This is a genomic window from Corynebacterium sp. NPDC104732, from assembly GCF_055583565.1.
Genome location: NZ_JBVJNS010000007.1, coordinates 1 through 54,807, shown reverse-complemented (window position 1 = coordinate 54,807; position 54,807 = coordinate 1). Strand labels below are relative to the sequence as shown.

60 protein-coding genes and 1 pseudogene (1 of these 61 only partly in view) are annotated in these 54,807 nt (G+C 58.2%); 29 read left to right on the top strand and 32 right to left on the bottom strand.

From position 1 onward, the window contains the following. The 6 genes in view from ACZ6ZO_RS06770 to ACZ6ZO_RS06745 are tightly spaced (at most 41 nt apart) and all read right to left on the bottom strand, a layout consistent with a single transcriptional unit that may run on beyond the window. Positions 1-270 carry the 5' end (the start) of a ComF family protein gene (locus ACZ6ZO_RS06770; RefSeq protein WP_465291487.1) on the bottom strand. The gene continues 342 nt to the left of window position 1, outside the view, so only the first 270 of its 612 coding nucleotides appear in the window; the start codon lies at positions 268-270; its stop codon lies off the left edge, out of view. Then, complete coding sequence (gene lpqB, locus ACZ6ZO_RS06765) at positions 267-1,988, bottom strand: MtrAB system accessory lipoprotein LpqB (RefSeq protein WP_465291485.1); 1,722 nt, start codon at positions 1,986-1,988, stop codon at positions 267-269. Before lpqB ends, ACZ6ZO_RS06770 begins: the two co-directional genes overlap by 4 nt. Before the next feature lie 2 nt (positions 1,989-1,990). Further along, a complete protein-coding gene (gene mtrB / locus ACZ6ZO_RS06760; RefSeq protein WP_182386754.1) occupies positions 1,991-3,589 on the bottom strand; it encodes an MtrAB system histidine kinase MtrB in 1,599 nt (532 codons plus the stop codon). A 14-nt stretch (positions 3,590-3,603) separates the two neighbouring features. Further along, positions 3,604-4,287: an MtrAB system response regulator MtrA gene (gene mtrA, locus ACZ6ZO_RS06755; RefSeq protein WP_182386755.1), complete on the bottom strand. Its 684-nt coding sequence runs from the start codon at positions 4,285-4,287 to the stop codon at positions 3,604-3,606. 41 nt (positions 4,288-4,328) lie between these two features. Next, positions 4,329-4,958 (bottom strand): dTMP kinase, encoded by a 630-nt coding sequence (locus ACZ6ZO_RS06750; RefSeq protein ID WP_465291482.1) that lies wholly within the window; start codon positions 4,956-4,958, stop codon positions 4,329-4,331. A 2-nt stretch (positions 4,959-4,960) separates the two neighbouring features. Then, on the bottom strand, positions 4,961-5,314 hold the full coding sequence (locus ACZ6ZO_RS06745) for a DUF4259 domain-containing protein (protein ID WP_182386757.1): 354 nt from the start codon (positions 5,312-5,314) through the stop codon (positions 4,961-4,963). A gap of 278 nt (positions 5,315-5,592) precedes the next feature. Here ACZ6ZO_RS06745 and ACZ6ZO_RS06740 point away from each other — a divergent pair, with 278 nt between their 5' ends. After that, complete coding sequence (locus ACZ6ZO_RS06740; protein WP_465291480.1) at positions 5,593-6,414, top strand: hypothetical protein; 822 nt, start codon at positions 5,593-5,595, stop codon at positions 6,412-6,414. A 9-nt stretch (positions 6,415-6,423) separates the two neighbouring features. On the opposite strand, the gene manA is transcribed toward ACZ6ZO_RS06740, so the two are convergent. The 4 genes from manA to ACZ6ZO_RS06720 form a co-directional block, all read right to left on the bottom strand. Continuing rightward, positions 6,424-7,614, bottom strand: coding sequence for a mannose-6-phosphate isomerase, class I (gene manA / locus ACZ6ZO_RS06735; protein WP_182386759.1), 1,191 nt, complete (start codon positions 7,612-7,614; stop codon positions 6,424-6,426). Positions 7,615-7,624: 10 nt separating this feature from the next. Further along, positions 7,625-8,560, bottom strand: a complete 936-nt coding sequence (locus ACZ6ZO_RS06730; protein WP_465291478.1) for a hypothetical protein — start codon at positions 8,558-8,560, stop codon at positions 7,625-7,627. Positions 8,561-8,575: 15 nt separating this feature from the next. Then, the gene (locus ACZ6ZO_RS06725; protein ID WP_465291477.1) at positions 8,576-9,967 is read right to left on the bottom strand and encodes a phosphomannomutase/phosphoglucomutase; all 1,392 of its coding nucleotides are present in this window, start codon (positions 9,965-9,967) and stop codon (positions 8,576-8,578) included. An 80-nt stretch (positions 9,968-10,047) separates the two neighbouring features. After that, positions 10,048-10,434, bottom strand: coding sequence for a DUF3499 domain-containing protein (locus tag ACZ6ZO_RS06720; RefSeq protein WP_182386762.1), 387 nt, complete (start codon positions 10,432-10,434; stop codon positions 10,048-10,050). 93 nt (positions 10,435-10,527) lie between these two features. Between ACZ6ZO_RS06720 and ACZ6ZO_RS06715 the strand changes: the two genes are divergently transcribed. Then, positions 10,528-10,983 carry a metallopeptidase family protein gene (locus tag ACZ6ZO_RS06715; protein ID WP_182386763.1) on the top strand — a complete coding sequence of 152 codons (456 nt, stop codon included), beginning with the start codon at positions 10,528-10,530 and terminating at the stop codon, positions 10,981-10,983. A gap of 9 nt (positions 10,984-10,992) precedes the next feature. Here the strand turns inward: ACZ6ZO_RS06715 and ACZ6ZO_RS06710 are convergent, their stop codons facing one another. The 4 genes from ACZ6ZO_RS06710 to rfbD all read right to left on the bottom strand — a co-directional run bounded on the left by ACZ6ZO_RS06710 (position 10,993) and on the right by rfbD (position 14,519). Further along, positions 10,993-11,307 (bottom strand): WhiB family transcriptional regulator, encoded by a 315-nt coding sequence (locus tag ACZ6ZO_RS06710; RefSeq protein WP_232843331.1) that lies wholly within the window; start codon positions 11,305-11,307, stop codon positions 10,993-10,995. Between the two features lie 350 nt (positions 11,308-11,657). Further along, complete coding sequence (manB, locus tag ACZ6ZO_RS06705) at positions 11,658-12,746, bottom strand: mannose-1-phosphate guanylyltransferase (RefSeq protein WP_465291476.1); 1,089 nt, start codon at positions 12,744-12,746, stop codon at positions 11,658-11,660. A 16-nt stretch (positions 12,747-12,762) separates the two neighbouring features. Continuing rightward, on the bottom strand, positions 12,763-13,632 hold the full coding sequence (locus ACZ6ZO_RS06700; RefSeq protein WP_465291586.1) for a glycosyltransferase family 2 protein: 870 nt from the start codon (positions 13,630-13,632) through the stop codon (positions 12,763-12,765). 23 nt (positions 13,633-13,655) lie between these two features. Continuing rightward, a complete protein-coding gene (gene rfbD, locus ACZ6ZO_RS06695) occupies positions 13,656-14,519 on the bottom strand; it encodes a dTDP-4-dehydrorhamnose reductase (protein ID WP_465291475.1) in 864 nt (287 codons plus the stop codon). A gap of 69 nt (positions 14,520-14,588) precedes the next feature. Between rfbD and ACZ6ZO_RS06690 the strand changes: the two genes are divergently transcribed. The 6 genes and pseudogenes from ACZ6ZO_RS06690 (at position 14,589) to ACZ6ZO_RS06665 (ending at position 20,217) form a co-directional block, all read left to right on the top strand. Then, positions 14,589-16,139, top strand: a complete 1,551-nt coding sequence (locus ACZ6ZO_RS06690) for an LCP family protein (protein WP_465291474.1) — start codon at positions 14,589-14,591, stop codon at positions 16,137-16,139. A 45-nt stretch (positions 16,140-16,184) separates the two neighbouring features. Next, the gene (locus tag ACZ6ZO_RS06685) at positions 16,185-16,841 is read left to right on the top strand and encodes a TIGR03089 family protein (protein ID WP_182386768.1); all 657 of its coding nucleotides are present in this window, start codon (positions 16,185-16,187) and stop codon (positions 16,839-16,841) included. A gap of 133 nt (positions 16,842-16,974) precedes the next feature. Further along, the gene (locus ACZ6ZO_RS06680; protein WP_465291472.1) at positions 16,975-18,228 is read left to right on the top strand and encodes an ABC transporter substrate-binding protein; all 1,254 of its coding nucleotides are present in this window, start codon (positions 16,975-16,977) and stop codon (positions 18,226-18,228) included. A 27-nt stretch (positions 18,229-18,255) separates the two neighbouring features. Beyond that, positions 18,256-19,173 (top strand): annotated as a pseudogene (locus tag ACZ6ZO_RS06675) (carbohydrate ABC transporter permease); the annotation flags it as partial. Between the two features lie 11 nt (positions 19,174-19,184). Continuing rightward, positions 19,185-20,006, top strand: a complete 822-nt coding sequence (locus ACZ6ZO_RS06670; RefSeq protein WP_232843332.1) for a carbohydrate ABC transporter permease — start codon at positions 19,185-19,187, stop codon at positions 20,004-20,006. A gap of 10 nt (positions 20,007-20,016) precedes the next feature. Continuing rightward, positions 20,017-20,217 carry a hypothetical protein gene (locus ACZ6ZO_RS06665; RefSeq protein ID WP_182386771.1) on the top strand — a complete coding sequence of 67 codons (201 nt, stop codon included), beginning with the start codon at positions 20,017-20,019 and terminating at the stop codon, positions 20,215-20,217. Here the strand turns inward: ACZ6ZO_RS06665 and ACZ6ZO_RS06660 are convergent. Both ACZ6ZO_RS06660 and ACZ6ZO_RS06655 read right to left on the bottom strand, forming a co-directional pair. Further along, a complete protein-coding gene (locus ACZ6ZO_RS06660) occupies positions 20,167-20,433 on the bottom strand; it encodes a HypC/HybG/HupF family hydrogenase formation chaperone (RefSeq protein WP_182386772.1) in 267 nt (88 codons plus the stop codon). The two genes, ACZ6ZO_RS06665 and ACZ6ZO_RS06660, sit on opposite strands and share 51 nt — an antisense overlap. A gap of 10 nt (positions 20,434-20,443) precedes the next feature. Further along, the gene (locus tag ACZ6ZO_RS06655) at positions 20,444-21,577 is read right to left on the bottom strand and encodes a nickel-dependent hydrogenase large subunit (protein WP_465291469.1); all 1,134 of its coding nucleotides are present in this window, start codon (positions 21,575-21,577) and stop codon (positions 20,444-20,446) included. Positions 21,578-21,605: 28 nt separating this feature from the next. Between ACZ6ZO_RS06655 and ACZ6ZO_RS06650 the strand changes: the two genes are divergently transcribed. Further along, a complete protein-coding gene (locus ACZ6ZO_RS06650) occupies positions 21,606-21,944 on the top strand; it encodes a hydrogenase maturation nickel metallochaperone HypA/HybF (protein ID WP_465291467.1) in 339 nt (112 codons plus the stop codon). On the opposite strand, the gene ACZ6ZO_RS06645 is transcribed toward ACZ6ZO_RS06650, so the two are convergent. The 6 genes from ACZ6ZO_RS06645 to ACZ6ZO_RS06620 form a co-directional block, all read right to left on the bottom strand. Then, on the bottom strand, positions 21,941-22,453 hold the full coding sequence (locus tag ACZ6ZO_RS06645) for a HyaD/HybD family hydrogenase maturation endopeptidase (RefSeq protein WP_343159339.1): 513 nt from the start codon (positions 22,451-22,453) through the stop codon (positions 21,941-21,943). The two genes, ACZ6ZO_RS06650 and ACZ6ZO_RS06645, sit on opposite strands and share 4 nt — an antisense overlap. 3 nt (positions 22,454-22,456) lie before the next feature. After that, positions 22,457-23,626: a Ni/Fe-hydrogenase, b-type cytochrome subunit gene (gene cybH, locus ACZ6ZO_RS06640; protein WP_465291464.1), complete on the bottom strand. Its 1,170-nt coding sequence runs from the start codon at positions 23,624-23,626 to the stop codon at positions 22,457-22,459. Then, on the bottom strand, positions 23,623-25,374 hold the full coding sequence (locus tag ACZ6ZO_RS06635; RefSeq protein WP_465291462.1) for a nickel-dependent hydrogenase large subunit: 1,752 nt from the start codon (positions 25,372-25,374) through the stop codon (positions 23,623-23,625). The genes cybH and ACZ6ZO_RS06635 overlap by 4 nt, the downstream gene beginning before the upstream one ends. Beyond that, the gene (locus ACZ6ZO_RS06630; RefSeq protein ID WP_465291460.1) at positions 25,374-26,534 is read right to left on the bottom strand and encodes a hydrogenase small subunit; all 1,161 of its coding nucleotides are present in this window, start codon (positions 26,532-26,534) and stop codon (positions 25,374-25,376) included. Before ACZ6ZO_RS06630 ends, ACZ6ZO_RS06635 begins: the two co-directional genes overlap by 1 nt. Positions 26,535-26,890: 356 nt before the next feature. Then, a complete protein-coding gene (gene hypB / locus ACZ6ZO_RS06625) occupies positions 26,891-27,709 on the bottom strand; it encodes a hydrogenase nickel incorporation protein HypB (protein WP_182386778.1) in 819 nt (272 codons plus the stop codon). Between the two features lie 3 nt (positions 27,710-27,712). Beyond that, complete coding sequence (locus ACZ6ZO_RS06620; RefSeq protein WP_182386779.1) at positions 27,713-28,045, bottom strand: hydrogenase maturation nickel metallochaperone HypA; 333 nt, start codon at positions 28,043-28,045, stop codon at positions 27,713-27,715. A 25-nt stretch (positions 28,046-28,070) separates the two neighbouring features. Here ACZ6ZO_RS06620 and hypF point away from each other — a divergent pair, with 25 nt between their 5' ends. Continuing rightward, a complete protein-coding gene (hypF, locus tag ACZ6ZO_RS06615; RefSeq protein ID WP_465291457.1) occupies positions 28,071-30,206 on the top strand; it encodes a carbamoyltransferase HypF in 2,136 nt (711 codons plus the stop codon). 67 nt (positions 30,207-30,273) lie between these two features. On the opposite strand, the gene ACZ6ZO_RS06610 is transcribed toward hypF, so the two are convergent. Continuing rightward, the gene (locus tag ACZ6ZO_RS06610; RefSeq protein WP_465291455.1) at positions 30,274-30,576 is read right to left on the bottom strand and encodes a hypothetical protein; all 303 of its coding nucleotides are present in this window, start codon (positions 30,574-30,576) and stop codon (positions 30,274-30,276) included. A gap of 98 nt (positions 30,577-30,674) precedes the next feature. Further along, positions 30,675-31,778, bottom strand: a complete 1,104-nt coding sequence (gene hypE, locus ACZ6ZO_RS06605; RefSeq protein WP_465291453.1) for a hydrogenase expression/formation protein HypE — start codon at positions 31,776-31,778, stop codon at positions 30,675-30,677. A 72-nt stretch (positions 31,779-31,850) separates the two neighbouring features. On the opposite strand from hypE, the gene ACZ6ZO_RS06600 reads away from it, so the two are divergent. Together ACZ6ZO_RS06600 and hypD are read left to right on the top strand one after the other, a co-directional pair. Beyond that, positions 31,851-32,114, top strand: coding sequence for a HypC/HybG/HupF family hydrogenase formation chaperone (locus ACZ6ZO_RS06600; RefSeq protein ID WP_182386783.1), 264 nt, complete (start codon positions 31,851-31,853; stop codon positions 32,112-32,114). Then, on the top strand, positions 32,111-33,244 hold the full coding sequence (gene hypD / locus ACZ6ZO_RS06595) for a hydrogenase formation protein HypD (RefSeq protein ID WP_465291450.1): 1,134 nt from the start codon (positions 32,111-32,113) through the stop codon (positions 33,242-33,244). The genes ACZ6ZO_RS06600 and hypD overlap by 4 nt, the downstream gene beginning before the upstream one ends. Before the next feature lie 601 nt (positions 33,245-33,845). Here the strand turns inward: hypD and ACZ6ZO_RS06590 are convergent. From ACZ6ZO_RS06590 to ACZ6ZO_RS06580, 3 genes are all read right to left on the bottom strand, one after another. Then, on the bottom strand, positions 33,846-34,100 hold the full coding sequence (locus tag ACZ6ZO_RS06590) for a Txe/YoeB family addiction module toxin (protein WP_465291448.1): 255 nt from the start codon (positions 34,098-34,100) through the stop codon (positions 33,846-33,848). Between the two features lie 5 nt (positions 34,101-34,105). Then, positions 34,106-34,360, bottom strand: coding sequence for a type II toxin-antitoxin system Phd/YefM family antitoxin (locus tag ACZ6ZO_RS06585; protein WP_465291446.1), 255 nt, complete (start codon positions 34,358-34,360; stop codon positions 34,106-34,108). 149 nt (positions 34,361-34,509) lie between these two features. Continuing rightward, positions 34,510-36,102, bottom strand: coding sequence for an SWIM zinc finger family protein (locus tag ACZ6ZO_RS06580; protein ID WP_465291444.1), 1,593 nt, complete (start codon positions 36,100-36,102; stop codon positions 34,510-34,512). Between the two features lie 121 nt (positions 36,103-36,223). On the opposite strand from ACZ6ZO_RS06580, the gene ACZ6ZO_RS06575 reads away from it, so the two are divergent. Genes ACZ6ZO_RS06575 through ACZ6ZO_RS06550 form a run of 6 tightly spaced genes read left to right on the top strand, consistent with a single transcriptional unit; the run spans position 36,224 to position 40,106 of the window. Then, entirely contained in the window at positions 36,224-36,883 is a 660-nt protein-coding gene (locus tag ACZ6ZO_RS06575; RefSeq protein WP_465291442.1) for an ABC transporter ATP-binding protein, read from the top strand. Positions 36,884-36,885: 2 nt separating this feature from the next. Beyond that, positions 36,886-37,713 carry a hypothetical protein gene (locus ACZ6ZO_RS06570; protein WP_465291440.1) on the top strand — a complete coding sequence of 276 codons (828 nt, stop codon included), beginning with the start codon at positions 36,886-36,888 and terminating at the stop codon, positions 37,711-37,713. Between the two features lie 10 nt (positions 37,714-37,723). Continuing rightward, a complete protein-coding gene (locus ACZ6ZO_RS06565) occupies positions 37,724-38,857 on the top strand; it encodes a sensor histidine kinase (RefSeq protein ID WP_182386788.1) in 1,134 nt (377 codons plus the stop codon). Then, on the top strand, positions 38,854-39,486 hold the full coding sequence (locus ACZ6ZO_RS06560; protein ID WP_182386789.1) for a response regulator transcription factor: 633 nt from the start codon (positions 38,854-38,856) through the stop codon (positions 39,484-39,486). Before ACZ6ZO_RS06565 ends, ACZ6ZO_RS06560 begins: the two co-directional genes overlap by 4 nt. Before the next feature lie 32 nt (positions 39,487-39,518). After that, the gene (locus ACZ6ZO_RS06555; protein ID WP_182386790.1) at positions 39,519-39,725 is read left to right on the top strand and encodes a hypothetical protein; all 207 of its coding nucleotides are present in this window, start codon (positions 39,519-39,521) and stop codon (positions 39,723-39,725) included. Continuing rightward, complete coding sequence (locus ACZ6ZO_RS06550) at positions 39,726-40,106, top strand: type II toxin-antitoxin system death-on-curing family toxin (protein WP_232843333.1); 381 nt, start codon at positions 39,726-39,728, stop codon at positions 40,104-40,106. A gap of 26 nt (positions 40,107-40,132) precedes the next feature. On the opposite strand, the gene ACZ6ZO_RS06545 is transcribed toward ACZ6ZO_RS06550, so the two are convergent. From ACZ6ZO_RS06545 to ACZ6ZO_RS06535, 3 genes are read right to left on the bottom strand one after another with little or no spacing between them, the layout of a single operon-like run. Beyond that, a complete protein-coding gene (locus ACZ6ZO_RS06545) occupies positions 40,133-40,588 on the bottom strand; it encodes a YdcF family protein (protein ID WP_331251801.1) in 456 nt (151 codons plus the stop codon). A gap of 10 nt (positions 40,589-40,598) precedes the next feature. Beyond that, the gene (gene purE, locus ACZ6ZO_RS06540) at positions 40,599-41,099 is read right to left on the bottom strand and encodes a 5-(carboxyamino)imidazole ribonucleotide mutase (protein WP_182386792.1); all 501 of its coding nucleotides are present in this window, start codon (positions 41,097-41,099) and stop codon (positions 40,599-40,601) included. Next, complete coding sequence (locus ACZ6ZO_RS06535; protein WP_232843370.1) at positions 41,099-42,256, bottom strand: 5-(carboxyamino)imidazole ribonucleotide synthase; 1,158 nt, start codon at positions 42,254-42,256, stop codon at positions 41,099-41,101. Before ACZ6ZO_RS06535 ends, purE begins: the two co-directional genes overlap by 1 nt. Positions 42,257-42,347: 91 nt before the next feature. Here ACZ6ZO_RS06535 and ACZ6ZO_RS06530 point away from each other — a divergent pair, with 91 nt between their 5' ends. The 3 genes from ACZ6ZO_RS06530 to ACZ6ZO_RS06520 all read left to right on the top strand — a co-directional run bounded on the left by ACZ6ZO_RS06530 (position 42,348) and on the right by ACZ6ZO_RS06520 (position 46,365). Next, entirely contained in the window at positions 42,348-42,797 is a 450-nt protein-coding gene (locus ACZ6ZO_RS06530; protein ID WP_182386794.1) for a hypothetical protein, read from the top strand. A gap of 613 nt (positions 42,798-43,410) precedes the next feature. Then, positions 43,411-45,246, top strand: a complete 1,836-nt coding sequence (locus ACZ6ZO_RS06525; RefSeq protein WP_465291435.1) for a hypothetical protein — start codon at positions 43,411-43,413, stop codon at positions 45,244-45,246. Between the two features lie 132 nt (positions 45,247-45,378). Continuing rightward, positions 45,379-46,365 carry a hypothetical protein gene (locus ACZ6ZO_RS06520; protein WP_465291433.1) on the top strand — a complete coding sequence of 329 codons (987 nt, stop codon included), beginning with the start codon at positions 45,379-45,381 and terminating at the stop codon, positions 46,363-46,365. Between the two features lie 15 nt (positions 46,366-46,380). Here ACZ6ZO_RS06520 and ACZ6ZO_RS06515 read toward each other — a convergent pair whose 3' ends face one another. Together ACZ6ZO_RS06515 and ACZ6ZO_RS06510 are read right to left on the bottom strand one after the other, a co-directional pair. After that, the gene (locus tag ACZ6ZO_RS06515) at positions 46,381-46,812 is read right to left on the bottom strand and encodes a hypothetical protein (protein ID WP_182386797.1); all 432 of its coding nucleotides are present in this window, start codon (positions 46,810-46,812) and stop codon (positions 46,381-46,383) included. Continuing rightward, positions 46,812-47,579 carry a biotin--[acetyl-CoA-carboxylase] ligase gene (locus ACZ6ZO_RS06510; protein ID WP_465291430.1) on the bottom strand — a complete coding sequence of 256 codons (768 nt, stop codon included), beginning with the start codon at positions 47,577-47,579 and terminating at the stop codon, positions 46,812-46,814. The genes ACZ6ZO_RS06515 and ACZ6ZO_RS06510 overlap by 1 nt, the downstream gene beginning before the upstream one ends. Positions 47,580-48,084: 505 nt before the next feature. Here ACZ6ZO_RS06510 and ACZ6ZO_RS06505 point away from each other — a divergent pair. The 8 genes from ACZ6ZO_RS06505 (at position 48,085) to ACZ6ZO_RS06470 (ending at position 54,644) form a co-directional block, all read left to right on the top strand. After that, positions 48,085-49,683, top strand: coding sequence for an acyl-CoA carboxylase subunit beta (locus ACZ6ZO_RS06505; RefSeq protein ID WP_465291428.1), 1,599 nt, complete (start codon positions 48,085-48,087; stop codon positions 49,681-49,683). A 130-nt stretch (positions 49,684-49,813) separates the two neighbouring features. Then, the gene (locus ACZ6ZO_RS06500; protein WP_465291426.1) at positions 49,814-50,230 is read left to right on the top strand and encodes a lactococcin 972 family bacteriocin; all 417 of its coding nucleotides are present in this window, start codon (positions 49,814-49,816) and stop codon (positions 50,228-50,230) included. Positions 50,231-50,469: 239 nt separating this feature from the next. After that, a complete protein-coding gene (locus ACZ6ZO_RS06495) occupies positions 50,470-50,847 on the top strand; it encodes a hypothetical protein (protein ID WP_465291424.1) in 378 nt (125 codons plus the stop codon). 212 nt (positions 50,848-51,059) lie between these two features. Beyond that, positions 51,060-52,685 carry an acyl-CoA carboxylase subunit beta gene (locus ACZ6ZO_RS06490; protein ID WP_182386801.1) on the top strand — a complete coding sequence of 542 codons (1,626 nt, stop codon included), beginning with the start codon at positions 51,060-51,062 and terminating at the stop codon, positions 52,683-52,685. A gap of 12 nt (positions 52,686-52,697) precedes the next feature. Next, complete coding sequence (locus tag ACZ6ZO_RS06485; RefSeq protein WP_182386802.1) at positions 52,698-52,910, top strand: acyl-CoA carboxylase subunit epsilon; 213 nt, start codon at positions 52,698-52,700, stop codon at positions 52,908-52,910. Positions 52,911-53,057: 147 nt separating this feature from the next. Next, positions 53,058-53,639 carry a Maf family protein gene (locus tag ACZ6ZO_RS06480; protein WP_465291421.1) on the top strand — a complete coding sequence of 194 codons (582 nt, stop codon included), beginning with the start codon at positions 53,058-53,060 and terminating at the stop codon, positions 53,637-53,639. Positions 53,640-53,642: 3 nt separating this feature from the next. Continuing rightward, complete coding sequence (locus ACZ6ZO_RS06475; protein WP_465291419.1) at positions 53,643-54,290, top strand: peptidylprolyl isomerase; 648 nt, start codon at positions 53,643-53,645, stop codon at positions 54,288-54,290. Further along, the gene (locus tag ACZ6ZO_RS06470; protein ID WP_182386804.1) at positions 54,291-54,644 is read left to right on the top strand and encodes a DUF3151 domain-containing protein; all 354 of its coding nucleotides are present in this window, start codon (positions 54,291-54,293) and stop codon (positions 54,642-54,644) included. Positions 54,645-54,807: the final 163 nt, after the last annotated feature.

Sequence of the window (54,807 nt, the reverse complement as noted above, 5' to 3'; positions counted from 1 at the left end):
CTCGCCCCGCGCGCCGAGGTAGTCAATTCCGGCTGCCAATGCCGCGCCTAAAAATGGTGGCACGTCACGCCTGCCGCGTTCTTTCATCGCCAAAATCAGTTGCCGGTGCGCCCCCGCATAGGGTCCCATTGTCCAGATCGGAATGTGTGGGTCCACTGTGGTGAACACTCGGTGCGGTGGCTTGGACAGTGTGCGTCGGCACGCTTCGCACAGTGTCTGGCCTGCTGCCCCGCAGCTCGCACAGTGCTTTGGCAGCAGCAGTTCGATCATTTCGCTACGACGGGGGCCGCGCGCTGCCCCTGCAACGCCGGCACCTCACGCCAAAACGCCACGCCGGTGGTGTTCGTTGGCAGCTGCAGCAAAGCCCGCGAGTCAGTGATGTATATGGTGGAGGGGCTCGCGGAAATCGCCACTACCGGTGCGGTGACGTTGCCGGATGGCAGCGGAGTGAGCGCGGAGCCGTCGGTCTGGACTTGCCACACCGGAGTTTCAGCGGTAGATGTTCCCACGAGGAGGGAGCCATCGGGTTTCCATTCGACTGTGAGTGCAGTCCCGGCGATAGCTGGCGCGATTTCCCGCACCTTGGTGAGTTTGCGGTGGCCCGCACTCGGGCGTTCGACCGTTGCCATGTACACCCTGCCGTTGATGATGAACGCGCACCGCACACCGGTTGGAGAGAGCTGCAGCACCGAGATAAGGCCGTCGAGTCCTTCCAGTTCGGAGCTGTCGACCTCTGTTTGGGAGAGCTCGCCACTGGTCGTGGACCGGGCAACGCGAACCACTTTCTTGCCGTCGAGCACCGTCCACAATGACGTGCCCGCGATTTCGAACGTCGGGTGGGAGATAGTCTTCGACTCCAGCGCCTCGCGCGCGGCTTCTTCATCCTTCGCAACCAACAACCGCGCTTTACGGTCCTCGCCTTCCCCGGTGGACTGCACCGCGGCGACGACACCGCTGCCGGCATCGAAATCAGCGGAATCGATATTTCCGGCCTGACTAAAGCTCCCTGCGATGGGAACCGTGTGGTCCTCTTCCACTTTCATGATTTTGCCACCGGCCAGAACATACAGCGGCGACGCAGCAACCGCCGAGGCGCCAGGGTTGTAGTCTGCGACCTGCTCGATCGTGAGGTACTCCGACTCTTCAATAATCGGGGTGTCATCAATCTCGATCCGGTAAGGTCCGGGCACGCCAGCTTTGGCGAGTGTCCACACCACCTGCGCAGCAAAGCGATAGCGCCCCTCTGCGCTCAAATCACCGAAACCGGCAAAGGAATACACTCCGTCGTTAAAGCCAGAGAAGGTAGCTCCCTGGGGGACGTACGTCTTCACGCCGGGCGCGAGGACGTCCTGGGGCCCTTCTACCAGCAATGACAGCAGCGCAGTATTGAGTGAGGAATTGCCGGTGTAGACCCAGCGTCGATCCGCTACCAAGCTCGAATCCGAGGGGTCCATGAAGTAGAGGGAATACGGCTGGTAGTTATTTCGCAGCTCTGTGTGTTCCACCACCACGCCAGGCGGCAGATTGCTAATACGCCACTGCCCGTCCTGTTTTACCAGGTCAATGGTGGCTTCGTAGAGCCCATGTTCTGGCTGGTACACCCCGCCCACGCCGATGGACCCAATAACCGGACCTCGTACCGTGAAAGTCATTCCCTGAGCGCTCGCCCCAGGCTTCGAGTTGATGTCAATTCGGTCGAGCACCAGGGTCCCCGCCTGCGAGTCCCACGTTTTTGCAGCTTCCGCAGTCAGGTACTGTCGCGCAGGCTGATGTCGCTGTTTCGGTTTTACTGCCTGGCGGAAAAAGTCTCGCAACAACAAGTCAGGCGCCTGGTTCGGCTCGGGGGCTTCGTCTTCTACCCCGGAAGCAGCGGGTGCAAAAGAGCGGAGCGCTTGTGGGGTGGAGTTGCTTGGGATCGTCGTGCAGGCGGTGAGTACCACGCTGTTGAGCGCAATAACGCCGAGTACCTTACGCAGGTCCTTCTTCATGATCACTCCCCTTCCCCGTCGTGAATGCTCTTGCCTGCCAGCAGTGCTGCCACTGTACCCGGGTGTTCCAGCGGAAGCGGGGAGCTATGGTATTTTTCCTTCGCTACCAGCGGGATGGTGAGGAGGAAACGCGCTCCCACACCGATCTCGCCGGACGCCTGTAGCGTTCCGCCGTGCAGGCGGGCATCCTCAGCGGCGATTGCTAGGCCGAGGCCGGTGCCACCGGAATGCCGTTTACGGGATGGGTCGGCTCGCCAAAACCGGTTGAACACAAGCTCTTCTTGCCCTGGTTTCAGTCCGACGCCGTGGTCGGTGACCGCGATGGACACAGCTTCGTGGTTGGCCCGCAGCTGCACATCCACGGGTTTGCCTTCGCTGTGGTCGATCGCGTTGGCGAGCAGATTGCGCAGGATCCTTTCGATCCGGCGTGAATCCATGACCACGTTGACGGGCTCATCCGGTACGTCAAAATTAAGTGGCACTTCGAGCTGTTCAGACAGGTGGCGCACCTGCTGCCAGGCCGCTTGCAGCGTACCCCTGATGTCGACGCTTTCCTCGGACAGGTCCGCAACGCCGGCGTCATGCCGGGAGATCTCCAGCAGGTCCGTGAGCAAGGATTCGAAACGGTCGAGTTCGCGGATCATTAGCTCTGAGGCACGTTTGGTATAGGGGTCCAGCGAGTCCGCATTGTCCGCGATCATGTCCGCAGCCATACGCACGGTGGTTAACGGGGTGCGCAGCTCGTGTGAGACGTCAGAGGTGAATTGTCGCTGCAGGTCGCCGTATTCCTCAAGCTGGTCAATTTGCTTGGAGAGGTTTTCCGCCATTTCGTTGAAGCTGATGGCAAGGCGCGCCATTTCGTCTTCGCCTTCTACCACCATGCGCTCCCGCCGGTGACCGGAGGCGAAGCGTTGCGCAATGCGGCTGGCCGAGCGTACCGGGGCGGTGACCTGCTGAGTCAGTAGCCACGAAATGGCCACGATGAGCACCAAGAGCACCACACCACCGGCCGAGAATAGGCCTTTGATCAGTGCCAATGTCGCTTCCTCATTAGCCAGTGGCAGCACCAGGTACACCTGGAGGCCACTGACGTCGGAATCGGTTGGGGTGCCGATGACGAGGGCTTTGTACAGGTCTCCCTCGTAGTTGTTAAGCGTGGCGAACTGATAGGAGATCTGTTCTTGGGAGACGAAGTATTGGAGTCGCTCGGGGACTTGGAACCCTTCCGGCGAGGTGGTGACTGTCCCGTCGGGGTTTTCTACCACCAGCACCGCTTCAAAGCTGGAGTTAGCTCCCGAAGTTTCGCTGGAGCCGATGCTGGTCAGGGAGGCGCGCGCGGAGTTCAGGCGCGCCTGCAGGGAGTTGGAGGAGTCAGTCGAAGCAATCTGCTTTTCGACGGCCACCCGCGCCCGTTCGATTTCACTATCGGCCGTCTCTAGTTTGGAGTCGATGAGTCGCTGCGCCACGATGCTTATCAGGGTAAGACCAAGGAACAGCACGACGGCAGTGGTAGACACCAGGATGGAACCAATGACGCGGACTTGAAGCGAGGTGCGCCAGCTGTCCAGCATCCTGTCCGTGAGGTGGCGAGCAGAAATCATCAAATGTTTAGCGGTTAGTCGTTAGCACCCGTCTTGTAACCGACGCCACGGACAGTGAGGACGATGGTTGGGTTCTCCGGATCCTTTTCAATCTTGGCGCGCAGTCGCTGCACGTGGACATTCACCAGGCGGGTGTCGGACGCATGGCGGTAACCCCACACCTTCTCCAGCAGTTCCTCTCGGGTGAAGACTTGGCGAGGCTTACGAGCCATCTCAAGTAGTAGGTCGAATTCCAGCGGGGTGAGCTGGATTTCCTCGTCGCCACGGCGCACCAGGTGGCCGGGAACGTCGATGGTGAGGTCTCCGATTTCGATGATTTCACTTGGTTCTTCATCGGTGCGACGCAGCCGCGCCCGGATACGCGCAACCAGCTCTTTTGGCTTGAACGGCTTGTTCACGTAGTCATCGGCGCCGGATTCCAGCCCGAGGACCACATCGACGGTGTCAGTCTTGGCAGTCAACATGACGATGGGCACCACCGATTCCTGCCTAATAGCGCGACAGATGTCGATGCCGTTCATCCCAGGCAGCATAAGGTCAAGCAGGATAAGATCTGGCTGTTCCCGCTCAAACGTGGCCACTGCTTCCCCACCGTCCATGACGGCGACAGTATCGAAACCTTCGGCCTGCAACACGATGGTCAGCATCTCCGAGATTGCCGGATCATCGTCTACTACGAGAATCTTCGCTTTCGTCATGACTTCCTTAAACTTCACTTATCTGCGTCAATACCCGTCCATCATAGATTCTTTTGCGCGCTGATGTGCGCGATTATTCGATCTGCGAGCTGGTCAGGCGCTTCGTTGGGTTGAGCCACCAACCATGGGCTTGCCCAGGATGCGGAGGCGAGGCGTCGGTAAGCTGCGCAGGTGCGTGCTTGGAGTCCGCCATCAGACTCGTAGAGGTCCTTGGCGCGGGTTTCGTCAGCCCGCGCGCGACTTTCAGCACGCTGCGCAGCGAGCTCCACGGACGTATCAAGGAGCACCTGCAGGTCAGGGCGCGGCAGACCGAGGGTCCCAAATTCCAGGTCGGCGATCCAGTCAACGATTGTTTCGTCCTCGGTACGCGCCCAGCTGTATGCGGCGTTCGACGCAACGTAGCGGTCCAGCACGAGGATGTCGTCGGAGGTCGTTGCCGCACGCAGCTTATCGACGACCCCGTGCCGGTCCAACGCAAACAGCGTCGCCATCGCGTAAGCACTATCCGTAAGGTCTCCCATGTCACCGCGCAAGCCGCGCGCAGCGAGTTGCGCGTGGATCGATTCCTCATACCGAGGAAACGCGAGCTGCTGGGCCTTAATCTGCGCAGTGAGCGCGCGGGTCAAGGTGTTTTTACCGGCACCGTCGATGCCTTCTACACAAATGATCACGGCTAGTTGAGCGCCTCGAGGTATGCCTCTAGGTCCTCTTCAGTGTCCACTTCTTCGAGGATCTCCGCTGCACGCTCCCGCAGCAATTCCGAGCCGGAACCTGTCAGCTCCCGGATGAAGGGGTAGTTTTCTGCGATCTCTCCGGCGCTGTACGGGGCGCCTGCCCAGATAGCGGCGATGGTGGCGGCCAACAGTCCGTTGGCGGTTTCTTCGTCATTCACCGCCTTATTGCTTGCGACGAGTGCGACGGCGTCATCAATTGCTTCCACGATGTCTTCGGAATCAAGCGTGGCGATTTCGTCGAGGAAGTCAACATTGTTCTCATCCGAGAAAATCGCGATGTCCCAGGCTCCCATGATTCTCCTACCTCAATGCGACTGGATTGTCTGATCAGTATCTAGGTTTACTTGGATTGCGCGCGGTCCGCCACTAAGCCAGGTCTACCTCCACCGGATCGCCATAGCAGATCTGCTTCATATTTTTTCGGCCGAATTTTGCCTTAGACGGTTTCCATAGCTTCACAACCGTGCTAGGGTCAGCGTTGTTATCTTTTTGTTACCGATTGTGACACTGTGTAACTATTTCACTCCGGTGAGCGATACCACAGTTAAACAACTACCGAGGAGGCCAGCACGTGAAAAAACAGACCCGCGGGTTCGTCACCTTCGTAGCTGTAGGCTGCGTAGGTGCCGTCGGCGTGGGCTGGGGCGTGTGGCGCTCTGCAGCTCCAGAGGAATCCCGAGCAGCCAGCACGCCCGCCATTTCGCGCGCGGCATCCCCGTCCGCTGCTGGGTTTTCCCCTGTGACTAGCTCCCCGGATCCCACACCAGAACCCTCCTCTGAGGTGGCGAAGCTACCACCACAGCAAGCACCGTTGCTCGAGTCCGACCCATACCTCGCACCGAACGCATTTATTCCACAGCCAGGCGCTGTGGCGGTGTCGCCGACGAAGATCTACGGCCCATCCTTCACCACGGAGTTCCAGCAGGCACCTGCTGACATGTCGACCCATACGACGGAAACAGAGCACTCCGAAACGGTAACCACCCCTGAGTCCGAAGTCACCGTACAGCCTTCTCCTACTGCGCCAACAGAAGAACCGACCACTACGCCTCCTGCCGCTGGTGAGGAAACCACAACGGAGCAGACCCAGCCCCCAATCACCGCTGAGGTCCCTCCCCTGAGTTCGCCGCAAAACAGCCCAGAGCTGTCTTCTGCTGAACAATCCTCGCTTTCCGCGCTGGCGTCAGAGTCCCCCGTACAGACGGTTCCAACATCCGTGGTCTCTGAGCCGACCCCTATTCAGCCGATGACCGCCCCTGCTGCAGTGCAGCCACAGCTCTTCTCCGTACCGGCTGCGCCAACCTCAGCTACTCCGAGCGACGCCACTGAGCCAACGACGGCAGCAGCACATTCCGCACAACCGGCTGAACCGACCGCCGCTACCACACGGTAGTGGTGCCCGCTAAACCGTCGCGATAAAAACAGTGGCTCCAGTTGGCTGCAACGTCACTGTTCCGTCTGTGGCCGGCACCCACGCCGCAGTCCCCGCGGGGACAGTGAGCTGCTGATCGTCGCATGTCAGCTCGGCAGTCCCATCGGTAACGAGGACAATCACCGGACCGTCGTGTTCGACCGGCACCGCTGATCCCAGGACACACTGGCGCAGCGTGAACTCGTCGATCGGCGTGGGAAAGTGAAGACAATCCCCGTTTCGCTCCGGAATCACACGTGGATCGGCAAGGGATTCGAAGCGCAGTACGCGCACCAGCTCCGGCACGTCGACATGCTTGGACGTTAGGCCACCACGCAGCACATTGTCTGAGTTGGCCATAATTTCCACGCCCAGACCACTGACGTATGCGTGGAGCTCACCGGCGTCGAGGTACAGTCCCTCCCCCGGTTGCAAGGTGAACTTGTTGAGCAGCAACGCTCCCAGCACGCCGACATCGTTTGGGTAGCGGTTATGCAGCTCCACCACGTTGGACAGTTCTTCCCGCATCCAGTCGGGGAGCTGCGGATCAGCAAGCTGCTGTGCGGCTGAAGCCACGATGTCATCGATCAGCGTGGAACGGCTACCCCCAGGAATAGTGATCCAGGTGGTGAACAGGACCCGAAGATCTGCAGCTTCCCGCTCTGGGGAGCGATCCAGCATCGCCAGGTAGCGTTCCACTTCGGTACTGCCGAGCCGGTCAAAGAGTTCAAGGGTCTTCGCTAGTGGTCGGAACCCCGCCATGGCCTCGAACTCAGTCAAAGCGACGATCAGTTCCGGCTTGTGATTGGCGTCTTTGTAATTGCGGTTATCCGCAGCCAGGTCGATTCCCAGGGCGTTTTCCCGCTGGAACCCGTCTGCCGCTTGTTCCGGCGTGGGGTGAGCTTGCAGGGAAAGGGGTTCGGCAGCTGCAAGGATTTTCAGCAAAAACGGTAGTTCATCGCCGAAGCGCGCCCGCACGCGTTCGCCGAGTTGCCCAGCAGGATCGGCAGCTATGACGTCGACAAGTGCAGCGTCGCCAACGGTTGCGGAACCACCGGGGTGTGCTCCGAACCAGAGTTCCGCCTCTGGTCGGTCCGAGGCTTCCTGGTCACCACGCAGCTGAGCGATCAACTCGCGCGATCCCCACGGGTAATGCCTCAACTTACCCGTCAGTAGTTCCATCTACAGCTCCTTACATCACTGTGGCGGCCAGGCCTCTCACCATCAACCTCAGCACATTGTCCAGTGCTAGGTCGTCTCCGCCACTGCTTTGTGCAATGGCCCGCGGAAGATGAGTGTCCTGCGCCGCCCACACAACGATCCTTAAGGGTAGCACCGGGGCCACATCATCTTCGAACGGATCGTAGAAAATGTCGCTGGCATTTTCATTAAAATCTGGTAACGCTGCCCCCAATTCGGTCGCTTCCAGTGCTCCGCACACCAGACCTTTGCTTACCCACCAGGTAGCTATCAGGCGGGCCAGCGCAGTGGGAATCTCCCCATAGCCGATGTGTACCACGCGGTCCTCCCCCGCAAACTCCCTGATCTTGCGGGACTCGTTTACCAGCGCATCGCGTTCCGGGGTCACCGCCAACAGTTCCTCATCAACTGCTTGCGCCACCAGTTCCAACTGTTCACGCACTGCTTGATCTGGTGCAGTAAGGCCTCCCCCCAATGCCACCATCGCAGCGATCACACATGCGGGCGATCCACCGGCGGCATTCGGCGGCACCGGAATCACGTAGGTATCCGAGGGGGCTTCCTCCCGCAATGGGCCCTGTGGCGGCGCAATGAGGTAAGTAGGACAGGCGCGTCGTGACGCCTCATGCAGGCAGCGCTCCTGCGCCGGCGCGCTTTTCGACGACGCCAGCAGCACCGCATCAAGGGGTCCAGCAAATCGGGGCAGCTGTCCAACAATCGTGATCGGTACCGGCAGGGGCGCGAGCACCGCCACTGCCAGCTCCGCCGCTGCACGGCTGATGTCGTCTGCAGCGATGACGATGAGGCTGCGAGGTTGCAGTTCTCGCAGCTGCGCCACCTGGCCGTCGTCAAGCAGGGCGCTGGCTGCTCGTACGAACGCGCCCTCGTGCGCAATATCAAAAAACTGAACTGCCTCGCGATCGTACATGGCTGCCTCCTTTTATCAGGCTCGGATCACACTGAGGACTTCCGCAGTGAGAGCGTCTACTTCTTCCCGAGTCGGGGCTTCCGCGTTCAGGCGCAGTAGCGGCTCAGTGTTCGATGCGCGCACATTAAACCACGCCTTTGTCCCCTTGAGCTCCACGCTGACGCCGTCGAGCGTGTCCACCGATTCGATATGATCAGCGAAATGATCCAGAACAGCCTGGGTGCGTTCCTGCTGCGCCTCCTTCGACGCTAGCTGGGAGTTAATCTCCCCGGATGCCTCGTAGCGGTTGTACTGCGCCATCATCTCGCTGAGTGGCTTTTCTTGGGTACCCAACGCAGCAAGCACGTGCATCGCCGCGAGCATGCCAGAGTCCGCGTTGAAGAATTCAGTGAAGTAGTAATGCGCCGAGTGCTCGCCACCGAAGACAGCAGCTTCATCGGCCATGGTCTTTTTAATGAAGGAGTGCCCCACGCGGGTACGCACCGCGGTACCGCCATTTTCCGCAATAATCTCCGGAACGGCCTTCGAGGTAATCAGATTGTGGATGATGGTCGCCCCCGGCTGCTGCGCCAGATAGCGCTCCGCAACAATAGCGCAGATAGCGGAAGGGCTCACTGGCTGACCTAGCTCATCAATCACGAAGCACCGGTCCGCGTCTCCGTCGAATGCCAACCCAATATCAGCCTTAGTGTCCAGCACGAACTTCTGCAGGTCCACCAGGTTCTTCGGATCGAGTGGGTTAGCCTCATGGTTCGGGAAGGAACCGTCCAGCTCAAAGTACAGCGGCTCAATATCCAGCGGCAGACCGCTGAGCACCGCAGGGACAGTGTGGCCGCCCATGCCATTGGCTGCGTCGACGGCTACTTTCAGTGGCCGAATACCGGACAGGTCAACCAGGTCACGCAGAAACTCGCCGTAGCCTTCCAAGCAGTCCTCGTGGCTTAGCGTGCCAGGTTCACCGTCATAGCCAGGGACTCCGGCGACCAGGTCGTCGATAATGGTGCGCAAACCGGATTCCTGCCCCACCGGACGTGCCCCGCCACGGCAGAGCTTGATGCCGTTGTATGCGGCCGGGTTGTGGGACGCGGTGAACATCGCACCTGGGCAGTTTTTCACGCCGGAGGCGTAGTACAGCTGGTCGGTGGAGGTCAGGCCAAGCATCGTTACGGATACTCCCTGTTCCATGACGCCCTCAGTGAACGCTGTGGCCAGTTCCGGCCCCGATGCTCGCATGTCGTGTCCGATGACAATGCGGCTTTCGTTTTCGCTACGCATCAAGCGACCGAAGGCGGCACCGGTGTCGCGCATAAAATCGGCGTCAATTCTTTCGCCGACAATCCCGCGTACGTCGTAAGCTTTGATGACAGCTTCGACATCGTCGCGGTTGCGAGGTGCAGCAGTGCGCATATGGATACTCCTAGGTGAGGGAAACGGACCAGCGCGTGACACTACTCGCCCGGCCCGAAAGTTGCTTACCCCATCCTAGATCAATCGTCGCTTTCGACGACATACAGGTGCGCACGCCTGCGTCCTTTTTCCACCTGTTTCCGCTGGGAGCGGTGGATAGGGTGATTATGGGTCGGGTTGTCCATCACCAGCCCGGATGACTGCCGACCAGCTTCCCGCACGGCTTCCGCCAGCGCCGTGAGGTCGTCGTCATCTTCGTCCGTCGGGATACCCGTCACGCGAAGCATCTCCCACCCGAGCGGGGCGGTGATTTTGGCAGCATGCTCTTCGCACAGGTCCCAACTGTGCGGTTCTGCTGCTGGTGCGAGGGGTCCGATGACGGCGGTAGATTCTGCGTACGCATACGTCAGGGTAGCCACCGCGGGCTTGCCACATCCTGGGCGACTGCAACGACGAAAATTACTCACCTGACAAAGTCTAGACCTTTAGTTCACACTTTGGAAGTGGTCGGTCGGCGCGCCTGCCCCAAATTCCCACCTCAATGCCCCTAAATTATCCTCATGGACGTAAAAGCTGCGCGTAATCGACATGGCCGAGGTGCCCGCGGGCCACTGCTGCCTCAGGCCACCCCGAGGCACCGCACACGCTCGCAGCTTTTCGACGCCGCTGTGCTCGAAGCCTATGCCCCCATCGCGAACGCGTACCCCGAGGAGCTCGCGACGCTCGACATTGCAGTGGATATGATCCCGCGGATGCGCCTCAATCCGGATGCCGATTTCTTCACCGATGAGGTGGTCGCCGATGGTCCCGTCCCACTGGGTCGCGTGATTCCTGCTGGCATTGATCGGTTTGGAAAGGCAACTCGCCCTCGCGTGGTGGTGTTTCGGAAGCCTATTGAAGCTCGGTATGAAACAGCAGAAGAGCGCCGGGAGATCCTCCGCATGGTTCTCACGACGCTGGTTGCCTATCACTTGGGCATTGATCCCGATGAGATCGACCCTGGGGCGCGGTGGTAGCCGCTAAAGCTAGCCGATTTGCTTCTTGAGGCGACGGCGCTCACGCTCAGAAAGGCCACCCCAAATACCGAATCGCTCATCGTGTTCTAGGGCAAACTCCAGGCATTCATCGCGGACACCACAGGCCTGACAGATGCGTTTGGCTTCACGAGTGGAACCACCCTTTTCCGGGAAAAAGGCTTCTGGGTCTGTCTGAGCACAGAGGGCTTGATCTTGCCACTCTTGCTCCACAGCACCAAAGAGTGCGTCAAAGGTTAGGTCAGAGCCGGTATCCAACCCGGAATTCACCCCGCGGGAAGTTGCGCCATCCGCCACAAATTCCATCGACGCTCCTCCTTCTTCCGTAGGTGTTCTCGTAGGTGTTCTCACTGAAAAGTTTTCTAAATTCGTATTGTCGCCATGTCCCGCCGGTGAGACACAGCCATGTGACTTACACAAATGTGATTACACACCGATCACTAGATATCGTCAACCTCGCAAGCCCTTTTCCGGAAAGTTTTGAGCATTTTCCCAAGAAGTCAGTCACAGAAGTAACAGGATTAACACAACCGCTAAAGCGGGGGTTATGGCCGGGGGTACTATATGTAGTGGTGCCCGCGGCTAGGAAAAACAACTCTCGACTACTTTCGGCGTGTCGCTGCGAAGATACTTGACTTTTATAACGCAGCAGTGAGTTAGGCGTCGGAGGAGAAACGAACCCCGTTATCCGGGATCACCACTCCGGGCCATACCCGCATACCACCCTTGAGCTCACAACGCGCGCCAATCTGAGCGCCATCACCAATCACGCAGTCAGAGATCCGGGCATTAGCACCGATAGTGACTCCAGCGCCGATAATTGAGTTTTCAATAATTGCGCCCGGTTCAATCGTGACACCGTCGAAGACGACGGTTCCGTCGAGGCGAACTCCAGCACCGATTTCGGAGCCACGCCCCACTACTGTGCCTCCGAGCAGCCACGCCCCATCGCTGACCCCAGCGGTGTCATCCACGAGCCCCTCGCCAGTGCGGCCTTCCAGCAACGGCGACGGAGCAATGCCACGAACCAGGTCGGAGGACCCGCGCACGAAATCATCCGGGGTTCCCATGTCACGCCAATAAGACTGATCCACGTAACCGAACACCCGGCGTCCCTCCTCCAGGAGCCGCGGGAACGTCTCCCGCTCGACCGAGACTGCACGGCCAGCCGGGATAGTTTCGATCAATTCCCGCTTGAATACGTAAATACCTGCATTGATCTGATCCGTTGGTGGGTCCTCGGTCTTTTCCAAGAAGGCTGAGACCCGACCTTCGGCGTCGGTAGGCACGCAGCCGAAGGCGCGAGGGTCAGGCACCCGCACGAGGTGCATGGTCAGATCCGCTTGCTTCGTTTCGTGGGTTTCCAGCACCTTGGTCAAGTCCGTGCCACCCAGCACATCCCCGTTAAACACCATGACGGTGTCATGGCGCAGCTTGTCGTACACGTTGCGGATGCCACCACCAGTGCCGAGGGCTTCCTCCTCCACCACGTACTCAATTTCCAGGCCCATGTCCGAGCCATCGCCAAAGTACTGCTCGAACACTTCCGCCTTGTACGAGGTGCCCATGACCACGTGGGTGATGCCAGCTGCCTTGATGCGGGCCAGCAGGTGCGTCAGAAACGGCACGCCTGCAGTGGGCAGCATCGGCTTTGGGGTAGACAGCGTGAGCGGGCGCAATCGAGTGCCTTTGCCCCCGACGAGGATCACTGCGTCGGTGGCATTAGCCAGTGATTGAGTAGTCATAAGTTCCTATTATCCCCTACTTCTGGCGCTTTGCCTTAGCGCACGCCACCGCGATCTCGCTGCGAAGCTTTAAACCTAGCCACAGTAGCGCCCGCACCGGAGCTTGCACTGCTCCCTGATGGCGGTCTGCTTGAAACTTATACGCACTCCGGTGGTGCGCCGGAAGCATGAGCTCCGGGCGGGTGCCCGCCACATGCCCCTTGCTGTGCTGGATCCGGGAGGTTGGGCAGAACACATTGCGCCATCCCGCCTTGCCCAGGCGGTCGCCCAGATCAACATCTTCCATATACATGAAGTAGCCCTCGTCAAAGCCACCGATCTGTTCAAAGGCATCCCAGCGCACCAAAAGGCAGGATCCAGACAGCCACCCGGCGTCACGCTCCCGAGACATATCTTTATCGTCACGGTAGGCCTGAGACCAAGGGTTGTTCGGCCAGACGGCGGAGAATAAAGCATGTCCGATGCCATTGGACAATGTTGGCACAGCGCGGGCAGATGGGTATGCAGAGCCGTCCGCTTCCCGGATGTATGGCCCCACTGCCCCGGCGCGCGGATTACGACGAGCGCAGTCCAGCATCTGATCAATCGCCCCAGCATCAAACACCACGTCGGGGTTGGAGATCACGAAGAACTCGGAGTTGATCTCGCCCTTTTCCCGCCGGTCACGGAGGGACTTGGCGGCGATATTAATGGCGGTTCCGTAGCCGACATTGCCACCGGTGGGGAGGAACTCGGCATAGTCATAGGTGTGCGCCGCACGTTCCGGAGCACCGTCAGTGGAACCGTTGTCTGCCATGATCACCACGCCAGGCAGTTTCGTGGCGCCAGGCACAGAATCCAGGAAATCAGTCAGGTACTTTCCCGGAGAGTACGTCACGGTAATGATTGCAATTGGGGCATTCACAGTTGTCACAGCTTAGTGGACACAGCGGCACGGACTGCTGTGCGCCACTCCGGAAACGCAGGTAAATCCGCATCGTGCCAGGTGGAAGTATCGAGGACGGACCATTCCGGGCGGGCCGCGGGGCGGGGAAATTCCGCTGTCGTGCACGGCTGGACGCGTTCTGGGTCGGCGCCACAGGCCTCAAACGTTTCCCTGGCGACCTCGAACCAGGTGGTCGGGCTGTCGCTCGCTCCGTGAAAGGTGCCACTGAGCCGTCGATAAGCAAGTGCCCACAGCCCGGTGGCGAGGTCGCGGGCGCACGTCGGGTTTCCCCACTGGTCGTTAACCACCTTGGGGTTAACGCCTTCCCGAGCGAGGCGCAGCATCGTGGAGACGAAGTCGGGGTGGGGTTGCAGATCTCCGGTAAAAAGCCAGGCAGTGCGCACGATGGCGGCATCGGGGTGAGCATCGAGCACGGCACGTTCGCCAGCGAGCTTGCTGGCACCGTAGACGGTATTGGGGTGCTTGGGGTCGTCGATCTGCAGCGGGCGACGTGGGACGCCGGCGCCGAACACATAGTCGGTGCTGATGTGCACGAAGTGCGCCCCCACCTCGCGGGCTGCGGCGGCAAGCAGCTCCGGGGCCCTCGCGTTCACTGCGTAGGCGACTTCTTCCTCTGTTTCCGCGGCGTCGACGGCGGTGTAGGAACTGGTGTTGATCACCACGTCGGCATCCGCAAACCGGGTGGTGAGCGATGTGAGATCTGACTCAGTGAGAGTGGCCAGGTCATAGTCGGCACGGGAAAGTCCCAGAACATGTGCCCCGGTGGGCGCGAGGTGTGTCATTGCACTGCCGAGTTGGCCCCGGCTTCCCACTACCACTGCTCTCATTGCCCTAAACTCCTTTGACGACTATTCTTTCCTCTCTAAATTACTCATCAACGTCCAGTGGAGCCTCGCGTGACTCATTCCCCCCGCCACAGCCGCGATATTCAGGCCGCGCCAATCGCCAAGCCACAGCTGGCGCAGTCCGGTTCGACGCCTGTGAAGGTCTTGTTGGCGCTGCTCTCAGCCGCGGTGCTGATTGTTTCCGGTACGGGATATTCACTGGTCGGTTCGCTGGGGCGCGATGTTGCCTCCGCCGGCGGGCTCAGCCTCGGCAATGGCGGCAAAGGTATTAAGGAAGCCAAGGACGGCGCGACAGACATCCTGCTCGTCGGCTCCGACTCCCGTACCGACGCCCAGGGCAACGCTCTGTCTCCTGATGAGATCGCCATGCTGCGCGCCGGCGATGAGGAAAACGACAACACCGACACCATCATGGTGATCCGCGTACCTAACGACGGCTCCTCCGCCACCGCCATCTCCATCCCCCGCGATACCTACATCCACGACTCTCAGCTGGGCAACACCAAAATCAACGGCGTCTACCGCGGTTACAAATCCGCCAAGTATTCCGAGCTGACCAGCGCCGGCGTGAGCGACGAGAAGAAGCTGGAGGAGGAGTCGAAGGACGCCGGACGCAAGGGGCTTATCGACGCCGTGGCCAAGCTCTCCGGAATCACCGTCGATCACTACGCCGAAATTGGCTTGCTGGGCTTCGTGCTGTTTACCGACGCCGTCGGCGGAGTTCAGGTGTGTCTGAATGAAGATACCCAGGACGAGTTCTCCGGCGCGAACTTCACCAAGGGTGTGCAGACGCTCCAGGGCCCTGACGCGCTGTCTTTCGTCCGGCAGCGCCACGGACTGCCCCGTGGCGACCTCGACCGCATCGTGCGCCAGCAAGCCTTCATGGCGTCCTTGGTCAACCAGGCCCTGACCACCGGAACGCTGACCAACCCGGCTAAGCTCGCCAGCTTGTCCGCTGCGGTTCGTCGCTCCGTGGTGATCGACGAAGACTGGGATGTCATGAGCTTTGCTACCCAGCTGCAGAACCTCGCCGGAGGCCGCGTGCGGTTCGAAACCATCCCGGTGACCTCCATCGATGGCGTGGGCGACTACGGCGAGTCTGTGGTCACCATTGATACCGCCCAGGTGCACAGTTTCTTCGACGAACTGCTCGGAAATGGCACCACCAGCACGGAGACGTCAACGGATGCTTCCAAGTCCAGCTCGCTTCATATCCTCAACGCCACCACTCAGGCAGGCCTCGCCTCCCAAGTAGCAGGGGCGATGAAGAATGCCGGATACAACATTGCCGAGGTCGGCAACGCTCCGACGGGCATGTACAACAACACCCAGGTCGTGGCTGCGGATCCTGAGTCCCCCGAGGCGGCCTCCTTGGCCAAAGAACTAGGTGGCGTGCCGGTCACGGCTTCTACGTCGCTCGATGCGTCGTCACTGGTCGTCGTTATTGGCGCGGACTACACCGGTCCGAAATCCGACGAACCGTTGGAGACCGAAACCTCGACCTCCCAAACCGTCGGTCAACCAGGCACAGATTTCGGGTCCGACGTAGAAGTGGCGCCGTCAATCGACGCAGGTGGCAACGGCCCACGCTGCGTGAACTAAGACTTCAGGCGACGGTCCCGAGGAAAACTCTCTACGCTGGGAGCCATGCAACTCCTCCGCACCATCTTGGACGCAGACCCCGCTGCCCCTCGCCTGACGTTTTATAACGAATCCACGGGTTCCCGCCTCGATTTCTCCGCCGTCACCTTGGATAACTGGGCTGCGAAGGTCGGCAACATGTTGTTGGAGGAGTTCGATCTGGAACCTGGGGCAAGTATCGCCATCGATCTGCCGCCCTGCTGGCAGGCTGCGGTCATTTCGCTCGGCGCATTGGCGGCGGGCGTGACCGTTCATTTCACCGACGCCCCCGCAGATGTCTTGTTTTGTGGCCTCGACCGAGAAAACTTCACGGACTACTCCGACGTCGCGGTTGTCACCGATGATCCTTTCGGCCGTGGTGTTGCGGAGATCGGCGCGGCGCTTCCTGACGGAACTGTCGACTTCGGCCCAACGGTTCGTTTCTACGGAGATCAGTTTTTCCCAGACACCCCCGCCCTCGCCGACTGTCTTCCCGAACACGCCCCGACTTTTTCTGCTGGGGAAAGGGTCCTGTCCACTGGTTGGGAGGACTGGGATAGCTTCGTCGCTGCCGCACTGGCTCCCCTGGCACACGGGGGTAGCGCTGTGATTGTTACCGGCCCTGTGTCCACTGAACGGTTAGAGAAAATTGCCACGACAGAGCGTGTAACCAAGCGCGGATAACACGTGCGCGCACTCCCACTTTCGTGGTAGCCGTTTCGAAGAAAGCACAATATTTTGCTGTAAAACATGTGGGAAACACTCCACTTAAGGCTACATTTGATTGTGATACTCCACCGAGAAAGGTTATAACCGCATGAATATCACTCGTCGCACCGCCGCGGTGCTTGCTGTTGCTGGTATCACTTCGGCACTGGTGACCGGCTGTTCTTCCGCTGATGACAAGGCCGGGTCCAACTCTGAGTCCAACACCGCTCGTGGCCCTATCACCTTCGCAATGGGCAAGAATGATACTGACAAGATCAAGCCTGTGATCGAAAAGTGGAATGCCGAGCACCCTGACGAAAAGGTTGAGCTGAAAGAGCTGGCTGGTGAAGCCGACGCACAGCGCGATACCTTGGTGCAGTCTCTGCAGGCAGGTAACTCTGACTACGACGTCATGGCTCTGGACGTCATCTGGACCGCAGACTTCGCAGCAAACCAGTGGCTCGCTCCACTGGAGGGCGACCTGAAGGTTGACACCTCTAAGCTGCTCGAGTCCACCGTCGAGTCCGCTACCTACAACAAGAAGCTGTACGCGGTGCCACAGAACACCAACGGCCAGTTGCTCTTCCGTAACACCGAACTCGCCCCAGAAGCACCAAAGACCTTCGACGATCTGAAGAAGGCCTGCGAACAGGTCAAGGAGCAGGACTGCCTGACCCTGCAGCTCAAGCAGTACGAAGGACTAACCGTGAACACCGTTGGCTTCATGGAAGGCTGGGGCGGCAAGGTCCTCAAGGACGACGGCAAGACCCCAGCAGTAGATTCCGCTGAGTCCAAGGCCGGTCTGCAGGCGCTTGTCGACGCCTACGCCGACGGCACCATCTCCAAGTCTTCCATCTCCGCCACCGAGGAAGAGACGAACCTGGCCTTCACCGAAGGCAAGACCGCGTTCGCTATCAACTGGCCTTACATGTTCTCCAACTCCCAGGAGTCTGAGGTGAACGGCAAGTTTGAGGTCCAGCCACTCGTCGGCAAGGACGGCGTGGGCGTATCCACCCTCGGCGGCTACAACAACGGCATCAACATCAACTCCAAGCACAAGGCAACCGCCCGTGACTTCATCGAGTTCGTGATCAACGAGGAAAACCAGAAGTCCTTCGCGGACAACTCCTTCCCACCAGTGCTGGCCTCCATCTACGATGACGCTGCCCTGGTAGAAAAGTACCCGTACCTGCCAGCACTGAAGCAGTCTCTGGAAAACGCATCTCCACGTCCGGTATCCCCGTTCTACCCTGCTATTTCCAAGGCCATCCAGGACAACTCCTATGCTGCACTGACGGCAGGTAAGAGCGTCGACGATGCTACCAAGGACATGAAGGCCGCTATCGAGAACGCCGCTAAGTAACCACTGGCTCCTGGAAGGACAACTCATATGAAGCACAAATCAGCGTATGCGCTGATTGCTCCGGCACTCACCGTGCTCGCGGTGGTGATCGGCTACCCGATTCTCCGCGCGATATGGCTTTCCTTCCAGGCAGACAAGCACCTTGACCCGGACACAGGTGTGTTCGTGCAAGGTGGCTTCGCTGGGCTGCAGCACTACATGTATTGGCTCACCCAGCGATGCATGACATCGTCCGGTGAGATTGGCACCTGTCCCCCAGGTGTCATCTCCACCGACTTTTGGCCGGCGGTGCGGATCACACTTTTCTTCGCAGTGGTCACAGTGTTGCTAGAAACCGTCCTGGGGACGTGGATGGCAATCGTGATGAACCGCGAGTTCAAGGGGCGTGGCCTGCTGCGCGCCGCTGTGCTGATTCCGTGGGCGATCCCGACCGCGGTGACGGCAAAGCTGTGGCAGTTTATTTTCGCTGATCACGGCATTGCTAATTCGCTGCTGGGCACCTCGGTCGGATGGACTACGGATCCGTGGGCGGCGCGGTTCGCCGTCATCATCGCGGATGTGTGGAAGACGACGCCGTTCATGGCGCTGTTGATTCTGGCTGGTCTGCAGATGATCTCAAAGGATGTGTACGAGGCAGCCAAGGTGGACGGCGCCAACGCATGGCAGATTTTCACCAAGATCACCCTGCCACTGATTAAACCGGCGCTGATGGTGGCGGTGCTGTTCCGTACCCTGGACGCCCTGCGCATGTACGACCTGCCAGTGATTTTGATTTCCTCGTCCTCCAACTCCCCTACCGCGACGATCTCGCAGTTGGTTGTGGAGGATATGCGCCAGGGTCACTTCAACTCGGCGTCGGCACTGTCGACCCTGATCTTCCTGCTCATTTTCTTCGTCGCCTTCGTGATGATCCGATTCCTCGGCGCTGATGTGTCGACCAAGGAGGGCAAGTAGCCGTGAAAACTGCACGTAACTACCTGGAAGTAGTCCTCATTTTGGTGTGGGGATTGGCGCCGTTTTATTGGATGGTGGTCACAGCGTTTCGCGATAAGCGCTACACCTTCGACACCACCCCATGGCCAACCCACGTCACGCTGAACAATTTCAAGGAAGCGCTCGCGACGGACAAGGGCAATGATTTCCTGGGCGCGATCGGTAATTCCTTGCTTGTCGGCTTTGTTACCACGCTGTTGGCAGTGGCAGTAGGTGTGTTTACTGCATATGCATTGGCCCGCCTGGAGTTTAAGGGCAAGGGGTTTGTCACGGGCATTGTGTTGGCGGCGTCTATGTTCCCGGGCATTGCGCTGGTGACTCCGTTGTTCCAGCTGTTCGGCAACTTGGAGTGGATCGGTACGTATCGCGCGCTGATCATTCCGAATATTTCCTTCGCCCTGCCGCTGACGATCTACACGTTGGTGAGTTTCTTCCGCCAGCTGCCGTGGGAGTTGGAGGAAGCGGCCCGCGTGGACGGTGCGACGCGCGGCCAGGCTTTCCGTCTGGTGCTGCTGCCTCTTGCAGCGCCGGCGCTCTTTACGACGGCCATCCTCGCGTTCATCGCCACGTGGAACGAATTCATGATCGCCCAACAGCTGTCTACCAATGCAACGGAGCCGGTAACGGTGGCTATTGCCCGTTTCTCGGGCCCGAACTCCTTCGAGTACCCTTATGCCTCAATCATGGCCGCTGGTGCGCTGGTGACCATCCCGCTGGTGATTATGGTGCTGATTTTCCAGCGCCGTATTGTTGCGGGCCTGACCGCTGGTGGCGTGAAGGCCTAAGCTGTACGTCATGAGCGACGACCGAAAGAACGACACCCGCGAGCAACTGCGCCATCAGGCACTCGTGGGTTTCTTGAGCTTTTTGGCCTTCATGTCAGTGATCCAGGCTGCGATCAACGTGGTGCAGCCCGAACCGCAAATGTGGCCGGCGGTGCTGGCGCTAGTGTTGGTGATTACTACCGTCGTTGTCTGGCGTCGTGGCCGGAAGTAGGTGGTGCTCCTGGATCGCTTCCAGGGAAGCGAGGGCGTCTTCTTCGGAAAGCACGCTCATGGCAAAGCCATTTTGGATGAGCACATAGTCCCCCACCTGCGCCTCGGGTACATACGCGGTACAGCATTGCCGGATCTGCCCCGCAACATCGATGGTGGCGGTAGGCATGAGGCCCAGCTCCAGGTGGGTGATCTTAGCCGGAATACCTAGACACATAGCTTCTATCCTAATCCTGTTCAGCGACGGTGATGCCCATCGCTCCTTCCGGTGCTTGGGTGATCGGCAGGCACGGGTCGGCTGTGCGGATGGACTGTTCCAGGGGCCGCTCCGCAATAAGGGACTCTTGCAACATTTGGGCCAGCCACCATTCGTTTTGTGCAGTGGGAGTGAGGATTTGGCACTCGGTCACCCGTCCTTGTTCATCCGCCACATAGCGGTGAACCAGCAAGCCGCGGGGCCCTTCGGCCAGGCCCACCCCAACACCTGCGCGCAGTCTGCCCTCTGCGCGGATGTCACCGGCGCACGTGGCAGGGTGAACCACGATCTGCTCAATCTCGTGAACGACGCGCAGCAGCATCGCTTTGAGAGCACTGTGCGGGCCGAGCCCCTGACCAAGTACATGCGCCTGGGCCACCGGCCCCACTCGGTAACGCCGACCGGCAAGCTCGGGCCGGGGCGCTGGCTGACCAGGATTGGTCTCCACCACAGCAGCGGCGAATTCCGCGGCGGTAAATCGCTGTCCTTCGCTGGTGGCAACGATGTCGCCGAGGGCCGCGAGATTCTCCCCGGATATCAGTGCCAGACTGATACCCGTGAAGGTGTCCTCCCAGTCGGGGTCTTCGGGAAGGGTGCCTATGGCGTCGATAAGCGCGGGCAGCGTGGCGCGCGTTTCTGCACAGAGCTGCGTGTCGGCGGGGGCGCGCACTCCTCCTGGCACGGCAACATCGGGGAAATGCCCGGCGCACCCCGCTGCGGACATCGCGAGTTTGCCGGCCTTCTTCAGCGACACCGCGAGGTCCCGGTGCGTAGCGAACAGCTTCGGCGCAACGGCATCCAAAATGGAGCCACAATTAAGCAGGTCACGGACGAGCCGGGCGGTCTCCGGCACGTCGGCACCGTACAACGCATCGAGCGCGCGAACACCAGCGAGGTGGTGTGTCACCGGGCAAATGCCGCACAGGCGCTTCACGACGTCCGGAACGGTGTCAACCGGTTTGCCCACCAGCATCGGGTCCAATCGTGGCAGGCCAGTGAGGTCAAACCGCGCGTCAACGATGGCACCCGAGTCATCCTTTTGGTACACCACGCGAGCTTCGAAAGGATCGACAAAGTGGTCGAGCTGTAATGTCGTTGTGCTCAAGAGCTCACTCCTAGCAATAATGGAACTTATGCATGAACTTGGTATTTTGACGGGCGTTGTCTCCACCGTAACCGAGGCTGCTGCGGGGCGTGAGATCCGGACCGTCGGTCTGCGAGTGGGGATGCGAAGCGGGGTGATCGAGGAGGCGCTACACTCCTCATGGCCCATCGCGATCGCCGGCACCGCCTGCGCCGATGCCACGCTGCAGATTGAGATGATTCCTGCGACCGTATATTGCCCAGCATGCGAAACGGAGCAACCGATTGACGAATTTTTCGCCCTCACCTGCCCCGTCTGTGGCACCCCGACCGCCGATTTACGGCACGGCCGGGAGTTTGAAGTCGCGTTCGTGGATGTGGAAACCTAACCGAGCCACTCCTGTACCTGGGCGCGCGCGGCCGCCACGGCCTCGGGGATCGCGGCCTTGACTTCGGGGGTCATCCCTACGTTCAGGTCGGTGTCCTGCACCACGATGCCCACCACACCAACGCGTTCCGGCTCCCTGCCGAGAAGTCGCGCAGCAGACAACAGATCCAGCAGCCCCACCTGGTGGGGAGACAACTTCGAGTTGAGCAGCCGAGGAATCTGATCCCCCACCAACGTCACCACTGATCCGGGGGCGCCAGGTCCAGCGAGGGCGTCCAGGATTAGCAGGTCCTGGGCGTCTTGAATCAGGGGCAGCAGTTCCATGCCAGAGGTGCCGCCGTCGATGTACTCGACGTCGTCGTCAACGGGGCTGCTTGGGGCTTGGTGCCGGGAGGGGACCCAGGCCAACTCGTCGTCGGACCCGCCCTGCAGACGACGCAGAATAGCCAGGCCCACTGCGTCGTCTGTCATGATCGGGTTGCCGATGCCGATGACGGTCACTTTCGCCACGGGCTAGACCTCACCGATCCGGTGTGCGTCGCGAGGCACAGTTCCCTTACGGACCCACACGCCACCGTTGATCATGGAGGACACGCCACCCAGGGTTTCCTGATTGTCCGCGCGCACGGCAAGGTACACGTGGATCACCACGAAGGCCCACAGGATGAACATCAGCGCCGCGTGAATCAGTCGTACGAACGGAATGCCCAACCAGTGCACTGGGTAGCTGAAAATTACCCAGATCCAGCTCGTCTGCTCATACAGCCCGAACAGCGCCAAGCCCGTCAGAAGCTGGACGATGCACAGGATGTAGATCGCGGTGTATGCGAGCTGCTGCAGCGGGTTGTGCGCCAGGTAAGTTGGGTGTTCCTTCTTCGCAAACACGTAATACAAGATGGTGTCCCACAGCCCATCGACGTCACGTTTGGAGTCGAATGGCCACAGGGAGCGCCAGCGAAGCTGCCGTTGCCGGGAAAACAGCCACAAACTCAGGCGCCACACGCCCATCGCTATCCAGGCGAAACCTGCGAGGAAGTGTGCGAAGCGGATGTACCCCATCAGGTAACCGACCTCACCAGGGTTGGTGGGCTGCCCGCCGAAGAACGGATCCATGATGTAATAGCCGGTCAGGCTCATCAGGATGATGAGGAACACGTTGGCCCAGTGCTGGAAGCGCAACGACTTAGACCACAGTTGCACGCGAACCCACTGGTTGTTGCCTTCGTGCCCGTGCTCTTCCGGCTTGTCAATGCCGAACGCAATGAAGCCTTCTACGTAGTACTGGGACTTTTGCCCCACCTCATCAACGTCCGCTACCGCGACCGTGAGGATGCGATGACCGAGGATGCGGGCAGCCTCAAAGTTGTCCACGAAGTCACGCTTCGCTGTGCGCTCCATCGAGGCTTTGTCGAGCACCGTGTTGGTGTCACCCCGCATGACCAGCTGCTTCCGGGCCCCCTTGTCGATGCTCGCCAGCGAATACTTGCTGTCCGGATTCACCGGAACATACTCGGTGGCTACCACCGTGCCGGCTTCACGCTGCAGTGCCTGTTCAACGGGGTCCGTGGTTCCCGAAGGGGCTGCTGCAGCGAACCGCAGAATCTCCTCCGGGGTGTACTTACCCGCAGAGTAGACCTGGGCGATGCGGATGTCTCGCTTTTTTGCTCCTACTGAGGCAGTCATGAGCTCATCACCTGGAACAATGGCTTGCCGTCTGGGTCCAGGACGTGGACGGCGCAAGCCATGCATGGGTCGAAGGAGTGGATCGTGCGCATTGGCTCCAGCGGCTGCTCAGGATCCACCAGTGGGTGCTTGCCGTCGCCGGAGAGAGCTTCTTCGTAAGGCCCGAGATCACCCTTCGGGTCACGGCCCGAAGCCAGCCACGTGGTGGGGACTACGGCCTGGTAGCGAGTGACTTTCTCGTCCTCGATGGTGACCCAGTGGCTCAGGCAGCCGCGGGCAACCTCGACGAAGGCGTAGCCGGAGCATTCCTTTGGCCAGGAGCTCGGCTCCCACTTGGTGGAGTCAAAGACATCGATGTCGCCATTGCTGATACCGTCAATGAATTCCGGCAGCAGCTGGTTAATCATCTGATCGGCGTTTGTTGCCGCTTCGATGGCGCGAGCCAGCGTGCGACCAGCGGTCGAGTTCATCTGCTCCAGCGAGATGCCCAGCTTGAACATGACGTCGTCAAGCAGCTGCTTGGTTTTCGGCTCGTTTTGCGCGTAAGCCAACAGCACGCGGGCGACTGGGCCCATTTGCATGGGGCGACCGTCGTAGCGAGGCGCCTTGGACCACGTGTACTTCGGATCGTCTGCGAGCCATTCGTACGGTGGCTTCGGTCCGGTGTAGTTCACGGTGGTCTCGCCCACCGATGGGTGCAGGCCGGCGTCGTCGCCTTCTTCGTAGGAGTACCAGGCAGAGGAGACGAACTCTTCGATCTTGGACTCGTCGAATGGGTGCACAGTGCGGAAATCGCCATCGAGGAAGATGCCTGGTTTGACGTTCTTGTTTGGCGTGGAGGCAGGGCGACCGTTCTTCACAGCGCCGGCATACACCGTGCCTTGCATGCCGACGGCCATCATGCTGTCAGAGGACTTTCCGATATCGAAGTAGTCCTTGTACACGCTCATGATGGCGAGGGCATCCGGGACGTAACACTCATTGACGAACTCGTCGATTTCCCGAACCCACTCGCGGATGTTGTTGAGGGAAACCTCGTTAACGGTTTCGGACTTATCCGGGTCGATCGAACAGGCCATGCCGCCGACCAGGAAGTTCGGGTGCGGGTTCTTACCACCAAAGACGGTGGAGATCCGGATGATGGAACGCTGGAACTCCAGGGCATCCAGGTAGTGCGACACCGCCATGAGGTTCGCCTCTGCGGGAAGCCGGTAGTCCGGGTGATCCCAGTAGCCGTTGGTGAAGATCGACAGCTGGCCCGAAGCCAGGACGTCCTGCAGGGTCTTCTTCACCTTGGCGAACTTGGCCTCAGTGTTCAGCTTCCATGTCGATCCAATGGATTTGGCAAACTCTACGGTCTTTGCCGGATCAGCCTCAGCAGCGGATACGACGTTCACCCAGTCCAGCGCGTGGAGGTGGTAGAAGTGCACCACGTGGTCGTGAATACCGTGGGAGCCGAGCACCAGCTGGCGAATCATCTGTCCTTGCTTTGGTGGCTGGGACCCAATGGCGTCCTCCACCGCGGCAACCGATGCGACGGAGTGAACGCCGGTGCAGACGCCGCAGATACGGCCAACGAAGGCCCATACGTCGCGCGGGTCGCGATCCTTCACGATGGTTTCGATGCCACGGAACTGGGTGGTTTCTGCCCAGGCCTTGTCGATCTTTCCACCGTTGCTCTCCAACTCGAGTCGCAGGTGGCCCTCAATACGGGTCAGCGGGTCAATGACAACGCGTTCAGTAGCCATTAGCTTTCCTTTCCTGCGACTGGGGCGTCGCCAAATGCAGCAAGAGTCTCGTTGTCCTTGGAGGAATCACGAACGGGGATGGACTTGAACAGGGTCAGGCCACCGTGGATAGCGGTACCGACGGCAGCAGCGCCGATAAGGCCCAGGCCGATCTTCTCCACTGGTTCCTCAATGCCAAAGCCCTTAACATGTGGCAGTTCTTTGTAGAACGGCGTGAACTTGTCAAAGAAGTCCTTCTCCGTGCAACCGATGCAGGGGTGTCCTGCGCCGATTGGCCAGCCAGACTTCAAGTTCCACTGCACGATGGGGCAGGGGCTGAAGGTGGATGGGCCCTTGCAGCCGACTTCGTAGAGGCACCAGCCATTCCGGGCGCCTTCGTCGTCGAAGGCGCGGACGAACTGGCCAGCGTCGAAGTGGGCACGGCGCGGGCAGGAATCGTGGATGCGCTGGTCGTAGGCGAACAGTGGTCGGCCTTCGGCGTCGACCTCTGGGGCTTCGCCGTGGGTAAGAATGTAGGTCAGTGACGCGGTGATCACTTCGCCGATTGGTGGGCACCCGGAGACGTTGATAACGGGCTTGTCCTTGATGATCTCGTCTACGCCTACAGCGCCGGTTGGGTTGGGCTTGGCTGCCTGGACGGAGCCGTAGACGGCGCATGCGCCGACGGCGAGCACGACAGTGGCGTTTTCGGCGGCTTCCTTCAGCACCTGTTCGACTGATTTACCACCGATGGTGCAATAGATTCCGTCGTCTTTCAGCGGTACGGAACCGTTGACCACCAGGATGTGTGGTTCCCGGTTGGTGTCCTCCAGGGCTTTCTCGGCGCCAGTGCCAGACGCTGCCATGACGAGGTCGTTGTAGTTAACGGAGAGCAGTTCGAGTACCAGCTGTTCCACCGTGGCACCGCCCGAGCGGATGGTGGATTCCATACAGCCGGTGCATTCCTGCAGCTGGAGCCATACGACGTTCGGCTTCTTCACTGCGCCCAGCTTGTTTGCAATTTCTTCTGCTGCAGCTTCTGGCATCTGCGCTAGTGGTGACCCCACTGCGAACACCCCTGCCAGTCCGCCACACATCTTGAGGAAGTCTCGACGCGGTACACCGCGGAGTTCCAGGTTCTCAGCGAGGGTTTCACCCTGCCAGTTCGTACCAAAATTCATTTGGTGAGCCCCATTTCTTTACTTAGCGACTCAAGGCATACTTAAACACCAATGCCTAAAGACATCTCTAGGGTGAACGGTATCAACTAACACCGGAAAAGTGCAGTGGATATGACCGGTGAATCAAACCAACATTGTTGAACATTTACTTTTGGGACACCCCGCCCCACCCACACTGGCACAGGAGCGAAAAACCCGAGATCCAAAACGTATTCGAAACCTATTGAAAACCAGCTTTGAACTGCATAAACCATCTCTTTGGCAATAATAAGGGGAGGCTTGCCTACCTGAACGTAGCGCGAGCCTCCCCTAAAAACGAAATCTTCGTCACACTTTTCAGTAGTGACGGGTTAGCCTCACCCTTTCGGGGCCAACACCCACTCGAACCACTCATCCAACCCCGCGCCCGTTTTCGCGGACACTTCAAACACTTCGACGCCTGGATTGACCTGTTCCAGGTTTGCTTTAAACAGATCCATGTCAAAGTCCAGGTATGGCATCAGGTCAACCTTGTTGATCACCACCGCCTGGACTGAGCGGAACATCACCGGGTATTTCAGCGGCTTGTCCTCCCCCTCGGTCACGGAGTAAACCATCGCCTTGCGATGCTCACCCACCTCGAACTCCGCAGGACACACCAGGTTACCGACGTTTTCGATCAGCACCAGATCCAGTTTGGACAGGTCGAGCCCCTGGAGCGCCTTCGCCACCATCGGGGCATCCAGGTGGCATTCGCCCCCGAAGCCGTTACCGGTATTCAGCAGGGAAATCTGGGCCCCGTACCCTTCCAGACGATCGGAGTCGATAGAGGTCTCGATATCTCCCTCAATGATTCCCACGCGCACCTTACCCTGCAGGTGAGCGAGGGTCTTTTGCAGCACTGATGTCTTGCCCGACCCCGGCGCGCTCATCAGGTTGATGCAGTGCACCCCGTGTTCGTCAAAGGCCTCACGATTGTGCGCCGCCCGGTGATCATTTTCTGCAAAGATGTCTTCCAGCACCGCGATGCGTTCCCGGCCGGTGTCGTATCCGGAGTGGTCGCCGTGTTCGTTGGTTGCTGGGTCGATGTCGTCGAGGTGCACGTGGCCACCGTGGTCGTGGTCGTGCGTGTGGTGCTCATGGTCGTGGTCGTGGCTGTGTACGGTGCCGTCGTCGTGGCGGTGGAAACGCCCCATGGTTTAGCTCCTTATTACTTCGATGTCGATAATGGTGAACTCGTTGCCACCGGTCACGGCAGCGGTTTCTCCACATATTGGGCAGGTAAAGTCGAGTTCTTGCGGCTCAGACACGTGGCCTGCGCTGCATGTGATCTGTAGTGGCACCCAGTGTATGTCGAGTTCGGCGTCGGCAAGCGGCGTGTCTTTGACGACGAAGCCCCAGGCATAGTCGAGAGTTTCCGGGACGACCTGCCGCAACGCACCGATACTGAGCCGTACCTGCAGCACCTTCGCGTCGCCGGCGGCGCGGGTAACAGCGCGGGCGAGTTGAGTGCTCAGTGCAACTTCATGCATGGCTTCCAGTCTAGGCTTAAAGATTATGAGTGTTCGGTGGCGGATCCACCTTTACGGAGTGGTTCAAGGCGTGGGGTTTCGCCCGCATGTGGCGCAGGTAGCAGGCCGCTTCCCCATCACTGGCCTGTGCGGTAACGACGACCGCAAAGTCTTCATCGAGGCGCAGGGCCAGGAGAAAGTGCTGGATGCGTTCCTTTCCGAGCTCCTCGCGACGCTCCCGCCGCTCGCGCACGTCGTTTCACGCTCTGTCACTGCCCTGCCGCTTGTCGACGAACAGTCCTTCCGAATCGTATCCTCCGAGCATATTGCGGGGGCTCGCACCCTGATCCCACCTGATGTTGCCACCTGCCCCGATTGTTTGGCGGATATGGCCGATCCGACAAACCGCAGGTACCGCTACCCGTTTACTACCTGCACCAACTGCGGGCCGCGGCTGACGATTATTGAGGATCTGCCCTACGATCGTCCCCTGACCACGATGAAGAAGTTCCCGATGTGCCCTTCCTGCGAGCGGGAATACACGGACATCACAGATCGTCGCTACCACGCGCAGCCGATCTCGTGCCCTGATTGCGGGCCAACGCTGTGGATCGAGGGGCTACCCTGCGATGACCCTATTACCAAAGCCCAGGAATTGCTGGGCGAAGGCGCGATTCTGGCGGTGAAAGGGCTCGGTGGCTTCCACCTGCTCTGCGACGCGCGGAACGAACACTCTGTGGCTAAGCTGCGCCGACGCAAGCAGCGCCCTGGTAAACCTTTCGCCGTCATGACCCCTTTCCCCGATATTGCGGAGCTTTCCCCTGAGCAGCAGGCCCTGCTGGAATCTCCCGCGCACCCCATCGTGATCGCACCGATGTCTGCCACATATGACCTCGCGCCCTCGGTAGCGCCGGGACTGAGCGACGTGGGCATCATGCTCCCCTACACGCCACTGCACACGTTGCTGGTGGATCGCCCGTTGGTCGCGACCTCTGGAAACCTCTCAGGTGAGCCATTGTGCTTCACCAACGACGATGCACTGTCTCGCCTAGACGCCTTTGCGGACTACTTCCTCCTGCATGACCGGGACATCCACGTGCCCGTGGAGGATTCGGTGTTTCTGGAGTCCATGCCGGTCCGACGCTCCCGCGGGTACGCTCCGCTCCCCTTCCCACTCCCAGGTTCCGGGACAGTGCTGGCTGTGGGGGGCGAACTGAAAAACACCTTCTGCCTGGCACACGAAAATGTGGCGCACATTTCGGCCCATATCGGGGACATGGGGTCGCTGGCCAGTCAGCAGGCTTTCGACCGCTCCGTGGCGCAGATGCTTACCATGCAGCGCTGCGAACCAACACTCGTTGTTTGCGATATGCACCCCAACTATGCCACCACGGCGTGGGCTGAGCGCTCCGGCTACGACATTCTCCCAGTTCAACACCACTACGCCCACGCGCTGTCGCTTCTTGCTTCACATGGGCGCTTCGAGGGCCCCTTCGCATGCCTGACCATCGACGGCACTGGTTACGGCACCGATGGCACGGTATGGGGTGGCGAGGTGCTGGTGTTGTCTCCAGATTTGCGTACCTTTGAACGTGCCTGGCATGTGCCCTGCTTCCCGATCGTTGGCGGCGACCGCGCGGTGCGCCAACCGTGGCGACTAGCCCTCGGCCTGGCCCACGCCTGGGATCTTCCGTTTAGTTATTCTCACGCTGAGGCTGCGCAGGTTTCTTTGCAGCTTTCACGCGGAGTTGGCCTCACGCAGACGTCCTCACTGGGCAGACTTTTCGATGCAGTCTCCGCCATACTCGGCGTCTGCGTAGAGCAGACCTATGAGGCCCAAGCGGCGATGGAGTTAGAGCGAGTAGCTGCCGGTTCGTTGCGATCCACAGCTGGGTCTTGGCGGGAATTGCTGCTGGAGGTATTGGACGCTTCGGTCCCTGTTCCAGACCGGGCCATGCGGTTCCATCACGGCTGTGCCGTTTTGTTGGCTCATTCACTCCACCAAACCGACATTCCAGTCGTGGGAGTTTCCGGCGGATGCGCATTAAACCGCCTGCTTATGAAGTTTTTGCGAGCAGAGTTGACTGACGTAGAAGTCCTCGAGCATGAATCAGCGCCTGCCAACGATGGTGGATTGTCCTTGGGGCAGGCGCTAGCGGGAAGACTCTGGATGAGTAAGTAAAATTCGACATCTTTCGCCCTGAAAGAGGCTTCTTCCGGGGAAAAATGTCGAATTTTACTTACGGTCTTTAAGCCGGGACGCAGTCATCCCAGTGGTCTTCGTGCTTATGGTGCAGGTGGCCGTCGTGGATGTAGTCGATGTGGTCACCGTGCTGGACAGCTTCATGGCCACAACCTGGGCCGTGCTCGTGGTCGTGTCCCTCGTGTGCGTGGCAGCCCTCAGCTGGGACGCATTCGTCCCAGTGGCTGTCATGCTCATGGTGGAGGTGGCCGTCGTGAGCGTAGTCGATGTGGTCACCGTGCTGGATTGCGGTGTGGCCACAGTCGGTGCCGTGCTTGTGGTCGTGCTGTGCGTGAGTTACGCAAGACATGGTATTTTCCTCTCCTGGATGTTTTCATTTACAAGTCTATAATGAAAACGCCCTTAATGGAAGCGCTAATGAAAATACGCAGGTCAACTGGCTAGTTTTTAGCAAATCCTTGGTAGTGGGTCTCCCACCAACATGTCCACCATCCGGGTCCCGCCGAAGCCGGTAATCAATACAACGGAGGCTTCTGGAGTAGCTTCCACACGACCGATGACGCAGGCCTCCGGCGCACCCGCGGCCTGGAGCACGGCAACAGCTACCTCCGCTGAATCCGCAGAAACCACCGCGACGAAGGTGCCCTCGTTAGCCACGTACAGCGGATCGATTCCCAGCATGTCGCATGCACCTCGGGTCATGTCTCGTACTGGAATCTTGGTATCTTCCAACACAACAGCCAATCCCGTGGCCCGGGCCATCTCATTCATGGAGGTAGCCAGGCCACCTCGAGTAGCATCGCGCATCCAGCGCACCTCGGCTGCCCCACACAGGGCCTCAACCAGGCCATTTACTGCACGCGTATCGGATTCGATCGGGGCCTCAATGGCAAGATCGCCGCGAGCCATCATCACTGCCATGCCATGGTCAGCAATCGGGCCGGAGAGCACGATTCGGTCCCCTACCTGGACCTGATCAAATCCAGTGGTTCGACCTGGAGGTATCACACCAATACCGGCTGTGGTGATGTAGACCTTGTCGCCCGCTCCCTTCGGCACCACCTTCGTGTCGCCGGTTGCGATCACTACCCCAGCTTTGTCAGCAGCTTCCTTCATCGCAACCACAATGCGACGCAGTTCCGAGAACTCCAGCCCCTCCTCCAGAATGAAAGCTACCGATATCAGCTTCGGCACGGCCCCCGCCACGGCCAGGTCATTCACTGTGCCGTTGATCGCAAGCTCGCCGATGTTGCCCCCCGGGAATTCAATGGGATTGACCACGTAGGAGTCCGTCGACATCGCGATAGCGGACCCATGTTCTTTGATCAGCGAGGACGCGGTGACCACACTGGAATCACCCCCCTGCGCCAGGAGTTCGTTGCCGTAGGCGTCGAAAAAGACCTGCTCCACCAGGGCAGCGGAGCTCTTACCGCCCGCGCCATGAGCCAGGGTGACGCGATCTTCCAACAAGCGGAACGGTCGCGAGCGCACCTTGGAGATGTTGAGGTTGACGCGGTTCTCATCCTCATTGAGGCGGTTCTTCGGGTCCACGAATGCTCCTTCGCTAGTGATTTCATTCCATGGTAGCGCTGGTAAGCTTTAGTCATATTCGAAGGAGAACATATGTGTCTTGGTGTTCCAGCACAGATAGTGGACGTTCCGGAACCTGCGCGCGCGAAGGTATCGATCAGCGGCGTGACCCGCATGATCTCAACTGACCTCATGACTGAGCCCCTGACCACCGGCGATTGGGTGCTCGTCCACGTCGGATTCGCCCTCAGCAAGATCGACGAAGACGAAGCCCGACTCACGTTGCAGCAGATTAAGCAGCTCGGCGCGAACACATTCGAGGACGAACTCGACGCGTTTAAGGAGAGCTCGATATGAAGTTCGTCGACGAGTTCCGCGATCCCGAGGCAGCTAAAGCCCTACTGAAGCGCATCGAGCATGACGCCGCACTGCTCAAAGAGCCAATCTCCCTTATGGAAGTCTGTGGCGGCCACACCCACACCATTTACCGGTACGGCCTGGAAAATCTACTGCCAGAAAACGTCGAGCTCGTGCACGGCCCCGGCTGCCCCGTCTGCGTCATCCCTATGGGCAGGCTTGACGACGCCATTTGGCTCGCAAACCAGCCCAACGTCATTCTCACGACGTTTGGTGACATGATGCGCGTGCCTGGTTCGGATGAATCCCTCATGCAGGCCCGTGCGAAGGGCTGCGACGTCCGCTTTGTGTACTCACCTCTCGACGCCCTGAAGCTCGCTGAGGAGAACCCGGACAAAGAGGTCGTCTTTTTCGCCGTCGGTTTCGAGACCACTGCCCCGTCCACAGCAGCCACCTTGGAAGCTGCCCGAATCCGGGATATCTCTAACTTTTCTGTCTTCTCCAACCACGTCACCATCGAGCCACCGCTGCGTGCGATCGTCAACGGTGGCGAGACCAAGGTCGACGGGTTTATCGGCCCAGGTCACGTGTCTACGATCATCGGCACCCACGCCTTCGACTTCCTGGTGGAGGAGTTCGGAATGCCATGCGCTGTCGCTGGCTTCGAACCTCTCGACGTTTTGCAAGCCGTAGCTATGCTCGTCTCCCAGTTCGCTCACGACGAACCCAAGCGCGTGGACAACCAGTACGCCCGCGTCGTCCGCTCTTCCGGAAACCCGGCTGCCCTCGCACTGCTAGACCGTGTTTTTGTCCTACGGGACACCTTCGAATGGCGTGGCCTCGGCTGGCTCGACAACTCCGGCATGGGCATCGCCCCCGAGTACGCCAAGTGGGACGCGGAGGAGAAGTTCAACGTGCCTGGTCGCCGGGTTGAGGACCCGAAGGCCTGCGAATGCGGCTCCGTCCTCACCGGTCGCATCAAGCCATGGCAATGCAAAGTGTTCGGCACCGCCTGCACCCCGCAAACCCCGATCGGCACTTGCATGGTCTCCCCCGAAGGCGCCTGCGCGGCCTACTACAACTTCGGGCGGTTGGATCGGCAAGAGACGGCGCAGCTGGCGCAGTCGTAGAAACTCGAGAGGTAGATTGTGCGGAGATCTGCTGCCCCGCTAGCTAGCTTTCCGACGTGGCGTTACCCGCTGCTTGAGATAGTGCTTCTAGTGGTGGCAACAGTTGCCCATTTCCTTCCACTTGATCTCAGTCCGTGGGTTGGCCTCGGATTGTTGGGAGCTGTGGCCTCGCCGTTCTTCTCCCCCTTGCTGCAGCGATTCAGCATCCGTGCCATTTGGGTTGATGCGCTATTGGCCGTCGCATCAATAGTCGTCATCTACAAATACTCAATTCCGCTGCGCGGCGAACCAATTCTGAGCGTGACTGCGGTCCTTGGACTCGTCGCACCATACGGAGGAGTCGTTGCAGCGGTTTCTGCAGCTCTTCGACGTTTGGGCGCATTGCTTTGGTCTCGGGAGATTGTGACTGAAAGATCTGCCTGGCGATGGGTTTTGCTGGTATTCGCAATATTGTGCGTGCTCTGGTTTGCCATCGCGTTCCCGATCATTGGATTCGTCTTCCAGGAGGAAGGTCCCAACGCCATTCAACCCATCGGAATGGTCGTGCTCCTTTGTCCTGCGTTGGCATTCGCGTGGCGGCCTCGAGCCCGTCTGACTAAAACTAGTAGTGATAACGACAAGCCAGCACGGTAATTTCGTTCTCAAGCACTCGGTATACGAGACGATGTTCTTCAGTAATTCGCCGGGACCAGAATCCGGCAAATTCATGTTTCAGTGGTTCGGGCTTACCTATTCCCTCGTTGCCATTCCGGGCAATGTCCTTGATCAGAATATTGATCCGCTTCAACACTTTCCGGTCGTGCGCTTGCCACCACAGATAGTCTTCCCAGGCATTCTCATCCCAAGTGAGGAGCATGAACCTTAGTCCTCGATGAGCTCATGCTCTGTTACGTCCCCAGCTTTCACACACTCCAGCGCGTCGAAAAGCCGTCGAGCATTTGCCGGTGACCGCATCAGATAAGCGGTTTCCTGCAATGACGAATAATCATCTAGGGACATCATCACGACAGATTCGTGCCCGGCTCGCGTAATGGTGACAGGCTCACGATCATTGACAACGTCGTCCAAGACCCGCGCATAATTCGCACGCGACTCGGTGTAACTGATCGTTTTCATAGCGAATACCTCCTGTACAGATAACAGTACATTCTCACACGCTCGAAGTACACCTCAACTAAGTGGCGGAGACTACTTGTCACCTCCCACTTTGAGCCCATTACACGTTGGCAGACGGGGTGTTTCACGAAAATCGAAGCGTTTTCCTACTATGCAATCAACCCGTAACTGCGCCAAATTTTGAGCATCTTTGGACGATTCTTGTATTTGATGGCTAGCTCATCCATTTTGCGTAGCACTGTTGCCCGAGCTGCAAGATTGCCGGAGAAACAACTGATGATTTCCACGGCAGAGGCCGCCGCTTGTTTGTATGCACTATCGCCGGTTTGGACAGCAAGCCTTTCCGGTTCCCTCAGCATTAGCTCCAGTGCTCGTTCCGGGTCGCGGTCTACGAGGACAGATCGGGCGAAATCGAACACCCCGTGGGTGCTTACTTCGTCACTGTCGACCACTGATAGCCCTAGATCTGGATCATCAAACCGCAATGCAGCTTGCAGCTTCATCGCGTCGCTGCCGCGCACGTCCTCGGGAATGAGCGCAATAAGCTCCTTTGTCGCTCCGGGACCATGAATAACACGATCAAAGGTCGTGGTGCTGGGACTCTTCTGGAACTTCGCGATGCGGTAGTCCAACAACGCGCGGTCGCCCAGATATCCACGAATTCGGTTTTCAAAGAAATCCTCTTCGTCCCACAACAAGGACCGATCCCACTCCATCAGGAGCGCTTTGACCTCATCTTTTCGACCACGAGACTCATAGAACTCAATGAGATCCTTAACGGATCTCCGCTTTTTCAACAAGGCTTCGATGTGGGCATCGTCGCCACGTAAAAATGCGATGTCGAGCTTGATCGCCTCCATAAGGTAAGCCGGTGGATTTGCCTCAATCGCGGTTTCGAGAGAGTCGATCGCTGCGGCGTCGAGAAGCCCTGCATAGTCTCGCAACGTGGGGCCAAAGAACGGTGCCTCCAGCGTCTCTTTCGCAAGCCAGTCAGCGAGCTTTTGCGGCTTTTCGACGCCATCAGCGCACGCTCTCACGTGCATGTCATAACTCCGGCGGAGCTGATCTCCAAGCATGCCAGAGGAATCATCAGACTGCTGCAGGATAGTGTTCAGTCGCTTGATGGCACGCTCAATCTGAGGGCGGACCGCCACTCCTCGATGCTCATCAAGGTAGGCCTCGACCACATCAAGAGCGTCGCTCCAATGCAAGGCAAGGTCCATGGTTTTGCGATAATCCCAGGTGCCCGACCCCTTCCTGGAGGCAGCCGTAATGACAGATTTCACATGATCGCGAACCTGTTTGTCGTCGCCCGAGTTCTTGAGCGCCGTCAGCTCCAGGAACTCCTGCACTTCTGGGATCCCCCGCAGCTGATAAAGGAGCTGACGCAGTTCATCTGGGTTAGCTGATTCCAGAAGAATGTCAACCGGATCCGCCTCCGAGATGTCATCATCAAAGGAGACTTCCTTGGGAGCCAGCAACGAGAGCGCGAGAGCAACCGCGTGTTTGCACCACTGCGTACCAACCGGACAGCTGCACGTTGTGGCCACCCGATTTCCTTGCAAGGTCAGTGTCGTCCGATACGGCCACGTACCTTGTACCTCAGCCGTCACCTCAGATTCCGTGGCATGGAGGACCCGAATATCTGACCGAGAAATCTTTTTGCCTCGGCCAAAGGCGCCAGATCCTGCGGCGTCTTGGATCGACTCTTCTGTTAACACATCCAAGAGGGTGGTGGTCATTTCTTTAGCTTAGCGATAATCCACGCCACGCACTGCAAGTAAACCTCCCCCAAATGGCGGAGACCGAAGACTGCCTGCTTAGCCGATGTTTTTCATGCTTACGCTCAATAGCGTTAAAGACATGAACAACACATTCACAGCTCGAGACATCAAGGTCTCATTTAACGGACATGAGGTTGTCCACGGCGCAAACCTCACCGCAACTCCCGGCCGAATCACTGCCCTGCTCGGCCCCAATGGTGCAGGCAAATCTACCACGCTGCGTGCCACGCTCAGCCTGGTGAAGTCGACTGGCTCGAAAGAAATCCATGGCACCATCGGGCTCCTCCTTGACGACGGCGGTCTCGTCCCAAGCCTCACTGGACGCAAGCATCTCCAGGCGATGGCGCTGCTCTATGGCGTCGACATGCAGCGGGTGCAGGAAGTCCTGGAGCTCGTCGACATGGCGCACCGCTGCGACCGCCCCATCAAAACGTATTCGCTTGGTATGAAGCGACGAATCGCGCTGGCGGGAGCGCTACTGCAGGATCCGGACATCATCATCCTTGACGAGCCCTCCTCGGGCCTAGACCCAGATGGTATTCGCTGGTTCGGCCAGCTCATGCGTGTCGAAGCAGACCGTGGCAAGGCCGTCCTCTTGGCCACCCACCACCTGGCTGAAGCTGAGGCCATTGCCGACGACGTCGTCATCATCGCCCGCGGCCACACCACTTTCACCGGCGCAGTCGCCGACATCCCCGATCTCGAAGCCACCTACTTCGCCCACACCTCGAAAGGCTAGCCATGAAATCCGAACTTTACACCTTGCGCCACTTGCCAAACGTGCTGGTCGTCTCCATTCTCGCGGTCCTCATGGCCGGTGTCGGCGCCACCTTGCAATGGTCGCTGCCGTTCCTCCTCAAGATCGACCCGCCGCAGGCCGGTGACGGCCCCGCGGGCCAGCAGGTGCAGGCGCTTATCGACGCCTCCGACCCCTCCTTAGCTGGATTCCAAATGGCTGCCCTCGACATCACCGGATCCGGACAGTCCTCAGGCATCTCGATCTTCGTCATCGCCATTGTCGCGCTGGCAATCACTGCAGCTAGCTACGCCTTTTCCAGTGGAGCGGTGGTGTGGAAGGTGGTGGGCACTGGTAGTCGAGTGAAGTGGGCGCTGTCACTGACATCCGCAGTGCTGTGCTCCGTCCTGCTTGTGTGCGTCGGGGCGTGCATCTTCAATGCCTTGATTGCCCTGGTCGCAGCCCCCATGAACAATGCGTCCTTGGTTGCTCCAGCTGCGGATGTTGCAATCATGTGGCTGCGCGGCAGCTTGGCGGTCGTGCTGCTCGCTCTCGCGATCACCGGCGTGGTGCTGGCCGTACGCAAGGTTGGTCCTGCGATTGGCATTGTTGTCGCCGTGGTGATGGCTGGCGTGATCTTTGGAACCGTGGGCGCCATGGCCGGCTGGGATCCTTATGTGTACAGCTGGCTGCCGACTTCGGCCGTCACGATTGCCGGCGGCCAGGGCCTCACGCAAACGCTAAATCCATGGGTCGGCATCGGTGCACTCGCCGCGTGGGCGGCACTGAGCTTGGGCCTTGGACTTGCCCGTTTCACCCGCGCAAACCTCTAACATGGGTCCTATGACTCGCCCTTCCACTAGGGATATATCGCTGGCCGCCATTGTGCTGGGACTGGACCTCTTCGGATTCCTCATGTCACACACGCTGGCGCCAGTGACCTACAGTTTCGCAGCCTCTCCGGTGCAGTTTTGGCTCATCCTTGTAGCCATTGTCGCCAAAGCAGCGTTGTTGCTCTGGCGTCGCAGCTTCCCCATCCTCGCGTTGCTCGGCATCGCGGTGGTCGAACTCCTACTTCCCCTCTATTGTCTGGTCACCGGCGAGCAGAGCCTCGGTTACAACGGCATCGCCGCCTCAGTTGCTGCGTTTTCGCTAGCACTTCATACCCGATCGAAGACTCGCGATAGCGCAATTCTTGTGGTTTCGGGACTCGCAGTGGGCATCGCCCGAGCTGTCACCACCCCGGTCTTGGGCGACATGAACCCCACCCTATTTGCGCTGCTCACCGCACTCGGCTGGCTGCTTCCACTCGTCGTCATGTTTGCCATCGGGCTCGCCGTCCGCAACAGTCGCGAACTCACCGTGTCCCTCGCGCGCCAAGCTGAACTCGCCGAACGCAACGCCATCATCGAAGAACGCGCCCGCATCGCCCGCGAACTCCATGACACCACCGCCCACCACCTCTCCGCCATCGCCATCCAGGCTCAAGCAGCACGCGCGCTTATCGACGTCAATCCCACCGCATCCAAGGAACACCTCGATCACGTGACCTCATCCATCACGAAGGCACTGCAGGATGTCCGCGCTACAGTCGGCAAGCTCTCTGTCACCGATGCCGAGGTTTCCAGGGTGCCCCAACCTACGGATCTTCCTGCATTGATCTCAGAAGTTCGCGGGTTGGGACAAGACGTATCCTTTACAGACTCCTCCCATTTGTCCGGTGCCGAATTGGTAGCGGCCTATCGAATCACCCAGGAAGCGCTCACCAATGCACGCAAACATGCTGCTAGCGCTCCGGTGACCGTGACCTTGAGCGATAATGAACTGAGCATTTTGACGTCGGGTTCCTTTGAACGAGGCGAATCAGGGCGCGGCACCATCAGCATCCAGGAACGTGCGCACGCAGTTGGCGCCACCGCGTTCAACGGACCAACCGCCGACGGCTGGCTCGTGCGCATCACGTGGAGGAAGCCATGATTCGAGTTCTGTTGGTAGATGATCAGCCACTGATCAGGCAGGGGCTGAAAGCGATCTTCGAGGCAACCGGAGAAATCACCGTGGTGGCCGAAGCGGCTTCTGGGAATGAGGCCATTGCGAAGGCTCACGACGTCGACGTCGTGTGCATGGACATTCGCATGCCCGATGGGGACGGGATCTACGCCACCACGGAGATCAACAAACAGGAGAATCCGCCCGCGATCATCGTAATCACCACCTTTGACCTCGACGAATACGTCTTCGGCGCACTCGAGGTCGGCGCCTGTGGAGTCATGCTGAAGGACTCCCCGATGACCGACCTCATCGAGGGCGTCAAACGAGCTGCCTCAGGAGAAGGCATGGTGGACGCAGCAGTCACGAAACGAGTGATTGCGGAATTTGGGCGTCGAAAAGCGCGTGCCGTGGTGGACTCGGATCTTCTCACGGCACGCGAGCTTGATTGCGTGCGAGCTTTGGGGCGGGGCCTCACCAACATCGAGATAGGTCGGGAGTTGTACTTGGAACCTTCTACGGTAAAAACGCATCTCTCGTCCGCGATGGCGAAAGTCGGGGCCAGTTCGCGGGTGCAGCTGGTGATCTGGGCGTTTCGGGCGGGAGTGGTGAGTTAGGCAAAACGGTACTATTTTGGTACCATTACAGCATGGCTCTCAACTTGCGTCTTACCCCCGAACTCGACGAACAACTCGGCAAGATGTCCGAGCTTGAAAACAAGTCAAAACAGCAAATGCTCGTTAGTCTCATCGAGGAGCGCTGGCAAACGATGCAAGCTCGGAATGTAGCATCCACCATGCTCGACAGGATCTACTCCGAGCGCGCTGATCTTATGGAGCGACTCAGGAATGCCTAGATGACTCCGCAGAATATTCTGAATCTGGACAACATTCGCCCCTGGCTGGAAGAAAACGGTTTCGCGTCGCGAGACTGGGGACTTCTCGGATCAGCCTTGAAACGTCCTTGGATGACATTTGACGGAACCGAACTCTACCCAAGCATTTGGCTAAAAACCGCAGCACTCCTCGACAGCATCGAATCAAGCCATCCACTGATTGACGGAAACAAACGGCTGGGTGCACTACTCGGAATCATGATGCTTCAGCTTCACGGCATCGATGATCACATGTCTGACGATGACTATTGGTTTGAATTAGTTTGTGCCATCGCCACCAATCATCCTGATATTGAAAGTATCGCTTCTAATCTGGAAACAAGATTTTCTGAGTTGGGTTAGGCAGCCGGACTCTTGCGTTGTTTTCGTCAATCTGCTTTGCCGAATCCGGAGTCCTTGACTCTCCGCCACACGATCCGCGCCAAAGAGTGCGGCAGCGCAAATGCTTCGCGGATCCACATCTTCGGTGCCTTCGATAGCGGCGTCCGGGCGGTCACCACATCAACAGTCAGGCCGTGATGCCACGCCCACATCTTGGTGCGCCAGGCGTGGAAATCGCTGGTCACGACGGTCCAGCGGGGATAACCTTTCAACATCGTGAAGGCCTGTTCCAGGTTTTCGTTGGTGGAGCGGGCCTGGTTCTCCACGGTGATCACGTCCGAGGGGACGCCATGGGAGATCAGCCAGTCACGCATCGCCTCGGCCTCCCCCTGGTGGCCGGAGACGACAACGTGATCGGAAATATAGGGCAAGGCGGCGGTGAGCCGCCGCTGTAGAGTGCTGCCGGGACGGCCGTCGATAAGCCTGCTGCCCAAAATCAGCACCGGCGCCAATCTAGCCCTCCATCAGTCGCTGGCGCAGGGCCTCATCCTTGGCGAGGACCTCGTCGCGCATGTTCGCCTGGTACTTCACCATCTTGTCGAGCAGCTCCGGTGAACCAGCGGAGAGGATCCGCGCGGCCAGCAGACCTGCGTTCTTCGCGCCGCCGATGGAGACGGTCGCGACGGGCACGCCGCCCGGCATCTGCACGATGGACAACAGCGAGTCCATCCCGTCGAGCTCCTTCAGAGCGCGCGGAATGCCGATGACCGGCAGCGGAGTCGCAGCAGCAACCATGCCCGGCAAGTGAGCCGCCCCACCAGCACACGCAATGATGCACTTCAGGCCACGGGTGTGCGCCTCCTTGGCGTAAGCGAGCATGCGTTCCGGGGTGCGGTGCGCACTCACGACGCCCACCTCAAACGGAATGTCGAACTGCGCGAGCACCTCGGCGGCCGGTTCGACGGTCGGCCAGTCCGAATCCGAGCCCATGATAAGTCCAACGAGTGGTTGCATTACTGATCCTTCCATTCCGCGTGCACCAAGAAGTGCGCGGCGAGCTCACCTTTGGTTTTCAGTTCTTCGACGTCACCATTGCCAGTGAAGTTCACATGTCCGATCTTACGGCCGGGGCGGTGTCCTTTGCCGTAGAAATGGATTTTCGCGTCCGGGAAGCGAGTCCACACCTCACGCATGCGCTCCGGCATCGGCATCTCCGGATCCTCAGGCGCGCCGAGGACGTTGGCCATGACGGACCACTCTTGGAGAGTGTCCGTGGAGCCCAGCGGCATGTCCAGCACGGCGCGAACGTGCTGCTCAAACTGGTCGGTCACGCAGCCGTTCTGGGTCCAGTGGCCAGTATTGTGCGGGCGCATGGCCAGCTCGTTCACGAAGATCCCTTCCGGGGTCTCGAAGAGCTCAACGGCCAGGTTGCCCGTCACTCCGAGCACTTCGGCGGTCTTGATGGCAGTTTCTTCTGCCTGTTTCTTCAGCTCCGACTTGAGGCCCGGGGCCGGCGCAATCGCGAACCAGCAGATGCCGTCCTTCTGGATTGACTCCACCACCGGCCAGGCCTTGACTTCGCCGGATGGGCGACGGGAAACCATGGCGGAGAGCTCGCGGACCAGGTTAACCTTCTCCTCTGCCATGAGCGGGGTGCCGTTAGCCAGCAGTTCAGCGACAAGTTCCTTGAGCTCTTCGAGGGACGCTGGGAACCACACGCCCTTGCCGTCGTAACCGCCACGGCGCGCCTTGAGGCAAACTCGTCCTTCGACCTCAGTCCAGAACTGCTCGGCATCTTCGACGGATTCAATGGCCGCGAACGGAGGCACCGGAGCGCCGAGTTCCTTCAGGCGCGTGCGCATGACCAGCTTGTCCTGCGCGTTGATCAGTGCCTCCGGGCGGGGCTGCACGTTGATCCCCTCGGCGATGAGGGTTTCCAAGTGCTCGTTCGGCACGTGCTCATGATCAAAGGTTACGGCGGTAGCTCCTGCCGTGACCGCCCGCAGATCAGCCAGGTTGGTGTAGTCGCCCAGCACAACATCGGCGGCAACCTGGGCGGCAGACGCCTCGAGCGAGCTCGCGAGCACCCGGACGGATTGCCCAAGCTCAATCGCCGCGGTCTGCATCATGCGTGCCAATTGCCCATCGCCAATCACACACAGAATTGGCATGTCTGGTGCGTGCGCTGCCGGATTATCGATGTTGTGAGTCACGGCTAATAACTATAGCGCTTCGCCGTTCCTGCCGATAACCTTGGGTTTTATGGGGTTTAGTAAACAAGACTTTCCTGAGACGTGGGCAAAGATGTGCGCGGGGTCGAACATCGAACTGGGCGAATACGTGCAGCTTAACGACGACCTGTTGCTCTATCCGGATGCGGTAGTGACAACGGATTTCCAACCATCGTGGACGCTACAAGTACCGATGGTGTTCGATTTGGAGCGCATGGCTGCTTCCTATCAGCTCCCCTGTGGCCGGATCGACCTCTCTACCGACAGCGAGTGCCTGTGGATGCTCGTTTCAATGATTACCATCGGTGTCAGCACTCGGGCCTTCGCCTGGGACAGCCACTTCAACCTGACCCATGAGGAAACACCCCGGCTATTTGCCTACATTGATGAAATTCCGTGGGGAGTCACCATCAGTGCGCGCAATTCAGACGCAGCGAAGCTGGAAACCAAACCGTCATCCGATTTCGGCTGGAGCATGTGAGCTGATCAAGCTACCACCGACGTCCCACTAGCTTCGTGACGTTTCTTCACTGACGATGTATTCAATTTCTTAACCATTCTTCCATTGCGGAAATCGTTGTTGTCTCCGACATGTGAAGGGACTAGTAGTCCTCCCAGGCAAATTTTCTCATCGTCTGGCTAAGGTTCTTCGATACTGGGTCGTTTACGGCACTGCGATGACTGGACACTCAAGTAACGACGAAAGAGGACTACGCCGTCGATACTGCTTCTGACTTGCATTGAAGATATTTCTCCACCTCGAGGAATTGCTCCCCTAGAACCCAGCAAGATGGAAACTGCCACGTCTTTAGTGCATGGGATTGAGTTCAAACGGTTTTGTTGAAGTGAAGTGTTGTAGCGTTTCTCCTACCCCCGTTTTGAAATCTTTTCAAGATAGCATGACAACCATCACTTTAGCATTTTAGAATCATCTAACGACATTCTTTAATAGCTTGTCGTATTTTCATTATGCCGCTGCCCATCTCTTGAAGGACAAGCAATGACACACTACCTAAAAAAAACTCGGGGCAACGCTAGCCGTTCTCGCTACCGTTTGTTTCACTCCGATCCCCGCAGGCGCCCAGGATGCCAGAGTGCAGCCTGCCGAGGAGATGATGCCTACCGAACTCCTAACTGACGAAAACATCACGGATAAGATTTTGCAGTTGCGTGCCCCTGGCGAGCGCCAAATTTACGATGTCGACACCAGCGACTGGGATTTCAATGAACCGGGCATGAACAAAAACAACATCGACAATCACTACTACGAACAGACGCTCCCCGACGACCTAGGTGAGCCACAACCAGTAGTCATCCCAGGCAAGATGCGCTCAGACCGCATCGAACTCCCCGAGGGAATCACTAAAGAAGAAGCCGACGAAGCCGAAATACAAGAAGCACACGAACGTGGCGTCTCTTTAGAACGAGCCCAGCCTCTCACACAACCACTCACAGCAAGCAACTGCCGCACCTACTGGCCTACTACCTACCAAGTCTGTGGCGCCATCCGAGAGAAATACGAAGCACTCGCCACCACCTGGGTCGGGCAAAACCCCATCAGCTTCCTCGGACTACCCCGATCAAATGAACTGACCAACCCGGATGGGGTCGGCAAACGCACCGAATTCGATAACGGGTTCATTTATTGGCACCCGAGTACCGGTGCTTGGTCGGTCACCACCCACAACTCCATCGTTTGGGCCCGCAATGGATGGGAACTTGGACGTCTCGGATATCCCACATCAGATGAGATCGGCACCGGAGACAACGTCGGACGGAAACAATCCTTCCAACGAGGGCGAATCTACGGTTCCCTCTCTGGCGTGGTCTCAATCGAAGGAAAGATCCTGGAGAAGTGGATCGAGACTGGAGAGGAACGAGGACCATTAGGCTACCCGGCTACCGATGAAGAAGGAACCCCGGATGGCATCGGACGCTTTAACCGCTTCGCCCTCGGCATGATCTACTGGCACCCCACATACGGAGCACACCCCGTACTTGGGGCTATTCTCCTAAAATGGTCAGCTGCCGGCTTTGAGCGAAGTAGCTTCGGGTACCCTATCGAAGATCCCGTCCCGACCAATCAACTAGCCACGATTCAAAAGTTTGAGAGGGACACAATTCGAATTCTGATGTCTCCTGTACCTGAGCTTGCATATCTAATGAACATTCCATCTCGTAAAGTTGATGAATTCTACGATCAGTACGTGCAGCTTCTCAATGACAAAGGGGTAGACGTTACTAGCGGATTCCAAAGCGCTTACGAACACGCAAGGTATTCGGCAGAGGAGGTCCAGAAGGAAATCAACTCTATTTCATCGGAATCTTCACCCCAAAGCGCCGTTACAGCTCAAAGCATATTCGCAAACGGCACCATTAACTCCGGGGAATCGAGCCATTGTGACGATCAATTCAAGCGCCTACCAGGCAACGAAAGAACCAATCGTGGTGATCTGTTCTACTCAGGCGGTACAACCATGGTCAAAGGAACAAATGTAAATCACGGCCACACAGGAATTTTCGTAACTTTACACGGGAACGCTGATCCAAAGCGAATTGACACCGTAGAGGCAGTAAATCCAGAAAAGGGAGTTGTCCGAGTTTCAGGTTCTCATAGAAACCGCATCTGCAATCCTCGCTACTTTTCCGTAAAAACTAACCATGAGACCCGATTGAAGGCCGCGTCTTTCGCCGAGTCAAAAATCAATTCAGCGTACGATGCACGACCTGAAAGCTTTCTGATTAGTCGCTATGTAACAAAAGACTCTACCGCTTTCAACTGCGCTTCTCTCGTGTGGGCGGCATATATGCATGCTTCACAAGGATCTGTCGATATCGGAGATAACAAGTACTTTCCAAAATCAGGGAATCGCTTTTCAGTATTCCCAATCGACATCGCAAACTCCGTCAACACTCGAGAGTTCCAGTAGATGTTACGATCCAGAATCCTCTACACAGCACTTAACATATGCGTTCTTGTCGGACTAACCGGGTGCAGCACGACATCCTCCACTCAGTCCGAGTCAGACTTCAACGATTCCAACATTACTTATTTTGCACTCATGCGGCAGAATTCTGATCTTTTTGATTCAAAAACTTCGACAAGGGTGCGACTGATTGATTCATCAGGAAACAGTCAAGTGGTCAATGAATTCGGCCCGATCTACGGCAATCAATCAGTTCGATTTCAAGATGGCTTCCTAACCGCATCTAGTTCAGAGTTAGTGACTGTAAACAACCATGGTGAAATTTTAGACCAAAAGGAAATTCCTACACAGTCATTCCTTTTGGATATCAAAAGCTCCAAGAGTCATAATAATGCTGCAGTTGTTTTCCACGAGGGCTCAGGACCACTGGGGGCCGGGCAGGCGATTTTCTTCCAAAGCGGATCAACGCTAACCAGGGCATCATCACAATACTTCACATTGGCCTTGACTGTATGCAACAACGACAGACTGTTTTGGGTGGATCAAAATAAAGAGCACGTGTACGCGAAGTCCTTACAGCCAGACGGTTCAACTCAGGAATTTGAACTTCCAATTAAACCCTTTGAAATAGTCGACGGAATCTTTAATTGCGACGGAGAGAGTTTGCGCCTGTTTCGCCAAGTCGAAAATGGCACTGAAGTTCTAATATTTTCTGACCCATTTACGAATCCTAAATTGAACCAAACAGTACAAAAGGAAAAGCTGTTGCCATTAGAAGTGGCTCGCGGATCTAAGATAGTGGACGACTCACTATTTACGATTGGCACTGACGGATCATACCAGTTTGTTAGCTCCACCCCCGATACCCCAACAAGAAATGGAACATTCGCCATTGAGGACGGAGTTGTCATTTCTGCGACGGTAGACGATTCTCTAATAATCATCGACTACATTACCCCAAGCGATGGCAATACAAATCTGGCGACTTTCCATCTAGAAGATCCCACCTCACCATTACATAAAGTCAAGATTCGAAATTCTGCTTTCAAGCAAAAGGGAGAAATCCAGCGCGATTTCAATGGTGCTCGAGCTATCGGATCAGCATTTTATCTAAGGAAATAGTTTCAGCACCTAAAGCTACCACCGACGCCCCACTAGCTGATTAATTTCCGTTGCCAGCTTTTTCGCGCGGGGCACATCACGGAAAACCAGGGGCTGGGTCATCCCCGTTACGTCCACGCAAAGCGCGCCTTTCTTTTTGTAGGCGCCTTGCACATAGGCGAGCGGGATGGAATCTTCCCGAGCCCCAAACGAGGGTGCGCGTACGATTAACCGCTCGTCGGTAAGCGCGAAGCGTTGCCTGCGTGAGCGCAGCACCGGCAGAAGAAGACGCCACAGCATCAAAAGAGCCCACAGGACAACAATGCCGTTGTGTAGGTCAGGAATGCCTTGGGCGTCTGCCCACCCGATCGCAATCCAGCACACCGTGGTGAGGAAAAGTGACTCAATCACCGGGAATGTCAAAGAGGACAGAGGCGCGGTGAGGTCGTAGCGAAGCGTCTCCCCCATTACTGCAACCTCAAATGAACAACATCACCGGCGGCGATCGAATGAACCTCGCCATCCTCGGAGCGGACTTGGATGAGGCCGTCGTCGGCGACGCCGACGCACTCACCGAGCAGCTGCTTGTCACCAGGTAGATGCACGCGCACCTGCTGCCCGATGGAACTACATACTTTGCGATAGTCGTCCATGAGGGACGGATCGTCGTTCATCCATTGCGTCAATCTCGTCTTTAGCGCCAGCAACACGTCGCCCACCAGCTGCGTTCGATCAACCTCGGGACCCACCATTTCCAGGGAAATCGCATGCGGAACCGGCAACTCATCCTCAGTAAGAGACACATTGAGGCCAAGGCCTATGACAATCGCGGGGGACGGCTGGAACTGCGCCACTTCCGCCAGGATCCCGCAGACCTTGCGCCCCTCGATCAGGACATCATTCGGCCATTTCAGGGTCACATTGTATGAAGCGGACAGGACGTCGATAAGTGCGAGCCCGGTAATCAGCGGCATCGTTCCCAGACGGTCGACAGCCTCCGCCGGCGGCCGGATAAGGAGCGAGAGCGTGCACTGAGACATCGGCGGCGCAGTCCACACACGACCATGACGGCCACGGCCGGCGCTCTGAAAATCCGTGACCGCCGCAGTCCATTCCGGGGCCCCCTCAAGCGCTGCTTTCACCAGGTCAGCGTTAGTGGAACCCGTTTCAGCTGAGTAGTCGATGCGGGGTAGCGGCAGTGCGCGCAGTTTTTCCGCGTCCAAAGGCGTTCTCATAACGACACAGTGTAGTAGGTTGCTGGGGTCTGTGTTTCGCCGATGTTAAATTGACGATGATCCCTCGATACCACCGATTTTCATTACCGTGACCTGCAATCATCGTCAATCCAGTATCAGCACAGGCGGAAATACCGCGATAATTCTTGAAAGGTTCACCCCTATCCCACTAGACAGTGGAGCCTTTCACTCAGAAACCTTGTAGGCACACCCAGGCTCAGTGTTTCGCCGATGTTGGATTGACGATGATCCCTCGATACCACCGATTTTCATTACCGTGACCTGCAATCATCGTCAATCCAGTATCAGCACAGGCGGAAAACCCCAAAAACCCCCGACACCCCCCAAAAAACCACCGAAAACCACTCAAGAACCACCGCGACACGCTGGGAAAAATGTGACGCAGATTTCTTTTGCGCCCTGAACTGGGAAAATGTGAGCATTCCCTCAAATTTTTTGCTTTCTTACTAGAAACTAATCACTCAAACCTCTAAACTTTCCAAACATGACAATTTCCTCACCTTTGCCGAAGCTGCAGGAGCCTACGAGCACTGCCCACGCCAGCACTGCAGAAAAGATCGCAGATCTGCAGGCTCGCCGTGATGAAGCACTGTCCATTTCCAAGGAGCGCGAAGGGCGCCTTACTGCCCGCGAGCGCCTAGATTTCCTCCTCGACGAGGATTCCTTTGTAGAAACCGATATGCTTGCCCGCCACCGCACCCATGACTTTGGCATGTACGCCAAGCGGCCGGTCACTGACGGCATTGTTACCGGTTGGGGCACGATCGATGGCCGTGAGGTGTGCGTCTTTTCCCAGGATGGCACCGTGATGGGTGGCGCATTGGGTGAGGTTTATGGCGAGAAAATGATCAAGATCATGGAGCTTGCTGTCACCACCGGCCGCCCACTCATCGGTTTGTACGAGGGCGCCGGCGCCCGTATTCAGGATGGTGCGGTTTCACTCGACCAGATCGCGCGCACGTTCTACCACAATGTCAATGCCTCGGGCGTGGTCCCGCAGATCTCCGTCATCATGGGCGCGTGTGCTGGTGGCAACGCGTATTCCCCAGCTCTGACAGACTTCGTGGTCATGGTGGACAAGCAGTCGAAGATGTTTGTTACCGGCCCGGATGTGATTAAGACGGTGACTGGTGAAGTCATTACCCAGGAAGAGCTGGGTGGCGCTTCGACCCACATGGCTACCGCCGGTAACTGCCACTACGTTGCCCAGACTGATGAAGAGGCATTGGAATGGGTGCAGGACTTGCTGTACTACTTGCCAAGTAACAATCGTGACTACGCACCGACCGAACCGGTGGCTCCGTTTGAGCAGTCCGCCGATGACCTGCTGCTGGACAGCATCATCCCGGACTCCCCCACCGTTCCTTATGACGTCCGCGATGTGATCGCTATCTTGACCGATGACTCCGACTATTTCGAAATCCAGGCCGACCGCGCGGAAAATGTGGTTATCGCTTTCGGTCGTATCGATGGTCAGTCCGTCGGTTTCGTTGCCAATCAGCCGATGCACTTCGCTGGCTGCTTGGATATCGACTCTTCTGAGAAGGCTGCGCGTTTCGTCCGTACCTGCGATGCCTTTAATATTCCGATCGTCATGTTGGTGGATGTTCCAGGCTTCCTGCCGGGGGCTGGCCAGGAATACGGCGGCATCCTGCGTCGTGGTGCGAAGCTGCTGTACGCTTACGGCGAGGCAACGGTTCCGAAGATCACCGTGACGATGCGCAAGGCCTACGGTGGCGCTTACTGCGTGATGGGATCTAAGGGCCTAGGCGCCGATGTGAATCTCGCGTGGCCTACCGCCCAGATTGCCGTGATGGGTGCCGCTGGCGCCGTCGGCTTTATCTACCGCAAGGATATTAAGGACGCCCACAAGAAGGGCCTCGACGTGGAGCAACTCGTCCGTTCCTTCGAGCGCGAGTACGAGGAGCACATGCTCACCCCGTACGCCGCCGCTGAGCGCGGGCTTATCGACGCCGTGATCCTCCCATCCGAGACCCGGGAGCAGATCTCGCGCAGCCTGCGCCTGCTACGCAACAAGAATGTCTCCCGTCCGGCACGCAAGCATGGAAATATTCCGCTGTAATGCTAATTGAAGCCGTTTCAATTAGCATGTAACATCTATCATGTTCCCAACTGAGGAACTATCCCCTTCCCCCAAGAGAGTGCAGTAGCACCTGTGGATACACACATCCACCCAAGAACAAGGAGAGACAATGAAAAAAACCAGTTTGCTAGCTTGCGCTGCGATCATGGTTCTCACACCAACCACCGCGAGTGCTGACACATATGATGGCACGCAATTGGGTCAGCAAATCGTCCTAACCCGCGATGCCAACGGCACGCCAACATCCGGCATGATCACCTTCGATGTCGACACAGAGTTTCCCATGCAACCGCTTGCTACCGAAAACGTTGGAGGCGGGACATGGACCTATGGCACGCATTTCACCAGCGAAGGCAAGAAAGTCTGCCGATCTACCTATTTACACCAAACCAAGACACACACTGCGACTGCAATCATGGACGAGGTGGTTGATCGTAAGACTGCTCGACCTGGCACTCCTGCCGCTGCGGAGGTAGTGGGAGGTATCTTCTCCGGCACGTGCAACGCTTACTGGTCAACTCAGTAACCTATATTGCGTCGGGTCAACACACTTCAAAGTGTGTTGACCCGACGCAAATCTAATTCGCCATGCACAAGAACAATCTGAAATTTATCACTGCAGGCATATCACTTGCCGTACTCTCTTCTATCTCAGGGCTAACAGGATGGACTGCGCTAGTAACTTCCGCGGGATTCCCCTGGCCTTGGCTATGGATCGGCTTTGCGGTGCCTTACCTCTTGAGATCCCATTCAAGGTGCTTTCTCGTGGCTTACGGCTCCGCCTCCACCGGCCTGTTTCTTGCTTTCGAAACAGGAATAGATGTCTTGCTTGATACCGGTGCGTCTTTAGAACCTGGAGTGGAAGCGATCTACTGGTTTTTCATAGGATGCGCTTCCGGCGCAATAACTACCTCACTGGGCATTCTGAGCACTTCCCAGAGCCGTTGGCGTTACGTAGGGATACTTATTTTTGGAGTGATTGTTTCTGCCTCGTTCAAATGGGCAATTCGCTGGCCGTTCAGTCTGAACCCCGAAGTCATTTTTTGGCTATCGCTGTGGGCGCTGTTGAACTTCTGCTTACTCACTTGGGCCGCAATCAGTAGGCCGCAATCCAAAGTACCCCGCACGCAAGCATGGAAATAACCCGCTGTAAAAGGCCATGGTCTGCTTGCGGATCTTTGCAAAGTTCACCGCGTTGTGTAGCAATATGATGATCACATCGCAGCGACACAGTTCGTGATCTGCCCCGCTTTTACCCCTAAAAGCGGGGCTAATCACCACGGATTTCACGATTTGAACCAATTCAAGTGCCCACTCGGTAACAAAATCGGGGATAGCCCCCTAGACTAATTCCCATGACTGCCGCAATGAACACTGGCGCTGAGACGCCTGATCTGACGACCACCGCTGGCAAGCTGGCCGACCTGCGTGCCCGCATTGCCGAGACCCAAGCCCCAATGGGTGAAGCTTCCATCGAGAAGGTTCACGCCGCTGGCAAGAAGACCGCTCGTGAGCGCATCGAGTACCTGTTTGACGAAGGCTCCTTCGTCGAGGTTGACGCCTTGGCTCGCCACCGTTCCAAGAACTTCGGCCTGGACGCTAAGCGCCCAGTGACCGACGGTGTTGTGACCGGCTACGGCACCATCGACGGCCGCAAGGTTTGTGTCTTTTCTCAGGACGGCTCCGTGTTCGGTGGCGCACTGGGTGAGGTGTACGGCGAAAAGATCGTGAAGATCATGGATCTTGCCGTCAAGACCGGTGTTCCACTGATCGGCATTAACGAAGGCGCTGGCGCTCGTATCCAGGAGGGCGTCGTTTCCCTGGGCGCTTACGCCAAGATCTTCTACCGTAACGTTCAGGCTTCCGGCGTAATCCCACAGATCTCCCTGATCATGGGCGCTTGCGCTGGTGGCCACGTTTACTCCCCAGCTATCACCGACTTCATCGTCATGGTGGACAAGACCTCCAAGATGTTCATCACCGGCCCGGATGTGATCAAGACCGTCACCGGCGAAGACATCACTCAGGAAGAGCTCGGTGGCGCACACACCCACATGTCCACCTCCGGTACCTCCCACTACACCGGCGCTGATGACGCCGATGCACTGGACTGGGTTCGCGAGCTGGTCTCTTACCTGCCATCCAACAACCGTGCGGAAGCTCCTCGCATGGAGGCAGACATCATGGTGGGCTCCATCCAGGAGAACATCAATGACACCGACCTTGAGCTGGACACCATCATCCCAGACTCCCCGAACCTTCCTTACGACATGAAGGACGTCATCACCCGCATCGTGGACGATGGCGAGTTCCTGGAGATCCAGGAGTCCTACGCAGAGAACATCATCATCGGCTTCGGTCGTGTTGAGGGACGCTCCGTGGGTATCGTCGCTAACCAGCCAATGCAGTTCGCAGGCTGCCTCGACATCAAGGCTTCCGAAAAGGCTGCCCGTTTCGTCCGCACCTGTGACGCTTTCAACGTCCCAATCATCGAGTTCGTGGACGTCCCAGGCTTCCTGCCAGGCACCAACCAGGAGTACGACGGCATCATCCGCCGTGGCGCGAAGCTGCTCTACGCATACTCCGAGGCAACCGTTCCAAAGATCACCGTCATTACCCGTAAGTCCTACGGTGGCGCTTACTGTGTGATGGGTTCCAAGGACATGGGTGCAGACATTGTTCTCGCATGGCCTACCGCTCAGATCGCCGTCATGGGCGCTTCCGGCGCCGTCGGCTTCATCTACCGCAAGGAGCTCAAGGCAGCTGCTGCCGAGGGCAAGGACGTTGCGGCCGTCATGAAGGAATACGAGAAGGACTACGAAGAGACCCTCGTGAACCCATACATGGCAGCAGAGCGTGGCTACGTCGACGCTGTTATTCCTCCATCCGAGACCCGTGGCCAGATCATCGAAGGCCTGCGTCTGCTCGAGCGCAAGGTTGTCAACGTTCCTGCCAAGAAGCACGGCAACATTCCACTGTAAGGAACTAACTCCATGGAAGAAACCAAGAAGCCATTTTTGACCGTCACGAAGGGCAACCCAGACGACACCCAGGTGGCCGCGCTGACCGCGCTCTTCGCAGGTCTGAGCGCTGCTGGTGTACCAGAAGAGACCCCTGTTCGCAACAACTGGGGCAATGTCTCTGAGCGGCTGCAGCGCCCAATGACGTACAACCCGAATGCGTTCCACAACGTAACGTACTTCTAGGTTGACATTCCTCCGAAAGCCTCGTGGCCAACAAGGTCGCGGGGCTTTTCCAATGCAAAAAGAGTTAGCGGAGCCTGGATCGTCCCTTTCGTTCATAGCCTGGCAGATGCCTCAAATCAGCACCCGATTTCTTTTACACTTATCCCCATGCGTATCGTCTTAGCCTCCGGCTCCCCATCACGTAAGCAAATCCTAGAACAAGCAGGCATTAGGCCCCATATTCACCCTGCTGATGTAGATGAGGACGCGCTCATCGCGCGGTACGGATCGGAGCCTATGGTCGTCGAGAAGCTTGCGCAGGCCAAAGCCGAGGCCGTCGCAGCGCACTACCCCGGCGACGTCGTTATCGGCTGTGACTCCATGCTCCTGCTCGACGGCGAGCTACAAGGAAAACCGCACACGGTGGACAACACCATCGCGCGGTGGCAGCAGCAGCGCGGCAAACGCGCTGAGCTGATCACGGGACACCACATCATCGGCCCGGAGCGTACCTACACCGGTACGTCCCGCACCACCGTGTATTTCGGTACCCCCACCGATGCAGATATTGCGGCCTACGCCCGCTCCGGGGAACCCCTCAAGTGTGCCGGCGCTTTCACGCTAGAGGCGATGGGAGGCTGGTTCATTGACCGCATCGACGGCGACCCTTCCAGCGTCATCGGACTGTCGCTGCCGCTGGTCCGCCAGGCCCTGTACGATTTCGGTATTAACGTCTCAGAATTGTGGTGAAAAATGACTAACAAACGTCTCCTAGCAGCACCCATGGTGAGCACAGCGCTGCTGACTGCGTGCAGTGCCGAGCAAGACCCGCAAGCGCCCTCTGGCACCTGTGTATATAAGGATTCGCGGAAGGCAGCCAAGGATGTGAAGAAGCCAAGTGAGCAACCGCCACACGGCACCGTCAACCTGACCCTGACCACGAATCACGGCGATATCGACCTCGCACTCAATGCGGACCAAGCGCCCTGCACTGTCGGCGCTATCACCTCGCTGGCCAAGCAGGGCTACTACGACAACACCGTCTGCCACCGCCTCACCACTCAGGGCATCTACGTGCTCCAATGCGGTGATCCTAGTGCCACTGGCTCCGGCGGCCCCGGGTTCGTCTTCCCTGACGAATACCCAGTAGGTTCAGGGGAAAGCCCCACCTACAAGGCAGGCACCATCGCTATGGCGAATGCAGGCCCGAACACCAATGGCTCCCAGTTTTTCCTCAACTACGAGGACTCGCCCCTGCCCCCGAATTACACGTTGTTCGGTGAAATGACACCCGAATCTATTGAAGTCGTACGTGCCATTGCAGCGACGGGAACCGCAACTGGCGGTGCCGACGGCGCCCCGAAGAACGAAGTTTCAATTACGAAAGCGACGGTGAAATAAATGCAGCTCACTCCCCCACCAGTGCACGTTCCAGCCTTCAACTCCACTGACCCCTATCAGTGCCCGGGCAACCCGGAAGCCTGGGCCCTCATGGCAGAGCAAGCCACCGATCCGCTGGTCAAATATGCTTTCGCCCGCACCGGCTACCACCGCGGCCTGGATCTGCTGCGCGCAAATGGTTGGAAGGGGTACGGTCCAGTCCCGGCCTCCCACGCCCCTAATCTCGGTGTTCTTAAGGCGATTGCACAGTTGGCTCTCGCGGCTCGCGCGATTGGCGAGGACAGCGAATACGACCGCTGCCGTGCGCTCTTGTCAGACTGCGACAACTCGGTTGTGGGACCTCTACTCGGGTAAGCCAGACCACAGCGAGTAAGTTGCTTTATATGGATATCAAACCAACCCCCTCAATCCGGGAGTTAACAGGCTCTTCCGGTTTCAGAGTGCGTAGCTGACCATGGGGTGGGGTTCGGGGTGGCACAACATATAGGGGTCCTGGCCGGTACAAGATGAGAGTTGC

What these genes read in the sequence shown, in the direction of transcription:
- ACZ6ZO_RS06620 (WP_182386779.1), bottom strand. Translation starts at nt 28,045, where the DNA reads ATGCATGAAGTTGCACTGAGCACTCAACTCGCCCGCGCTGTTACCCGC.
- ACZ6ZO_RS06630 (WP_465291460.1), bottom strand. Translation starts at nt 26,534, where the DNA reads ATGAATTTTGGTACGAACTGGCAGGGTGAAACCCTCGCTGAGAACCTG.
- ACZ6ZO_RS06580 (WP_465291444.1), bottom strand. Translation starts at nt 36,102, where the DNA reads ATGACCACCACCCTCTTGGATGTGTTAACAGAAGAGTCGATCCAAGAC.
- ACZ6ZO_RS06570 (WP_465291440.1), top strand. Translation starts at nt 36,886, where the DNA reads ATGAAATCCGAACTTTACACCTTGCGCCACTTGCCAAACGTGCTGGTC.
- ACZ6ZO_RS06520 (WP_465291433.1), top strand. Translation starts at nt 45,379, where the DNA reads ATGCGGCAGAATTCTGATCTTTTTGATTCAAAAACTTCGACAAGGGTG.
- hypF (WP_465291457.1), top strand. Translation starts at nt 28,071, where the DNA reads ATGAGTGTTCGGTGGCGGATCCACCTTTACGGAGTGGTTCAAGGCGTG.
- mtrB (WP_182386754.1), bottom strand. Translation starts at nt 3,589, where the DNA reads ATGATTTCTGCTCGCCACCTCACGGACAGGATGCTGGACAGCTGGCGC.
- ACZ6ZO_RS06590 (WP_465291448.1), bottom strand. Translation starts at nt 34,100, where the DNA reads ATGCTCCTCACTTGGGATGAGAATGCCTGGGAAGACTATCTGTGGTGG.
- cybH (WP_465291464.1), bottom strand. Translation starts at nt 23,626, where the DNA reads ATGACTGCCTCAGTAGGAGCAAAAAAGCGAGACATCCGCATCGCCCAG.
- lpqB (WP_465291485.1), bottom strand. Translation starts at nt 1,988, where the DNA reads ATGAAGAAGGACCTGCGTAAGGTACTCGGCGTTATTGCGCTCAACAGC.
- ACZ6ZO_RS06535 (WP_232843370.1), bottom strand. Translation starts at nt 42,256, where the DNA reads ATGCCAATTCTGTGTGTGATTGGCGATGGGCAATTGGCACGCATGATG.
- ACZ6ZO_RS06730 (WP_465291478.1), bottom strand. Translation starts at nt 8,560, where the DNA reads ATGTACGATCGCGAGGCAGTTCAGTTTTTTGATATTGCGCACGAGGGC.
- ACZ6ZO_RS06550 (WP_232843333.1), top strand. Translation starts at nt 39,726, where the DNA reads ATGACTCCGCAGAATATTCTGAATCTGGACAACATTCGCCCCTGGCTG.
- ACZ6ZO_RS06485 (WP_182386802.1), top strand. Translation starts at nt 52,698, where the DNA reads ATGGAAGAAACCAAGAAGCCATTTTTGACCGTCACGAAGGGCAACCCA.
- ACZ6ZO_RS06710 (WP_232843331.1), bottom strand. Translation starts at nt 11,307, where the DNA reads ATGGAATTTGTGGCGGATGGCGCAACTTCCCGCGGGGTGAATTCCGGG.
- ACZ6ZO_RS06725 (WP_465291477.1), bottom strand. Translation starts at nt 9,967, where the DNA reads ATGCGCACTGCTGCACCTCGCAACCGCGACGATGTCGAAGCTGTCATC.
- manB (WP_465291476.1), bottom strand. Translation starts at nt 12,746, where the DNA reads ATGACTACTCAATCACTGGCTAATGCCACCGACGCAGTGATCCTCGTC.
- ACZ6ZO_RS06610 (WP_465291455.1), bottom strand. Translation starts at nt 30,576, where the DNA reads ATGTCTTGCGTAACTCACGCACAGCACGACCACAAGCACGGCACCGAC.
- purE (WP_182386792.1), bottom strand. Translation starts at nt 41,099, where the DNA reads ATGCAACCACTCGTTGGACTTATCATGGGCTCGGATTCGGACTGGCCG.
- ACZ6ZO_RS06585 (WP_465291446.1), bottom strand. Translation starts at nt 34,360, where the DNA reads ATGAAAACGATCAGTTACACCGAGTCGCGTGCGAATTATGCGCGGGTC.
- ACZ6ZO_RS06480 (WP_465291421.1), top strand. Translation starts at nt 53,058, where the DNA reads ATGCGTATCGTCTTAGCCTCCGGCTCCCCATCACGTAAGCAAATCCTA.
- ACZ6ZO_RS06680 (WP_465291472.1), top strand. Translation starts at nt 16,975, where the DNA reads ATGAATATCACTCGTCGCACCGCCGCGGTGCTTGCTGTTGCTGGTATC.
- ACZ6ZO_RS06555 (WP_182386790.1), top strand. Translation starts at nt 39,519, where the DNA reads ATGGCTCTCAACTTGCGTCTTACCCCCGAACTCGACGAACAACTCGGC.
- ACZ6ZO_RS06490 (WP_182386801.1), top strand. Translation starts at nt 51,060, where the DNA reads ATGACTGCCGCAATGAACACTGGCGCTGAGACGCCTGATCTGACGACC.
- ACZ6ZO_RS06635 (WP_465291462.1), bottom strand. Translation starts at nt 25,374, where the DNA reads ATGGCTACTGAACGCGTTGTCATTGACCCGCTGACCCGTATTGAGGGC.
- ACZ6ZO_RS06565 (WP_182386788.1), top strand. Translation starts at nt 37,724, where the DNA reads ATGACTCGCCCTTCCACTAGGGATATATCGCTGGCCGCCATTGTGCTG.
- ACZ6ZO_RS06510 (WP_465291430.1), bottom strand. Translation starts at nt 47,579, where the DNA reads ATGAGAACGCCTTTGGACGCGGAAAAACTGCGCGCACTGCCGCTACCC.
- manA (WP_182386759.1), bottom strand. Translation starts at nt 7,614, where the DNA reads ATGGAACTACTGACGGGTAAGTTGAGGCATTACCCGTGGGGATCGCGC.
- mtrA (WP_182386755.1), bottom strand. Translation starts at nt 4,287, where the DNA reads ATGACGAAAGCGAAGATTCTCGTAGTAGACGATGATCCGGCAATCTCG.
- hypB (WP_182386778.1), bottom strand. Translation starts at nt 27,709, where the DNA reads ATGGGGCGTTTCCACCGCCACGACGACGGCACCGTACACAGCCACGAC.
- ACZ6ZO_RS06500 (WP_465291426.1), top strand. Translation starts at nt 49,814, where the DNA reads ATGAAAAAAACCAGTTTGCTAGCTTGCGCTGCGATCATGGTTCTCACA.
- ACZ6ZO_RS06745 (WP_182386757.1), bottom strand. Translation starts at nt 5,314, where the DNA reads ATGGGAGCCTGGGACATCGCGATTTTCTCGGATGAGAACAATGTTGAC.
- ACZ6ZO_RS06505 (WP_465291428.1), top strand. Translation starts at nt 48,085, where the DNA reads ATGACAATTTCCTCACCTTTGCCGAAGCTGCAGGAGCCTACGAGCACT.
- ACZ6ZO_RS06685 (WP_182386768.1), top strand. Translation starts at nt 16,185, where the DNA reads ATGCAACTCCTCCGCACCATCTTGGACGCAGACCCCGCTGCCCCTCGC.
- hypD (WP_465291450.1), top strand. Translation starts at nt 32,111, where the DNA reads ATGAAGTTCGTCGACGAGTTCCGCGATCCCGAGGCAGCTAAAGCCCTA.
- ACZ6ZO_RS06665 (WP_182386771.1), top strand. Translation starts at nt 20,017, where the DNA reads ATGAGCGACGACCGAAAGAACGACACCCGCGAGCAACTGCGCCATCAG.
- ACZ6ZO_RS06470 (WP_182386804.1), top strand. Translation starts at nt 54,291, where the DNA reads ATGCAGCTCACTCCCCCACCAGTGCACGTTCCAGCCTTCAACTCCACT.
- ACZ6ZO_RS06475 (WP_465291419.1), top strand. Translation starts at nt 53,643, where the DNA reads ATGACTAACAAACGTCTCCTAGCAGCACCCATGGTGAGCACAGCGCTG.
- ACZ6ZO_RS06575 (WP_465291442.1), top strand. Translation starts at nt 36,224, where the DNA reads ATGAACAACACATTCACAGCTCGAGACATCAAGGTCTCATTTAACGGA.
- ACZ6ZO_RS06560 (WP_182386789.1), top strand. Translation starts at nt 38,854, where the DNA reads ATGATTCGAGTTCTGTTGGTAGATGATCAGCCACTGATCAGGCAGGGG.
- rfbD (WP_465291475.1), bottom strand. Translation starts at nt 14,519, where the DNA reads ATGAGAGCAGTGGTAGTGGGAAGCCGGGGCCAACTCGGCAGTGCAATG.
- ACZ6ZO_RS06650 (WP_465291467.1), top strand. Translation starts at nt 21,606, where the DNA reads ATGCATGAACTTGGTATTTTGACGGGCGTTGTCTCCACCGTAACCGAG.
- ACZ6ZO_RS06660 (WP_182386772.1), bottom strand. Translation starts at nt 20,433, where the DNA reads ATGTGTCTAGGTATTCCGGCTAAGATCACCCACCTGGAGCTGGGCCTC.
- ACZ6ZO_RS06515 (WP_182386797.1), bottom strand. Translation starts at nt 46,812, where the DNA reads ATGGGGGAGACGCTTCGCTACGACCTCACCGCGCCTCTGTCCTCTTTG.
- ACZ6ZO_RS06530 (WP_182386794.1), top strand. Translation starts at nt 42,348, where the DNA reads ATGGGGTTTAGTAAACAAGACTTTCCTGAGACGTGGGCAAAGATGTGC.
- ACZ6ZO_RS06715 (WP_182386763.1), top strand. Translation starts at nt 10,528, where the DNA reads ATGGACGTAAAAGCTGCGCGTAATCGACATGGCCGAGGTGCCCGCGGG.
- ACZ6ZO_RS06600 (WP_182386783.1), top strand. Translation starts at nt 31,851, where the DNA reads ATGTGTCTTGGTGTTCCAGCACAGATAGTGGACGTTCCGGAACCTGCG.